Raw genomic sequence first — 56,074 nt, 5'->3', positions numbered from 1 at the left:
GCTGACCAAAGCACAGCTCAGTGACCTCAGCGATGTGCTGAAAAAAATCCTCGATGCCGCCAACGAAGGTCTGATTTCCCCGAGCGAAATGTTCGACCGCCTGCGTTCGGTTGCCGCCACCATGGGCACCGACCCCAACCAGCTCAAGCAAAACGGCACCGCCAAACTGTCGGAGCTCGGCGTGCTGGGAGAGTACCTGGAAGACCTGCCCTACCACAGTGAAGTATTGAACCTGGATGAAGAAACCTGGAAAAGCTGGGATGGCCTGGCTCAGGAAAAATTCATTCGCACCCTTTCGACCAAACTGCGCCATTACCAGGTGTACAACGCCGATGTGGACCGCTGGGTATCACTGGCAGAAGGAAGCGACGCCCGTGACAACGTCTACCCCGTGCCGCTGGAAATGATGCCCTGACATGCTCCGGATCAAGGGACTGAAGATACAGCGAGGCGTCGGCGCAAACGCGCACCGGGTTTATGTGCCGGAGTTGAATCTGGCACGCGGCGCAGTGCTGGCAATTACGGGTGAGAGCGGTTGCGGCAAAAGCACACTGCTCGAAACGCTGGGGCTGCTGCTGGCTCCCGAAGCACTTGGGCAGTATCACTTGGACAGTCAGGACATTGCTGCCCTGCTGGCCGCCGACGATCAAGTGGCACTGGCCGATGTACGCGCCCGCTCACTGGGTTTTGTGCTGCAAAGCGGCGGGCTGCTGCCTTTCCTCAAGGTCAGGGAGAATATCAACCTGCCCAGGCGCCTACTGGGGCTGAGCAACAAAAGCGATCATGTAGAACGGGCCATCGCGGCCCTGCATCTGGAACCCTTGCTGGAGAAGCTGCCTCAGGCGCTGTCCATCGGTGAGCGACAACGGGTTGCCTGCGTGCGCGCCATTGCCCATCAACCACAACTCCTGCTGGCCGACGAACCCACAGCAGCACTCGACCCCCACAATGCACGGCAACTGTTCGAGTTGCTGCTCGGGCTGGTGGAGGAACTGGGCCTCAGCGCGCTGGTGGTTTCCCATGACTGGGGGCTGGTGGACAGCTTCGGTCTGCCGCGCCTGAATGCAGTCAACCTGCGGGGGGAAACGCGCTTTGAAACGGTCCATTGAGCGCCTCTGCCTGTTGGCAGGCCTGGCTCTGGCCGACCTCTGGCATGACCGAAAGGTGTCCTTGTGCATAGCGGCCTCGCTGGTGGCAGTGATTGCTCCCCTGCTTTTGTTGTTCGGACTCAAGCATGGCGTGGTCAGCCAGTTGCAGGGTGAGTTACTGCGCGACCCACGCAATCTGGAAATCAAGCTATTGAGCAGCGGCAACTATGACCAGCAATGGCTGAGCGCACTGCAACAGCGGCCGGAAACCGGTTTTGCTCTTGGTATGACCCGCTCGCTCAATACCCAAGCCGACCTGATCGGCAGCAAAGGCCGTTTTGTCGACAACGCCGAAATCATTCCCACCGCTGTCGCAGACCCGTTATTGAACATGCCTGCCAGCGCACTTCTGCCTGGCCAGGTGATTCTCAGCTCTGCGGCTGCCGAACGTCTTTCCCTGATAACCGGCGATACCCTGCGCCTGCGTGTGCAGCGACGTCTGGACGGAGCCCTTGAAAGAGGCGAAACCTCCCTGACCCTGGTTGCCACCCTGCCCGCTACGAGTTTTTCGCGTCCGGCGGCATTCGTCCATCCCGAACTGTTGCTGCAACTGGAGCGCTTTCGCGATGGCTATGCGGTCGATGCCCTTGGCGCCACAAGCGGCCAGCCAGCAGAACGCCGGACGCCCCGCTATGCTCGCGCCCGCCTGTATGCACGAGACATCGAAAGTGTCGCTCCGCTGGAGCGCTGGCTGAACGCACAGCACATTGAAACCGGTAGTCGACTGGCCGATATCGAGAATGTCAAAGCGATAAACCACGTGCTGGGCGTAATCTTTGGAGTGATTGCCGGTGCAGCCTTGCTGGGCTGTATCGCTTCGTTGGTGGGCGCCTTTCTCGCCAATATCGATCGCAAGCGCCGCAGCCTGGCTTTGTTGCGACTTCTGGGTTTTACCGGCCCGGCCGTTGCAGGCTACGTGATCTTGCAAGCCGTAGTGCTCGCATTGGCAGGCTACCTCGGCGGCCTGTGTTTCTACCTTGCCGGAAGCCAGGCCTTTAACCAACTACTGGGTGGCCAGCGCATCACCGGCAGTTTCGTTTGCCACATCACCCCTTTGCACGGCCTGGCAGCGCTGGCGCTCGCCCTTGCAGTCGCGGCGCTGGTCGCACTGGTCGGTGCCACACGGGCTATCAGAATCCAACCTGCGGAGAGTCTTCGTGAACTCTAGACACTGGCGCCACTTGCTGTTTGTGCCACTGACCCTGGCCAGCCTTCAGGCTTCGGCTGCCTGGGAAGAGAAACTCTACAACCCAATGCCCGCTGCAGAAGATGTGGTATTGCCCATGCCTTGCGAGGGCGCCATGGTGTTTCGCAAAGTATTCATTCCCCTGGCAGGCCCGCTGGACGACTACCCCATCAATATAGGTGGCGACAACAGCGAATGGGGCTACGTGGAACAGACTCACCCGGCATTCATAGCGGGCAGCTTCACCGCCGAGAAAACCGCCAGATCGCGTTACTACCTGCTGGCCAAATACGAGATGACGGACCTGCAATACCGCGCCCTGACGCAGGCAGAATGTCCGACGCCCTCGAACAAGCAACGGTTGCCAGCGGTATCCCTGAGCTGGATGCAGGCCATGGAAGCCGCCGACAAATACAACCTGTGGTTGCGCCAGAACGCAGCCGACAAGTTGCCTAAGGAAGATGGCGTAGCCGGTTTCGTGCGCTTGCCGACCGAAGTGGAATGGGAGTTTGCCGCTCGCGGCGGGCTGAATGTCAGCACTGCCGAGTTCCGGGATCTGCGTTATCCGATGCCAGACGGGCTGAACGCTTATGAATGGTTCGCCGGTGCCCAGTCTTCCAATGGCCAATTGCAACTGGCAGGCCTGCTCAAGCCAAACCCTCTGGGCCTGCACGATATGCTCGGCAACATCGATGAGATGATGTTCGAGCCGTTCCGCCTGAACAAGCTCGACCGCCAGCACGGTCAGGCCGGTGGCTATGTGGTGCGCGGTGGCGACTACCGCACGGCTCAGGGTGAGTTGCGTAGCGCTTTGCGCAAGGAGCGCAATTACTACGAAGACAAGACTGCCGCTACCAGCAAGACTACAGGCCTGCGTCTGGCACTGGTGTCCAGCACTCTCACCTCCCGCGAACGGGTCAGCAGTATTGAAAGCAGCTGGAAAAAACTTGGCACCGGCAGTGGCGAAACAGCTCAGGGTAACGACAAGAATGCCGTGCAGACGCTTGGCACTCTGGCTTCGGGCGTTGCCGACGAAGCCCTGAAGGAACAGCTCAAGACCCTGGAAAACCAGTTGCGCGCCAGCAACCAGCAGCAGGAAGAAACCCGTGACCAGGCCATACGCGCCAGCCTCAATCTGGGTGCGTTCCTGTGCACCAAGATGCTCGACGACGGCAAATACCTGGACTTCCTGCAGAAGAACTACGAGCTCAACTGCTCGGCAAGCGAGCAGGACAGCAGTTGCCCGATGCGCAAAAGCAAACTCAACGAACAGAAAGATCGTCTGCACAAGCTAAGCCGCTACTACGCCAGCAGTCTGGTGGATTCCGGCACCCTTTATGGCGAACCGCTGCTGGCCCGACAAGTACCGATCATGGGTGAAATCGTCGCCCGCAACGAACAGCTCAAAGAGCTCAAGCCGTATCTGCAGACCCACTGGGTCAATCAGCAGGCCTTTCTCAAAACCCAGAAAATCGACACCGATGCCTGGCTTGGCCGCTGCAAGGCCGTCAGTCAGTAATTCGATGCACCTTTACCACCAGGAGCTGTAGCATGAAACAAGTATGTGATTATCTTCCCAAGGCCATGCTAGGTCTGTTTCTGTCCGTCAGTCTGGTACTGGGCGGTTGCGCTCACACAGGCAGCAATATGCTTGGCGAGACCGGCACGGCACCCGACCCGCGCCTGACCCAGAGCGCCGACGCCAAGTTCTTCTCCACCTCAGGCCTGACAGCCTGTGCCGGTGCTGCTGGTGTGGGCATTCTGGCCTGCGCAGTAGCCAGCCCCAACGACAAGGTCAAATGCATGGTGGTAGCCGGTATCGCCGCGTGTGGCGTGGCCATGGGTGCCAACTATTACTACGACTATCGCCGCAGCCAGTACTCCAACACGACCCAGCGTCTGCAGTTGATGAATGACGAAGTCAAAGCCGATACCGATAAAGTCGCCTTGCGTACCGCCACCCTGCAGCAGGTGATCAGCGACGACAAAGGCCGTATCGCCGATATCCAGAAGTCCATCCAGAACAAGACTGTGGACAAGGCCAAGGCCCAACAGGAAATCGCAAGCGTCGACAGCAACCTGACGCAAATGCGCAAAGACCTGGATGGCATGCGCAACAAGGTGACCGAGTACCAGAAAACCGCGCAACTTGAGCGCACCAACGGCGGCGGCAAGCAAGTTACCGAAATCGAAGGTGAAATTGCCAAGATGAACACCAAGGTCGCGTCCCTGCAAAAAGAAGTCGACGGCCTTTACAGCCAGCGCTCAGCTATCACTCTGGGTTGAGGTGGACATGATCATTCGCGCATTGCTGGTCAGTTCAGGGCTGTTGCTGTTGGGTGGCTGTGCCACTCAACCGGGTAGCTGCGACTCAAACAATACCGAGGCCAGCCTGATCACCAAGATGAACTGCGATCATTCGGGTGGCTACAGCGACCAGATCCGCCAGCGTGAGCAGGCCTTGGCGGCGGCACGCAACGAAAACGCCGCCTTCCACGAGGTCTACGACAATCTGGTGGCCCAACAGCAAGCCACCAGCAAAAACCTGGCCGAACAACAACGCCAACAGGCCGTGCTGGACACGTCCATGAGCAAACTGCTGGGTCAGCTCAAGACTCGTCATGCCAACAAGTCCCAGGTCCAACAGCAGATCGCCGACCTGGAAAAGCAGATGGCCACTCAGAAAAAACTCACCGCCAGCACAGATCCGTCAGTAATCGAAGCCCGCAAGCTGGAGCTCAAAACCCTGCAGCAGAAGGTTTCAAGGCTGCAACTCAGCCTCGGCTACGAATGACCCTTTCTTGAGGCCCTGCGGGGCCTCTTCCTGTTCTGGACCCGCACCATGCAACGCATCACCCGCGACGCCACATCCCATCCTCCAGAACTGCTGCGTAGCCTGGAAAGCAAGGTCGAACTGCTGCACCGTCACTTTCCGCCCAGTGTTGCCAGCCTTTATGCCATCCCGCGAGCCGGAACCCAGGACACGCTGCAATGGTGGTCGGAACTCGGAGGCCAGCCGCTGGCCTATGAAAGCCTTGGTCCCACAGCACGGCAAGCGCTTCTGGCTCGCTACGAACAACGCCAGCAGGCCATCCAGCAATTGGCGGATGAGCTGAAAGCCCGCGGCAAGACCGAGGATTCTCAGGCACTGAACACCCTGATCGGTGCGCCGGATCTGGACAATCTCTACAGCCTGAACGACGAACCGGTAGTGGTTCGCTGGGGCCTGAAACCCAAATTGCCCCCCGTTTCCAGTCCCATACCTACGCCTCCACCCGCGTCTTTGCCCAGAGTGACGCCAAATCGCTGGTGGCTGCGCATTCCCCTGTGGTTGTTATTGTTGCCTTTGCTGCTTCTGTTGCTGTGGCTGCTCTGGACCTGGCGAGGCAGCTTGTGGAACCTGATTTATCCAACGCCTGTAGAAAGTTATGCCTGCACTGCAAACGCGCCCAAACCGGATTTCGTGGTGGTGCTGGACACCTCCGGCTCGATGAACATCAACATCAATGCAACGGCCGCAGACGAAGAATGGCTTTTTCAGGTAGGCCAGAACCTGCCTGAAACCAACCCTAGAAAAGCCCGTCTGCTGGCAGAACCCACGCGCATGACCGTGGCCAAGCAATCCTTTGCGGCCATGATCGATCAACTGCACCCGGACATCGATACCCGCCTGATTACCTTCAGGGGCTGCACCAATACGGTGGATCAGGGCTTGTTCGGCCGCAACGCACGGCCACAACTGATTGCCGGCGTCAACCAGCTCCAGGCAGATGACGGCACACCTCTGGCAGCCAGTCTTGCCAAGGCAGCCAGCAAGGTCGACGGGCGCTTCACGGATGCGGTGGTGGTGATGTTTGTCGACGGAGAAGATGGTTGTGAGCAGAACGCTTGCGAGGTGTCGGCACGTATCGCCAGCCAGCAGCCAAGGCTGCGAGTGAATGTGGTCAATATCAGTGACAGCGCCCTGTCCAACTGCATCGCCGAAAACACGGGAGGCCGAGTTTATGCGGCAAACAATGCCGTAGAGGTGCAGCGCATGCTGCGTGAAGCCATGGATGAGGTATCGGACAAACCGAACTGCTCGGGCGAGCAGAGGCCATAACGGACCGGAGAATGGCCTGAAGCGGCTTGCACCGCTTCAGGTTGTTACTTACCGGAATGGCTTCAGACGTCGAAGCGATCCAGGTTCATCACTTTGGTCCAGGCCGCAACGAAGTCGCTGACAAACTTCTCCTGGGCGTCAGCACTTGCATAGACTTCGGAGATTGCCCGCAGTTGAGCGTGGGAACCGAAGACCAGATCGACGCGTGTACCGGTCCATTTCACCTGACCGGTCTTGCGATCACGTCCCTGGAAGGTGTCGTTAGCGCCTGAAGTCGCATTCCACGCGGTCCCCATATCGAGCAGGTTGACGAAGAAGTCATTGGTCAGGGCCTCTGGCCGCTGGGTAAACACACCATGCTGGCTGCTGTCGGCATTGATATTCAGAACCCGCAGGCCTGCCAGCAGCACGGTCAGTTCCGGTGCGGTCAGGGTCAGCAGTTGCGCCTTGTCCACCAGCAGCGCTTCGGCCGATACCTTGTAGTTGCCTTTCAGGTAGTTACGGAAGCCATCGGCGATGGGCTCGAGGAAACCGAAGGATTCGACGTCTGTCTGCTCCTGGGAAGCGTCGGTGCGGCCCGGTGTGAACGGGACCTTGACGCTCTGCCCGGCATTGCTGGCCGCTTTTTCGATGCCTGCGCTGCCTGCCAGGACGATCAGGTCGGCCAGGGAAATCTTCTTGCCGCCAGCCTGTGCGCTGTTGAATTCGGCCTGAATCCCTTCAAGGGTTTTCAGCACTTTCGCCAGTTGCTCGGGCTGGTTGACCGGCCAGTCTTTCTGCGGAGCCAGACGGATACGCGCACCGTTGGCACCGCCGCGTTTGTCGGAACCCCGGAAGGTCGACGCCGATGCCCATGCGGTGGACACCAGTTGCGAAACAGACAGGCCCGAAGCCAGGACCTTGCTCTTGAGAGCGGTAACGTCGCTGTCATCCACCAAGGCATGGTCGAGTGCTGGAAGCGGGTCTTGCCAGAGCAGTTCTTCGGTGGGGTTTTCCGGCCCGAGATAACGTGCCAGCGGCCCCATGTCGCGGTGGGTCAGTTTGAACCAGGCACGGGCAAAAGCGTCGGCCAGTTGATCCGGGTTGGCGAGGAAGCGACGGGAAATCGGCTCATAGATCGGGTCGAAACGCAGTGCCAGGTCGGAGGTCAGCATGCTCGGCGCATGTCGTTTTGAAGGGTCGTGGGCATCAGGCACAGTACCGGCGCCCTCGCCGTTCTTCGGTGTCCACTGATGCGCGCCTGCCGGGCTTTTGGTCAGTTCCCAGTCGAAGCGGAACATGTTTTCCAGGTATTCGTTGCTCCACTTCGTTGGCGTGGACGTCCAGGTCACTTCCAGACCGCTGGTGATGGTGTCAGCGCCCTTGCCGGTGCCAAAGCTGTTTTTCCAGCCAAAGCCCTGCTCTTCCAGGCCAGCGGCTTCAGGCTCGGCGCCCACATGGCTTGCCGGACCTGCACCGTGGGTCTTGCCGAAGGCGTGACCGCCCGCGATCAGGGCAACGGTTTCTTCGTCGTTCATGGCCATGCGGCCGAAGGTTTCGCGAATATCCTTGGCGGACTCGACCGGGTCCGGGTTGCCTTCGGGACCTTCCGGGTTTACGTAGATCAGGCCCATCTGCACGGCGGCCAGCGGGTTTTCCAGGTTACGGCCTTCGCTGTCGGTGCGCTTCTCTTCGCTGCCATGCAGCTCAGGCTCGGCAACCAGAACGCCCTCGCCCGGTGGCTGAGTCTCCTTGCCATAGCGGGTTTCACCGCCCAGCCAGGTCTTTTCGGACCCCCAGTACACATCTTCTTCTGGTTCCCACACGTCAGGGCGACCGCCGGAGAAACCGAAGGTCTTGAAGCCCATGGACTCCAGCGCCACGTTGCCGGTGAGGATGATCAGGTCGGCCCAGGAAATCTTGCGGCCGTATTTCTGCTTGATTGGCCAGATCAGGCGACGCGCCTTGTCCAGGCTGACGTTGTCCGGCCAACTGTTGAGTGGCGCAAAACGCTGTTGACCCGCACCGGCACCGCCACGCCCATCGGCTGTACGGTAAGTGCCGGCACTATGCCAGGCCATGCGCACGAACAGCGGCCCGTAATGGCCGAAGTCGGCTGGCCACCAGTCCTGGGAGTCGGTCATCAGGGCATGCAGGTCTTTCTTTACGGCCTCCAGATCGAGGCTTTTGAACGCTTCAGCGTAATCGAATGCCTCGCCCAGAGGATCGGACAAGGATGAGTGCTGATGCAGGATTTTCAGATTGAGTTGCTCTGGCCACCAGTCTCGGTTCGTTGTACCACCACCTGCGGCATGGTTGAACGGACATTTTGATTCGGTTGACATTTACGGCTACCTCTTGGTCTGCATCCTGCTATCCGGCCAGGCCTGAAGCCCGGGCCGCGACAGATGATGTCTATGGCATATACAGAGCCCACGCTTGTATGGGCTCCGTTCTCACGGCGGTGCTCGTTACCGACCATCAAGTCACTGTCTCAGGGCTTGGGTCGGCATCGATTAGCCTAGACGAGTCCATGATGCAGAGCTAGAGAGGAATCTGACAGGCAACAAAAAACCCGCGGCCAACCTGATCGGGCGACAGCGGGTTTCGGGTGTTGCAGGGTTGCTTACCAGAGTTACTTGCTGTCAGGCAGCGCGTAAGCGATCACATAATCGCCACGATCAGGGGACTGACGAGCACCACCTGCAGTGATGACGATGTACTGCTTGCCGGTCTTGGGCGAGACATAAGTCATCGGGCCACCCTGGCTGCCAACCGGTAGACGGGCTTTCCAGGCTTCTTCGCCGTTGGCGGAGTTGAAGGCGCGCAGGTAGTAATCCTGAGTACCGGCGATGAATACCAGACCGCCTTGGGTGGACAGCGTACCGCCCAGCGTCGGCATGCCGATCGGCAATGGCAGGTGCATTTTGATGCCCATTGGACCGGTGTCTTCAACAGTGCCCACCGGCACTTGCCAGGCGACTTTCTGGGTTTTCATGTCGATGGCGGTCAGGGTGCCGAAAGGTGGCGCCTGACAAGGAATACCGGCCACCGACAGAAAGCGGTTCTTGTTCACGGCATACGGCGTGCCTTTGAGCGGTACTGCACCCATGCCGGTGTTCAGCGCTTCACCGCCGGACGAGGCCTTGGCATCTTTCTCCTGGGGAACCATCTGGATCCACAGGCCCAGACGCATGTCGTTGACAAAGATGAAGCCATGCACCGGATCAGTGGAAATGCTGCCCCAGTTCATGCCACCCAGGGAACCCGGAAAGCTCAGCGAGACGTCGGTGCCCGGCGCGGTGTACAGGCCTTCGTAACGCATTTTTCTGAACGAGATACGGCACAGCATCTGGTCAAACGGCGTTGCACCCCACATGTCCGACTCCGTCAGGTGTGGCGCGCCGATCTGCGGCATGCCCACCGACAGAGGCTCGGTTTTCGAGTAAGGCTCGTTGGGGATGTTGGACGGTTTGACCGGGATTTCGTCAACCTGAGTCAACGGCTGGCCAGTGGCACGGTCCAGCACGAAAATCTGACCGGCCTTGGTACCGATCACCACCGCCGGTACCTTGCTGCCATCGGCCTTGGTGAAATCGATCAGGCTTGGCTGCATGGGCAGGTCGAAGTCCCACAGGTCGTTGTGAACGGTCTGGTAGACCCACTTCTCCTCGCCTGTGGTCGCGTTCAATGCCAGCACCGAAGCACCGTATTTGTGATCCAACGCGGTACGCTCAACACCATAGATGTCGGTGGAAGAACTGCCCATGGGCAAGAACACGGTATTCATGGCCGGGTCGTAGGACATCGGTGCCCAGCTGTTGGGCGTACTGCGCACGTAAGTGCTGTCCGCAGCCGGTGCGTTCCGGTCCTGAGGATTGCCCGGATCGAAGGCCCAGCGCATTTCGCCGGTGACCACGTCAAAACCACGGATCACACCACCCGGCATGTCGGCCTGAACGTTGTCCGCAACGCGACCACCGACCACCACAGTAGTCCCGGCCATGAGCGGCGCGGAAGACAGTTGGTAGTAAGAGTCCGGAACCTTGCCCAGACCGGCTTTCAGATCAACCTGCCCGTTATTGCCAAAACCCTGGCAAAACTCGCCGGTATCGGCATCAACGGCTATCAGGCGCGCGTCGATGGTGTTGGTCAGCAGACGACGCTGGCAATTGGCGCCAACTGGTACGGAAACAGCTTTGGCAGGTGTGCTGCCATCGGTTGGCTGGGCAACGGCGGCTGTGGCATCAAAGTAAGCCAGGCCACGGCAACGCTGCCAGACCGCCGCCTGAGCGTTGATCTCGTTCTTCCACAGCTTTTTGCCGGTGTCGGCGTCCAGCGCGATGATGTTGTTGTGCGGGGTGCAGATAAACACCTTGTCGCCAATCTGCAGCGGAGTGGTCTGGTCTTCGGCACCATTGCCATTGCTGATTGCGATATCGCCGGTGTTGTAGGTCCAGGCTGGCACCAGTTTCGAGACGTTGCTGCGATTGATCTGGTCCAGCGCGGCGAAACGGCTGCCGCCTTCATCGTTACCGTAGTGCTGCCAGTCTTTCTGGGCTTTTGCAGGGTCGACGCTGGTCAGGCCCGGGCCGTTGCCGGTAGGTGAAACCGAAGCGTGAGGCACGAACATTCCCGCACCTGCCGCAACAATGGCGATGGCCAGAACACCCGCCATAGCATAAGAGGCACCACCGGCCTTCTGGCCATTCGCCTTGCACAACGTCGGATAAATCAGCGCCACCAACAGGCTCAGAACACCCAGAGCGAACAACCGCGAAATCAGCGGCCAGAAATTCAGCCCGGCATCGGCCAGCGCCCAAAGCACTGTAAGCACCATCACCGCAGTGAACAGCCAGACACCCGCAAGGCGTTGCCTGAAGAGCAGAACGCTCGATGCGATCAGGCCAAGACCGGCCAGCAGGAAGTACCAACTGCCGCCAAGCGTGACGAGGTAGCCGCCTCCTGCGGCGAAAAGCAATCCAAATACCAGTACACCCAGCGCGACAACCCGAATGGGCCAGTGACTGAAGAATGCTGAAGGTTGAGACTTAGTCATGTTGCATGATCCTGCTGATGCATGAACGCTTGAGAAAAACGGGGCTTTTCCGGCAGCTCAGAGGCAAAGCCCACGGTAGGATTTTCCGGCTCTGAACATCGGCATCGATGTCTGCGGAAATTATTAACTAAACGGTTACTTTTTTAACGATACCAAAAAAGCCGCCGGCTGCGTCAGATTGTCACCCATGCAAAATGAGAATGACCCTTACGAATTCGGTAACAATTCATCTGTCTGCGAAGGCAATGAAAGTGCCGATGGGAATCTTCAGCGACATTGGTCAGAATACCGAACAAAGAATTGTTCTCACCCGCAGGTGCTTCTCATGCAACCCCATCGCCCCGCTGGCACCCATGCCCATATCCTGGCCATTGAAGATGATCCGCTGCTGGCGGCTCATCTGCAGAACCATCTCAGCGAGCGCGGTTTTACGGTCACACTGCGCCAGGACGGCAAAGAAGTTCTGGAGTTGGTGCGCTCGGAAGATTTCGATCTGATCCTGATGGACATCATGCTGCCCGACAGCAATGGTCTGGAGATCCTGGCCCGGCTGCGTCAGCGTCAGCGCTTGCCGGTCATCCTCATGTCGGCACTGGGCGCCGAGCAGGACCGGATCGTCGGTTTCAGCCAGGGCGCGGATGATTACCTGCCCAAGCCGTTCAGCATGCTGGAAATGGATGTGCGCATCGACGCCATCCTGCGCCGTGTGGCATACGAGCATGAGGCGCAGACCAGGATTGGCAGTGACGAATCGCAATTGACCTTCGACGAACAACGCACCGATGTCTGCCTGAACGATCAATGGGCGGACTTGAGTACCACCGAATACCGGATTCTGGAAACGCTGGTGCGCCATACCGGCGAAGTGCTGGGCAAGGCTTTCCTCTATCAGCAGGCCATGCACCGGGCGTACTCGCAGCATGATCGCAGCCTGGACATGCATGTCAGCCGCATCCGCCGCAAATTGCAGGCCATCGGTTATAACGACAAGCGCCTGGAGACGGTGCGGGGCATGGGTTACGTACTGACCCGGTTGACGCCATGAAGCTGCCTAATTGCCACTCACTGCTGTGGAAACTCATCGGTGGCCTTGCCCTGCTCTGCCTGCTGATGGCCAGCCTGCAAACCGACCTGAACCGCAGACTCAACGAAGCGACAGAGCGGTTATCCGAACCGACCAAGCGTGCCCTTACCGACTACGCACGACGAGCCGAAGCCGCCTGGCAGAAGCGCGGCGCCAGCGGAGTCGACGAGGTTCTTCGCGAGCTGCGCAGTCGGGAAAAGGTCTGGGCCGTGGTCGTGGACCGGCAGCAGAACTCGCTGTCTTCACAGCCGCTGACAGAGCCGGAACTGGAAAGGCTGCATTTCGTACGCCGGCTTGATGGCATGGTGGGACGCCCCGGCGGTTTGCCCACTTTTTATATCCCCTTCAAAAACACCGAGGCGCGCCTGGTGATGGATCTGCCCGGCCACTTTCATCCTCGTCAGCACAACGAGCTGTGGGACCTGCTGCTGCAAAAAGTGCTTCCGACCAGCCTGGCACTGCTGCTGGCCGCTCTGCTGTACCGCATTCTTATCTCGCCCATCGTGATCCTTCACCGCCAGGCCAATGCCTTGAGCACCGGAGATCTGGCGGCGCGAGTCGAGCCGCAGGTAGCAGAGCGCCGGGACGAACTGGGCGAGCTGGCACGAGCCTTCAACCAGATGGCCGGGCGCCTGGAGAACACCGTGGTCTTTCAGCGCCGCCTGCTGCGCACACTGTCCCATGAATTGCGCACACCGCTCAGCCGCTTGCGGGCAGCCGGCGAGCGTGAACTGGATATCGACACCATGCGCCAACGCCAGGAACGCGAAGTGCAGATCATGGAAAAACTGATCAGCGACACCCTGGAACTCGTGTGGCTGGATACCGAACGCCCTGCTCTGCCGCTGGAAACCGTAGAAGTGAAGGAGCTGTGGAGTCTGTTGTGCGAGGACGTGTGCTTCGAGACCCACTGGCCCATGGAGCGGTTGCCATGCGACCTGCCGCCCGACTGCTACGTCAGCGGCAACCTGAATGGTCTGGCGCAGGTGTTGGAAAACATCCTGCGCAACGCCATTCGCCACTCGCCGGATAACGGCGTGGTGCGCCTGACCGGTTGCCGCGAAGGTGGCTACTGGCATTTGTGGATCGAGGATCAGGGGCCTGGCATCGAGCCCGAAAAACTGGAGCATGTCTTCCAGCCGTTCACCCGCCTCAACGCTGAACGCCCCGGTGGTGAAGGCTTCGGCCTCGGGCTTTCCATCGCCCGCAGCATCGTGGAACTGCAGAACGGTAAAATATGGGCCGAGAACGCCACACCGGGGCTGCGCCTGCATCTGCGTTTGAGAAGTGTATAAAGTGTAAAAAAGATTTACTCACATATGAGAATAAATACCATCTGCACCCAATCCGGCAGCAGAGAACCCGCTTAGCTCTGCACGCCATGTATGTCACAGGAGTGTTGCAGATGCATCCGCGATTCAAGCTCAGCCACCTTTGCCTGGCCTTGCTGGCCACCTGCCCGTCACTGGTGATGGCCGAAACGGCAGAGTCCGTCAGATCCGAAAAGACCGACGACTCCCTGCAACTGGCTGATACCCATGTGGTGGCCACTGCCGAGCAAGAACTGAAACAGGCATCGGGTGTGTCGCTGATCAGCGCCGATGACATCAAGAAACGCCCGCCGGTCAATGACCTCTCCGATATCGTGCGCAAGATGCCAGGCGTTAACCTGACCGGTAACAGTGCCAGCGGCGCACGTGGCAACAATCGCCAGATCGACCTGCGCGGCATGGGGCCGGAGAACACCCTGATCCTGATCGACGGCAAACCCGTCACATCGCGTAACTCCGTGCGCTACACCCGCTCCGGCGAGCGTGATACCCGCGGCGACAGCAATTGGGTACCCGCCAGCGAAGTCGAAAGCATCGAAGTACTGCGCGGCCCGGCTGCGGCCCGTTATGGCTCGGGCTCCATGGGCGGTGTGGTAAACATCATCACCAAACGACCGACCGAATCCCTTACCGGCTCGGTCACCGCCTACACCAACTTGCCGGAAGACGATGCAGAAGGCATGACCAAACGCACCACCTTCAGTCTGGCCGGCCCGCTGACCGACGCCCTCACCTTTCGCGTCTACGGCAACCTCAACAAGACCGATGCGGACGATGCCGACATCAACCAGGCGCACACCGATACGGCTTCCGGGGCATCGTTGGCTTCGGGTCGCGAAGGGGTACGCAACAAGGACATCAACGGCCTGCTGAGCTGGGCACTGGATACCAACCAGACCCTCGACTTTGAAGCCGGTTACAGCCGCCAGGGCAATATCTACGCCGGGGATGTGGGCACTGGCGGCACAGACGCGCTGGTCAATGGCAGTACCGTCAACAACTGGCTGGGCCGGGAAACCAACACAATGTATCGCCAGAACTTCTCGGTCACCCATAACGGTGACTGGGCGTTCGGCACTTCACGCCTGCTGGCGCAGTATGAGAAGACCCGCAACAACAGGTTGCTGGAAGGGCAGACCGGTAGCGTCGATGGCGATATCAGTGCCAATGCGGACAAGAGCACCAGCACCTATGACAGCTACCTGCTGCAAGGACAACTGGATATCCCGCTGGAATTCCTGCGCCCGCAGACACTGACTGTCGGCGCCGAGTGGAACCGCCAGGAGCTGGATGATCCCAGCACCATGGACCGCGACATCGGCACCACGCTGCCCAACTCGGCAGCCGGGTCGCGTCCGACCGACATGGACGCCACCATCATGGCTGTGTTCCTGGAAAACAATATCGAGCTGACACCCAAATGGTTTCTGACGCCGGGCGTACGTCTCGACCATCACGATCAGTTCGGCGCCAACTGGAGCCCCAGCCTCAACTCCTCCTACAAGCTGACCGATGACATCACTCTCAAAGGCGGTATTGCCAGGGCCTTCAAGGCACCGAACCTGTACCAGTCCAACCCGAACTACCTGTACCGCAGCAACGGCAATGGCTGCGCACCGAGCCTGAACTCAACCGGTTGCTATGTGCTGGGTAACGAAAACCTCGACCCGGAAATCAGCATCAACAAGGAACTGGGCATCAGTTTTGCGCGGGATGGCTGGAGCGCCGGACTGACCTATTTCCGTAACGATTACGAGAACAAGATCGTCTCGTCCAACGACCTGACCGGCAGGACGGTAAACAACGAAGCCATACTGCGCTGGGACAACGCCGAAAACGCGGTGGTCAAGGGCTGGGAAGGCAATGTCGGCGTCCCGCTGCTGGGCCAGAACGGCGATATCCTGAGTTGGAACACCAACCTCACCTACATGCAATCCAACGAGGACGATGATGGCAACCCGCTGTCGGTCGTACCCGAGTACACGGTCAACACCATGCTCGACTGGCAGGCCACCGAGGCGCTGTCCCTGAGCCTGACGGGCACCTACTACGGCAAGCAGGAGCCACGAGTCACCAACCCGCTGCGGGGTGTGGCCGTCACTGCACAGAACGAGCTGAGAACCCTCGATCCTTACCATATCTGGGGCATTGGCGGGACTTACGCGATCAACAAGAACCTGTCGATCGGTGCAGGCCTCAACAATATGTTCGACAAGCGTATCTATCGCGAAGGCGCTGGCACCAGTGCAGGTGCCAGCACTTACAACGAGCCGGGGCGCTCGGTCTATGCGTCCATCACCACGTCGTTCTGAAGCTGACCTGACGCTTGTAATGCAGGCCCGACCGGGAAACCGGTCGGGCCTGTGCACAAACGGCCTGATGAGTATCCCCCATGAAAACAAAATCCTTTTCCTGGTCCACCGTCTCCAGGATCGTCGCTGCGCTGCCGGGCGGTTATGTCTTCACCTATGCCTTTACCGCAGCCCTGGCGCGCCTGCTGCCACTGGACCAAGTTGATGCGCTGGTGGTTTCCACGTTGCTGTCCTTTGTGGTTTACACCCTCGTCATCCTCTGGGCTTTCAGTTGCCGCAGCGCCTGGCGGGTCTGGGTCGGGCTGACGCTGACGTTACCTCTGGCGGTCATCGGGTTCTGGCCGCAATTGCTGGAGCAACTGGCATGAAACACAAGACCCTCACTCAATCGCTGTCCTGGCTGCACACCTGGAGCGGACTGGTCTTTGGCTGGCTGCTGTTTTCGATCTTCCTCACCGGAACCCTGGCGGTGTTCGACAAGGAAATCGATGGCTGGATGCGACCGGAAATCCCGGCGCACTCGTTCGATCAGACGCAAGTGACGCAGCGCGCACTCGACTACCTGCAAGCCCATCACCCCAAGGCCAGTGCCTGGAACATCGGTCTTCCCAACGAGCGATCACCCAGTCTGGTGGTTTCCGCCGGGGAACAGCGACGCGGTGGCGGCACCTATCTGGACCCGTACACCAGCGAACCTCTGGATGTACGCGCGACGGCAGGTGGCGGGTTCTTTTTCCTCTTTCACTTCACCCTCAACCTGCCGCGCAACATCGGCATCTGGATCGTGGGCCTGGCCGCCATGGTCATGCTGGTGGCACTTGTCAGCGGCATTGTGATTCACAAGAAATTCTTCAAGGAGTTCTTCACATTCCGCCCGTCCAAGGGACAACGCTCCTGGCTGGACGCCCACAACGCCACGGGCGTGCTGGTGCTACCGTTTCACCTGATGATCACTTACACGGGGCTGGTGATTTTCTACTTGATCTACATGCCTGCGGCGATGGACGCCCTGTTCGACGGCGACCGCGATGCCCTGAGTCGTGCAATCCGTGGCGGACCGGTAATCGAGCAACAGGGTCAACGGCCCCCAAGACATGAAGAGGCAACGAGCCCAACACCGCTGACGCCATTGGGCCCGCTGCTGGCCGAGGCAGAACGTGTGATGGGGCCGCTGGCCGGATTTTCTATCCAGAACCCCGGTAGCAGCGCTGCCAGAATCGAAGTACGCCCGGTGTTCGGCAACCGTATCGAACTGACCAAGGGCCAGAGCATGCTGTTCGATGGCGTGACCGGCAAGACGCTGCGCCAGCCTCCAGAGAGTCGCCCAAGCCTGCTGACCCAGAAAGTCATGGCCGGCCTGCACTTCGCCCAGTTCGGCGGCTACCCCATGCGCTGGCTGTACTTCATCTGCGGCCTGGCCAGTTGCGCGATGATTGCTACCGGCATGGTGCTGTTCACGGTCAAACGACGTAGACGCCACGACAGTGAGGGTGCCATCGCCGCCGTGCTCTACCACACAGCCGAACGCCTGAACGTCACCGTGATCGCTGGCCTGATGCTGGCCTGCGTCGGCTTCTTGTGGGCTAACCGCCTGCTGCCGACAGAACTGGCCCAGCGCGGCCAGTGGGAAATCCGCGTGTTCTTTATCGTCTGGCTGCTGAGCCTCGGCCACGCCATTGTCCGCCCATGGCTCAACGTCTGGCGCGAACAACTGGCCCTCACCGCCCTGCTCTGCATCAGCCTGCCGCTATTGGCACTGACCACCACAAATCGCGGCGAACATTTCGCTCTGGAAGCCACGACCGTAGTCCTCGGCATCCTGCTGGGCTGGACCTGCTGGAAAATCGGCCAACCCGCCAAGGAACGCCCCACAAAACACCCCTCCACCACCACAGCGCAGGTCAACTGAATGAGCATCGCATTGATCACAAGCCTGCTCCTGGCCTACAGCGGCATGCTGGGTTTGTGCCTGGGGCTGGAACGGCATTACAAGCAACTGTCGCAACGCCCAGCCTCCAAAGCCTTGCGCTACACACTGCGCACCGCCGGTTGGTTGTCATTGGCGGGCAGCTTCTTCACCAGCGCTCAGGTCTGGGGTTGGGCCATGGGGCCGGTGGGCTGGCTGGGGCTGGTTTCGATGACAGGCCTGGCGCTGGTCTTGTTGCTGCCGTATGCGATACGACTGGCCGTTGGAGTGAGTGGTGCGGGTTGGCTGTTGCTCGGGGTGTTCACCCTCTCGGCGTAGGAGCGAACTCATTAGCGAATGACGATTTTTCGCGAATGGATTCGCTCCTGCCAGGTTTTACCCGAGGGATGGTTCTTCATCTTCGTCTATCGGTGGGTTGACCGGCAGATCAGGATCGTCACTCTGGTCATTGATGAGATCATCAACCACTGGATCAGCCTCGGGCAGGGAGTCCGGCTCATACCCTGTTTCGTTATCTGTCAATCTGGTAGCAGGGCTTTGCGAAACATTGCCCGGTGCATTCTCATCAATTTCCATGACCACTCTCCGCGTGAAGCGCAGGATATCCGCGCCTTATAGTAAGAGACGCGATAGATCCGGGAGTGCAAGGGAAGCGATGAGTGGCGGGAGATTAACCCGGATAACGGCTTTCCATGACCACCGACAGGGCATCCGGTCGCCAGAACTCCTGATCGAACTCCACCGCAATCTCTTGGCTGATCAGCGTGCAGGATCGGATTTATCCGGGAAGACCTTATTACTGGCAATGAATATTCAGTGGATCTAAATATGCATTTCCAAATAAGCGAAATGTCACCCTACGCACTCATACACGCATCAGCTCAGCCTCATGAAGCTAGACTTTCTTGATAAAGAATTGCTAGCCGCCTTAGAGAATAGATGAGGAAAACCAATCCAAGGAACATGAAAACTCGCCTGCTGATCATCTGCAGCTTTGAGCCGCTATAATTAATATCACTTCCATTGGGTGGAAACGTGTCTCCTCATCTTGAGTTGAAGCTAATGATGCTAGCTGTACGAAATCAAAGAATGCACCCCGATGAGTACGAGCAAAGCAGACATGATTGCAAACGCCCACACTGACCATTTTTTCGTGCTCTTATAGGCAGGCTCTCCTTGCTTGACTTTTTCCCACTCTGTTTTAAGCAATGCACGCGACGAGGCTGTAATTTCATTTGTTGCGTTGTAAACCTGCTCTTTTAAAACATCCCACTTCTCTGACTCTTCCTCACGAACAAGTTCAGAAAACTTCCCCATGCAATAATCAAATTTATTTTCAATCCTGACCAGATCCGAATCTTCAGGCTTAAAATGAAGACGGACCGTTGCATGCGCCTGATAAACCTCTCGCATTGATTGCCTTGAACGCTCCACACTTTTACCCAGCAAATCCTTATGAAGACCTATAACTTCACCAAGCAAATCTCTTTCTACGACATTCTCCGTCTTACTTGCAATCATGATCGCCTTAAGCATATCTTTTTCAAATCTTTCACATGAACAACATTGGTTACATGAAAGTTCAATTTTGCAATTAAATCAGACAGTGCGGCCCTTGCAGATTCGGTCCATGACTGTCTGAACTCTGTGGTTTTGCTTTCTTTCTCGTTCACCAGTTTCACCACGCTCAACGCGGCAGTGATAAAACCTGCTAATGCCGTAAGAAACGCTGTTAATAATATTTTGTCCATGCATTCACCCCATGTGAAGAAAAAATCGCCCACATCAGACACCATCCCAAATCAAATTGCCATCATCAACAATTCACAGCCATGAAACTTCTGCTTTGACTGATCGGCCTTATCCATCATCGCCAAAATACATCACGCCATGATATAAAAGCCGCCCTTCCCTCAACCGAAGCGACGCTCTCTCATGGCTGACACCCTTCACAAGCAGGATTTTGAAACCCTGTCCGAATTCCGCTACCAACTGCGGCGCTTCCTGCGTTTTTCCGAAGAGGCCGTGCAAGCCTGTGGTGTGACTTCCCAGCAGTACCTGCTGATGTTGCACACCCAGGGTTTCAGCGAGCGTGAGTGGGCAACCGTGGGTGAACTGGCGGAGCGTTTGCAGATCGTGCCTCATGGCGCAGCGGCGCTGGTGAAGCGCTGCGAGGCGCTGGGGTTGGTGCAGACACAGCGCAACGTCGCGGACCGACGAGAGGTACAAGTCAGTCTTACCGGCAAAGGCAGCGAGGTGCTGGCGCAACTGGCTTTTCTGCATCGAGAAGAACTCAAGTCGGCCGGCAAGCGTTTCCGCGTGCCCTTCGAGCAGGAGTGAAGCATGCGGCATAAACGTGACTTTGCCGTGGACTATCGGGTGTTGGCCCTGATCGCTCTGGCGGTACCGATCGGGGCGCTGGCCGTGGCTGCTGCGGCCCTCCTGCTGGCGTTGATTCATCTAGGCACTAATCTGTTTTACTTTCAGCGCCTGTCGTTTGCCGCCGTCTCCCCAGCGGACAGCCATCTGGGATTGTGGGCCATTGCCATACCCGTACTGGGCGGCCTGATCGTGGGGCTGATGGCTCGTTACGGTTCCAGCAAGATCCGTGGCCATGGCATTCCCGAAGCCATCGAGGCGATTCTGTTCGGCAAGAGCAAGCTGTCGTTTCGGGTCGCTGCGCTCAAGCCACTGTCTTCGGCCATTGTGATTGGCAGTGGCGGGCCATTTGGTGCCGAAGGGCCGATCATCATGACCGGCGGTTCGATTGGATCGCTGATTGCGCAGCACATCCATCTCAGTGCTGCCGAGCGCAAGACATTGCTGGTGGCCGGAGCCACTGCCGGGATGACAGCCGTGTTCGGTACACCGATTGCGGCGGTGTTGCTGGCCGTGGAACTGCTGCTGTTCGAGTTGCGCCCGCGCAGTCTGGTGCCAGTGGCGATTGCCTGCGCGGTCGCGGGTTTTCTGCGCGGTCAGTTGCTGTCCAGCGAGCCTCTGTTCGCGGTGCAGACGCCCCCGGTGACTCCGATGATCATGTGGGGTTGCGTACTTGCCGGGCTGGCCAGCGGAGTATTGTGCATGGTGCTGTCCTGGTCGTTGTACCGCGTCGAGGACCTGTTCGGTCGTCTGCCGCTGCACTGGATGTGGTGGCCAGCGCTGGGCGGGCTGGCGATTGGCGTTGGCGGTTATTTCGAGCCTCGCGCACTGGGCATCGGTTTTGATGTCATCGGCGATCTGCTCAACGACCATCTACTGCTGAGCGCTGCACTGGCATTGCTGGCGGTCAAGGCAATCATTTGGGTGATCGCCCTGGGCTCAGGTACTTCCGGTGGCGTACTCGCACCATTGCTGATGCTGGGAGCGGGACTGGGCGCGGCATTGGCCCATGTGCTGCCCGGCGGCCAAGGCGCGCTCTGGCCGCTGGTGTGCATGGCCGCGACACTCGCCGGAGTGCTGGGCGCACCGCTGACCGCTGTGGTTTTCGCCTTGGGGCTGAGCCATGACCTAGAAGCCCTGCTGCCACTGCTGCTGACTGTTACCGTGGCCTACGCGCTGACGGTTCTGGTCGCCAAGCGTTCGATCATGACCGAGAAAATCGCACGCCGCGGCCTTCACATCTACCGGGAATACTCGGTGGACCCGCTGGAACGTCACGAAGCAGGCGAGATCATGACTCGCCAGGTGCGGACTCTCGATGCCGATTGCTCCCTCGATCACGCTCGTGAACAGGCTTTTGGCAGCAACCAGGCGCATCGAGCCTATCCCGTCGTGCATCAAGGCCGCCTGCTCGGGATGGTCGACCGCCAGGTCATGGATAACTCCGCCAAACGCTTGGGCGATCTGTTTTCAGAGCCGCCCGCCTTCAGCCTGCCGGGTGACAACTGCCGCCAGTTGGCCAGACGCCTGCTTGCCTTGGGACTTGAACGCATCCCCGTGGTACGCGACGCGAGCAGCCTGGAAGTGGTGGGGATTGTCAGCCGCAGTGATCTGCTCAAGACCTCTCTCGGCGTCCACGAAGAAGAGAGCGTGCGGGAAAAACCATTGCGCTGGGGAACCGAGCGCTGAAACACGGCAGCAGTCCGGGACCATACGCCCCACAGTTTTCAATTATCCACGGTTGACCTGAACATGCCTTCACCCTCCAACATAACCCTTGTGGCGCGCTTGCGCTCGCTATGGCCTGCACCCCACGCCATCGACACCCGAGAGAAAGTACGCGCCAGCATCGGCGCGGCCTTGGGCATTCTGTTGGTCGCCACCGTTGCTGCACTCTGGCTGCACGGCGCACATGCCATAGAGAACAGCTTTCTGGCCATGGCCATCGTCGCGCCCATCGGGGCCAGTGCGGTACTGGTGTTTGCCGTGCCATCAAGCCCGTTGGCACAGCCATGGTCCGTGGTGGGTGGCAACACGGTTTCGGCGCTGGCAGGCATTGCCTGCGCCAAATGGATTCCCGATGCAACGCTGGCTGCCGCGCTGGCGGTCAGTCTGGCGATTGCCGCGATGCTGGCGACCCGTTGCCTGCATCCGCCGGGAGGCGCGGCAGCGCTATTGATGGTGATTACCGGTTGCGATCAGTTTGTGTACGCACTGAGCCCGGTCATGCTCGACTCGTTGCTGCTGGTAGCAGCCGGCGTGATCTACAACAATCTGACCCGCCGCCCCTGGCCGCATGTCCAGCAGGCAAAAAGCGACTCGCCTGCCAGCCGTTTCAGTGATGCGGATCTGGATGCCGCCCTCGCCCATTACAATCAGGTGCTGGACGTCAGCCGTGACGACCTTCACGAACTGTTGGAGCGTGCGGAGGCCTCGGCCTACCAGCGCAATATGGGCGAGATCCGCTGCGCAGACGTGATGAGCACTGCGCCGATTGTCGCCCGTCAGGAAATGCCGCTACGTGAGGCCTGGGCCTTGATGCGGCGGCACAAGATCAAGGCCTTGCCGGTGATCGACCGGCAACGCCATCTGATGGGCATCGTGACAGTGGCGGATTTCATGAAGCAGATCGACCTGGACGCCCACGAAGGCGTGGGCTGGCACCTGAGGGCACTGTTGCGTCAAGTGAGTAACAAACAACCGGCGAGCATCGTCGGCGAGATCATGACCCGCAAAGTGCGCGTCGCCAGTGCCGAACGCCTGCTGACCGATCTGGTGCCAGTGTTTTCGGAAAATGGCCATCGGCATGTTCCGATCATCGACGCCCAGCGGCATCTGGTGGGCATCATTACCCAGTCGGATTTGATCAAGGCGCTGTATACGGCTGTGCGGGTCTAGAGCGCTTTCAAATAAAAACGTCCCTACACCCGCACACATTCAAACACGCGAAAGCGCTGATGTCGGTCTACCAGAACAGGCGCTTAATTGGTGTTCTGATTAACGAAGCTGCTGACTGCACGCACCACGGAGTTCGCACCTTGCTGAATCTCCTGGATCACACGGTCTGCATCATTGGCCAGTGTCAGCGCCTCGTTGGCCTGATCGGTACTGCGCTCAATCACGCCAACAGCCCCCGAAGCAAGGCTCTGGTTTTCCTTGACCACACTCACAATATCTTCCGTTGCCTTGGTGGTTCGGGAAGCCAGTTGCCGAACCTCATCGGCCACCACGGCAAAACCTCTGCCCTGCTCACCGGCGCGGGCAGCTTCGATGGCCGCGTTGAGAGCGAGCAGGTTCGTCTGCTCGGCAATGCTGCTGATGGTCTTGACGATTGTCCCGATAACCTGGCTCTGGGAATCAAGCGCTTCAATGCCTTGAGTCGCCTCTTGCATGGAACGGGTCAGACGATCCAGAACATCGACTGTACTCTTGATGACTTCACGTCCCTGCTGGGCAGAGCTGTCAGTCTGGACAGAGGTTTGATACGCCATGTTCGATGCCTCGGACACCGCTTTTTCACGCTCGACCTGTTCAGTGATGACGGTTGCGAATTTGGCAATTTTATACAGCTTGCCATTCGCATCGGTGATGGGGTTATAAGAAGCCTCAAGCCACACATCCCGCCCGTATTTATCGACCCGACGGAAGCGATTGACGATGAACTCACCTCTGCGCAGTCTTTCCCAGAAGCTTCTATAGGCTTCTGAACCGGACTCTTCCGGCGTACAAAAAATGCTGTGGTGCTTGCCTTTGATCTGGGCAAGGTCATAGCCCATGGCTTTGAGGAAGTTGTCATTCGCGCTGGTCACAATTCCATCGAGCGTAAAATCGATGACAGCCGTGGAACGCTGCAAGGCATTGACCAGCGCTTCATTCTCCCGGGACGCCTCAATCGTGCGCGTCAATACGCTTGAGTACAACGTGACTTGCTCGATGCCACCGGTTTCATTCCTGAACGGCACGACAATCGTCCGCAGCCAGACCTTAGAACCCTGCTTGTGATTCAACCGTAGCGTCCCGCTAAAATGCTTCCCTTCCCGAATAGCATCCAGAGCCCGCTTCTGGTGAACATCACCGCTCAACTCCGACGGACTCAGTTCCTCAAGACGACGCCCGACAATCTCGCTGGACGAGTAACCAAGCTCGGCCTCAAACAGCGCATTGATGGATTTCACATTCCCTCGACCATCCAGTACAGCAGCTACAGTTTCCAGATCCAGAACCTGACCGGCCTGCTCCAGCATGGCCAGTCGAAGTTCCAGTGCCTTGTTGGCTTGTTTCAAATGGGAATTGAACATGATGTGTATCCGAGGAAGGTTGCATACTGCATCGGATATGGAGCGAGAATCTTTAGTGGTTACAGGGCAAGAACGCGCGATATTTAAGGCGCGCCGACCTGGCTTTGAAAGTGAAGACCAAAGCGGCTGTGGGTGGGTCGGTTTCAGTCTTGGTGCAGGGAGAGGACCTGGCATGAAATGATGTGATTCTCCCCCAAGCCCGCCAGATGCGGGCCTTGTCATATGAGCCCTATCCCTGGCGCTTGATCTCGTCCTTATCCGCCGCCTTGACGCGCCTGGCCTCGTCCTTGATCTCCCCCACCAATGCCGCAATTGCACGACCACCACTGAGTTTGGCAGTGGAAATCCCGGTCATTGTCAGCTCCGGGATGTGGGTTTCCGGGTTTCTCAGTTCGATGGACATCAACCCGTCCGGGCTGATGGTGCATTTGCAGATCGTAGGCCTGAAGGCCACTTCCATAACGTGACGCAGTTCAAGATGAGAAAGCATTTGACCGTCCCTGTAGACGCTGTGTAGCGGATTAACACTGCAGTCTAGACCAAGGTTGCAGATGTGGTTTTTGTCTGACAGAGCATGTGTAAATTTTTATGTCTACACGGCACACAAACCACATAACAACATGAAGTTACAGGCATAAGGCCGAGTCGATTTCACTTATCGAAAGGACCTTTATTGACCTCTCTGATATGAAGCCGCTAAAGCCTCTACTCTGCATCGATGAGGCTGTCCGTCTTGGGTTCGTCATCGTTTTCCTGATCCGCTTGAGCATCATCGCCAGACCCAGGATGGCCCGGAGGTGGGTTCCAGTCTTCCGGGCGATCACCACCACCCTGCTTTGGCTCGGAACTGACCTGATCAAGACCGGAGCCATGCCCTTCACCGGTGTCGGTCGTCTTCTCAGACGGCCCTGGGTAAGCGCTCTCAGGTCCGTTGTTTTCGATTTCCATGGCGACTCTCCTTTCTGTGCGCAGGATGTCTGCGCGTAAGGTTGAGAGAGGCAGGAAGTGTCGGGAGTGCAGAGCAGCAGACAGGCGGTGACGATGTGGGGGATCGGTTCTTGTGCAGAGCTTTTTATGGTGGGTCACTAAAATCTGCATTCACGACCGGAAATACACGTTTGGCAGCTAGTTGGGACGAACAATGTCGAGAGGAAAAACATGAGAAAACCGGAAACCCCGCAAATCTCACGCACATGAAAAAGCCCAACCTTCACAGATTGGGCTAAATCATTGAAAAATATGGTCGGGACGGAGTGATTCGAACACTCGACCCCTAGCACCCCATGCTAGTGCGCTACCGGACTGCGCTACGCCCCGACTAGGCGTGAAACTGTTTCGCAACGTGCGAAAGCGATGAGGAATATACCCTAAGCTTTTGAATTATGGAAGTATCTTGCTCACTCATCATGCACGGAGAATGACCAGTACATCTTCCAGTTCGGCAATCATCTGCCGGATCATCTGCTTGTTGGGCTGGGTATCGTCCTTCGCCTCGCCACTGGAAAGACGCAACCGGGCTCCACCGATGGTGAAGCCCTGGTCGTAGAGCAAAGCGCGGATCTGACGGATCATCAGCACGTCCAGTCGCTGATAATACCGACGGTTCCCGCGTCGCTTGACGGGGTTGAGTTGAGGAAACTCCTGCTCCCAATAGCGCAGAACGTGCGGCTTGACCGCGCAGAGCTCGCTGACTTCACCAATGGTGAAGTAGCGTTTGCCCGGGATAGGCGGTAGCTCGTCGTTATGACTTGGTTCCAGCATAAGCCTCAACTCGGGCCTTCAACTTCTGCCCTGGACGAAAGGTGACCACACGGCGAGCAGTGATCGGAATCTCCTCGCCGGTCTTTGGATTTCTACCAGGCCGCTGGCGTTTGTCGCGCAGATCGAAATTGCCGAATCCTGACAATTTCACCTGCTCGTTGTCTTCCAGAGCGTGCCTGATTTCCTCAAAGAACAGCTCAACCAATTCCTTGGCTTCTCGTTTATTCAGGCCCAGCTCTTCGTACAGACGTTCGGCCATCTCAGCTTTCGTCAGAGCCCCCATACGCTACTTCCTTAACGTGACGTTTAACCGTTCCTCAAGTGAGTTGAGGATAGCAAGTGTCGTTGCGTTTACCTCATCGTCATTAAGAGTGCGCGATGGATGCTGCCAGGTCAAGCCAACTGCAAGGCTTTTTCTATGCGGATCAATGCCTTTACCCTGATAAACGTCAAATAGCCTGAGGTCTGTGAGCCATTCGCCTGCATTTTCACGAATAACGTCAAGAACTGCGCTTGCATTGACGTCCCGATCAGCCAGCAGAGCCAGGTCGCGACGCACTTCCGGGAAGCGGGAAAGCTCGTGGAATTTCGGCAGACAGCCCGTGGCAACTTCGCCCAGAATCAGCTCGAACACGAACACCGGGCGATCGAGGCCCAGCGTTTTTGCCAGTTCAGGATGAATGGCGCCCAGGAAGCCGACTTCACGACCATCGCGCTCGATGCGAGCGGTCTGGCCAGGGTGCAAGGCTGGGTGCTGACCTGCAGAGAAGGTGAACTCACCCAATGCACCGGCAAAACCAAGCACTGCTTCCACGTCCGCTTTCACGTCGAAGAAATCGACCGCATCACGACCTTGTGCCCAGCCTTCAGGCAGGCGGCTGCCGCAGACCACACCGGCCAGCATCGGCTCTTGCTTGAGGCCATCAAGCTGACCGACAAACCGCAGCCCGCTTTCAAACATGCGAACCCGGTCCTGCTGACGGTTGAGGTTATGTTGCAGAGCCTTGACCAAACCTGGCCACAGCGAGGAGCGCATGGCAGCCATATCGTTGGAGATCGGGTTAGCCAGCAGTAGCGGCTCGACGCCCGGATTGAACAGCTCGAAAGCCTTCGGATCGATGAAGCTGTAAGTGATCGCTTCCTGATAACCGCGAGCAACCAGCAGGCGACGCAGCTCTGGCAGATCGCCACGCGCTTCGGCCTTGGCTTGAGGTGCCAGACGGGCTTGCGGGTAACGAACCGGCAGATGGTTGTAACCGTACAGACGCGCCAGTTCTTCGATCAGGTCGACTTCCAGACTGATATCGAAGCGATGACTTGGTACTTCAACGCGCCACTGACCAGCGGACTCGTTGCTCAGGGTCAAGCCCAGCGCCGTCAGCAGACGCTCGATTTCAGCGTTTTCAATGACCAGACCGAGCATTTGCTCAACGCGGCTTGCACGCAAGGTCACCGAAGCAATCGAAGGCAGGTGCTGCTCGCTGACCGCTTCAATGATCGGGCCGGCTTCACCACCAGTGATTTCCAGCAGCAAGCCAGTGGCACGCTCCATGGCTTCACGGGCAAGCTGCCAGTCCACGCCACGCTCGTAACGGTGCGAGGCATCGGTGTGCAGGCCATAGGAACGGGCCTTGCCAGCCACCGAGATGGTGTCGAAGAAAGCGCTTTCCAGGAAAATATCCTGGGTTTTGGTAGTCACGCCACTGTGCTCACCCCCCATGATGCCAGCGATGGCCAAGGCACGCTGGTGGTCGGCAATGACCAGGGTGTCGGCACGCAGGCTGACTTCCTGGCCATCGAGCAGGACAAGCTTCTCGCCCTCCTCGGCCATGCGCACGCGAATCCCGCCATTGATTTCGGCCAGATCGAATGCATGCAGCGGCTGACCCAGCTCCAGCATGACGTAGTTGGTGATATCGACGGCTGCATCGATGCTGCGCACGTCCGAACGACGCAGGCGCTCTACCATCCACAGCGGTGTAGGACGCGACAGGTCGACGTTGCGGATCACTCGACCCAGGTAGCGTGGGCAGGCAGCAGGTGCCAGCAACTCGACAGGACGCACTTCGTCATGTACGGCAGCAACAGGTGCCACGTGCGGACGAGTAACCTGGGCGGCATACAGCGCGCCGACTTCGCGAGCCAGACCGGCAACCGACAGGCAATCGCCACGGTTTGGCGTCAGGTCGACTTCGATGCTGGCATCGTCCAGCTCCAGGTAAACGCGAATGTCCTGACCCACTGGCGCATCGGCAGCCAGCTCCATCAGTCCATCGTTACCCTCGCCCAGTTGCAGCTCGGCAGCGGAGCACAGCATGCCGTTGGACTCGACGCCACGCAGCTTGGCTTTCTTGATCTTGAAGTCGCCAGGAAGCTCGGCGCCGATCATTGCGAACGGAATCTTCAGGCCTGGACGTACGTTTGGCGCGCCACATACAACCTGCAGAGTCTCGCTGCCATTGCTGACCTGACAAACACGCAGCTTGTCAGCGTCAGGGTGTTGCTCGGTGCTCAGGACTTCGCCTACGACCACACCGGTGAAGATGCCGGCGGCCAGCGTAACGCTATCAACCTCAAGACCGGCCATCGACAGACGGGCAACCAGCTCGTCCCGGGAAACCTGCGGGCTTACCCAGCCACGCAACCATTGTTCACTGAATTTCATCCTGCTCTCCTAATAGATTCGTTACGGGCATGCGTTCTAGCGAAATTGCGCCAGGAACCGCAGGTCGTTGTCGAAGAACAGGCGCAAGTCATTGACGCCGTAACGCAGCATTGCCAGACGCTCTACACCCATGCCGAAAGCAAAGCCCTGGAACTCTTCAGGATCGATGCCGGACATGCGCAGCACGTTGGGGTGGACCATTCCGCAGCCCATGACTTCCAGCCAGCCGGTCTGCTTGCAGACGCGGCAGCCTTTGCCGCTGCACATCACGCACTCCATATCGACTTCAGCGGAAGGCTCGGTGAACGGGAAGAACGAAGGACGGAAACGAACCGCCAGCTCTTTCTCGAAAAACACGCGCAGGAACTCTTCGATGGTGCCTTTCAGATCCGCGAAGTTGATATCGCGGTCAACCAGCAGGCCTTCGATCTGGTGGAACATCGGCGAGTGGGTGATATCCGAGTCACAGCGATATACACGACCCGGGCATACGATGCGGATCGGCGGCTGTTGCGATTCCATGGTCCGCACCTGCACTGGCGAGGTGTGGGTACGAAGCAGCATGTTCGCATTGAAATAGAAGGTGTCATGCATCGCCCGCGCCGGGTGGTGGCCAGGGATGTTGAGCGCCTCGAAGTTATGGTAATCGTCTTCGACCTCAGGGCCTTCGGCAATGCCGTAGCCGATGTGGGTAAAGAATTGTTCGATACGTTCCAGAGTCCGGGTGATCGGGTGCAGACCACCGGAGGTCTGACCGCGTCCCGGCAAGGTCACGTCAATGCACTCGGCCGCGAGCCTGGCAGTCAGTTCTGCCTGCTCAAACGACGCCTTGCGGGCATTGAGAACCTCTGTGACACGCTCCTTGGCAACGTTGATCAGGGCGCCGACTTGCGGACGCTCTTCAGCAGGCAGGTTCCCCAGGGTCTTCATCACCTGAGTCAACTCGCCTTTCTTGCCGAGGTAGTGAACCCGGATTTGCTCCAGGGCATTGATATCTTCGGCGCTTTGCACAGCCTCAAGAGCTTGCGAGACCAGCGCGTCCAGGTTTTCCATGTACAGACTCCAGATACGAAATAGGGGAAGAGCCAAAGGCTCTTCCCCTATTTATGACGTTCAAAACCGGTTCCGGAACCCGAAACCGGTGATTGTCGGGGACTTAGGCCAAAGTGGCTTTAGCTTTCTCGACAATCGCAGCAAACGCCGCTTTTTCGTTCACTGCCAGATCAGCCAGAACCTTACGGTCGATCTCGATGGACGCCTTTTTCAGGCCAGCGATCAAACGGCTGTAAGACAGACCGTTGGTACGAGCACCAGCGTTGATACGAGCGATCCACAGAGCGCGGAACTGACGTTTTTTCTGACGACGGTCACGGTAGGCGTATTGGCCTGCCTTGATTACCGCTTGCTTGGCAACACGGAATACGCGTGAACGCGCGCCGTAGTAGCCTTTAGCAAGTTTCAGAATTTTTTTGTGACGCTTACGGGCAATGACGCCACGCTTTACACGAGCCATGAGTAACTTCCTCTATTCTTGATCAAAATTAACGAAGGCGCAGCATGCGCTCGACTTTTGCCACGTCAGACGGATGCAGCAAGCTGCTACCGCGCAGTTGACGCTTACGCTTGGTCGACATTTTGGTCAGGATGTGGCTCTTGAAAGCGTGTTTGTGCTTGATGCCGTTCGCAGTTTTCAAAAACCGCTTAGCTGCACCACTTTTAGTCTTCATCTTTGGCATGTTCGGATACTCCGCATTCAGTTGATAAACATAACCGCAAGGCCTGCCGTGCCCTGGTGGTTACTTCTTCTTTTTCGGGGCGATGACCATGATCAGCTGGCGTCCTTCCATCTTAGGATGCTGTTCGACGGAACCGTATTCGAGCAGGTCAGCTTCAACCCGCTTCAACAATTCCATACCCAGCTCCTGGTGGGCCATCTCACGACCGCGGAATCTCAACGATACCTTGGCCCTGTCCCCGTCACTCAGGAAACGTACCAGGTTGCGTAGTTTTACCTGGTAATCCCCTTCCTCCGTCCCTGGACGAAACTTGATTTCTTTAACCTGGATCTGCTTCTGGTTTTTCTTCGCTGCAGCAACCTGTTTCTTCTTTTCAAAGATCGATTTGCCGTAGTCCATGACACGGCAGACCGGAGGTACTGCGTCGGCAGAAATCTCTACCAGATCCAGCTTCGCCTCTTCGGCTATACGAAGCGCTTCATCAATCGAGACGATGCCAATCTGCTCGCCGTCAGCGCCAATTAACCGAACCTCGCGGGCCGAGATATTCTCATTGATCGGGGCCTTGGGTGCAGCTCGTTTATCTTGTCTCATTTCACGCTTAATAATAATTACTCCGAATCTTGGCGACCACGCCGGGAAACCGCTTGTGCGAGGAATTCAGCGAATTGGGCGACCGGCATTGAACCGAGGTCAGCGCCTTCGCGTGTACGCACAGCGACAGTTTGCGTTTCAACTTCCCGATCTCCAATCACGAGGAGATAAGGGACCTTGAGCAAAGTATGCTCGCGGATTTTAAAGCCGATCTTTTCATTTCTCAAGTCGGACTTGGCACGAAATCCGCTTTGAGACAGAGTTTTTTCGACTTCAAGGGCAAAATCTGCCTGTTTATCAGTGATATTCATGATCACTGCCTGCGTCGGAGCAAGCCAGGCCGGGAATGCGCCTTCGTAATGTTCGATCAGAATACCGATGAAACGCTCGAAGGATCCGAGGATGGCACGGTGCAACATGACCGGGTGCTTGCGACCGTTATCTTCCGAGACGTACTCGGCGCTCAGACGGATCGGCAGGTTGAAATCGAGCTGCAAGGTACCACATTGCCAGACACGACCGAGACAATCCTTCAGGGAAAACTCGATTTTCGGACCATAGAAAGCGCCCTCGCCCGGCTGCAGATCGTAAGGCAGGCCAGCGCTGTCGAGCGCAGAAGCCAGTGCCGACTCGGCGCGATCCCACAATTCGTCGGAGCCTACGCGCTTTTCAGGACGGGTCGACAGCTTGAGTTCGATGTCCTTGAAGCCGAAATCGGCATACACATCCAGGGTCAGCTTGATGAAAGCGGCTGACTCGGACTGCATTTGCTCTTCGGTGCAGAAAATGTGCGCATCGTCCTGAGTGAAACCACGCACGCGCATGATGCCGTGCAATGCACCCGACGGCTCGTTACGGTGGCAGGCACCGAACTCGGCCAGACGCAGCGGCAGTTCACGGTAGCTTTTCAGGCCCTGATTGAACACCTGCACGTGGCACGGGCAGTTCATTGGCTTGATGGCGTAGTCGCGACTCTCGGACTCGGTGGTGAACATGTTGTCGGCGTAGTTGGCCCAGTGCCCGGATTTCTCCCAGAGCGAGCGGTCGACCACCTGCGGAGTCTTGATTTCCAGATAGCCGTTCTCGCGCTGCACTTTGCGCATGTACTGCTCAAGCACCTGATACAGGGTCCAGCCCTGCGGATGCCAGAACACCATGCCCGGCGCTTCTTCCTGGGTGTGGAACAACCCCAGGCGCTTGCCGATCTTGCGATGATCACGCTTTTCAGCTTCTTCGATGCGCTGGATATAAGCAGCCAGCTGCTTCTTGTCCGCCCAGGCGGTGCCATAGACGCGCTGCAACTGCTCGTTCTTGGCATCGCCACGCCAGTAGGCACCGGACAGCTTGGTCAGCTTGAAAGACTTGAGAAAGCGGGTGTTCGGCACGTGCGGACCGCGGCACATGTCGACGTATTCTTCGTGATAGTACAGGCCCATGGCCTGCTGATCGGGCATGTCCTCGACCAGACGCAGCTTGTAGTCTTCCTGGCGCGAAGCGAACACTTCGATCACTTCTGCACGCGGCGTCACTTTCTTGATGACGTCGTAATCTTTCTCGATCAGCTGCTGCATGCGCTGCTCGATGGCAGCCATGTCATCAGGCGTGAACGGACGCTCGTAGGCGATATCGTAATAAAAGCCGTCGTCGATGACCGGACCGATAACCATCTTGGCGGTCGGGTACAGTTGCTTGACAGCATGCCCTACAAGGTGAGCGCAGGAGTGGCGGATGATTTCCAGTCCTTCCTGATCCTTGGGGGTGATGATCTGCAGGCTGGCATCGCCTTCGATGAGGTCGCAGGCGTCGACGAGCTTGCCATCGACTTTACCGGCCACGGTGGCCTTGGCCAGACCGGCACCAATGGAAAGTGCGACATCGGCTACGGAAACCGGATGATCGAATGAACGTTGACTGCCGTCGGGAAGAGTAATGGTGGGCATGGCGCCTCCTCTCCTAGTGGTGACCCCTACCAAAGGTCACGTGGGTTGGGATGAGCCAGTACGTGATTCGGTGGTATGCCTGCCTCACAGTGGCAGGAGCCTTTCAGGCCAACCTTCAACCGAACCAGATGACTGGATTGTGCGAAAAAAACCTGCATGTGCCGCGCCGATGACCATTGAGCCACGGGGCAAAGAATCTACAGGACGCGCATCCTAGCACAGCCACATCGATTCACACGCACAACCTGCCCGATGAGTATGGAAATAGAGCGTTTTTGCATATCGCCTGAACTGGAGCCGCTCAAGACCGTCTGAATAAATCGGGTTCCTGTATGACTCTTCCAGTAAAGGAGAACACCATGAAGCGCTTTCACCTTATGCCTGCCCTGCTTGCCTGTGCCGCCCTGGCCGGACCGCTGACCGCTCAAGCGGCGATGGACAGCGCGACTCGCTCAGCCTTCACTCAAGAATGTGTCAACGCCGCGAAACAGCACAAGCTGGACGACAAGACAGCCAAGGCCCACTGCGATTGCGGCGCAAAACAGGTCGACAGTCATTTCTCGGACAAGGAAATCGCCAGTCTCAGCGCCGACGCCTCTCAAAACCCGGCCCTGGCTTCAAAACTGCAAAAACTGGTCGCTGAAAACTGCAGTGCAGCAAAAAAATAATTTCCCACGGCGCTTGAAGCGAACCACTCTCAACGATTGTTGAAGGCACCGGAGAATTTGCCCGAAAGCCCCGTAAAACGTGGCCTTCGGCGCAGCAGAAACACCTCCTCCATCGCGCGACCTGTCATATTACTTTTGCACAACGATAATATGACGCCCTGCATCTACTCGATTCTGATTCAAAGTTCCTACCTAAAGGGCTCTCTTTTCTTACATTTCGACTATTATGGCTCGGTGTGCCCAGTTGGCCTGAGCAGCACGTTCTACTGAAAAACTATGTTCTTGGAGATACACCATGTCTAATCGCCAAACCGGCACCGTAAAATGGTTCAACGATGAAAAAGGCTTCGGCTTTATCACTCCACAAGGTGGCGGTGACGACCTGTTCGTTCACTTCAAAGCAATCCAGAGCGACGGTTTCAAAAGCCTGAAAGAAGGCCAGACCGTTTCTTTCGTTGCTGCCAAAGGCCAGAAAGGCATGCAAGCAGAAGAAGTCACTGTGGTCTGATCCACCTGACTTGAAAAAAACCCGTCTCAATGGACGGGTTTTTTTATGAAAAGGGGAAATGCAGGCATCAACCGCAGTTGACGCGAATCACCTTGCCACTGGCATCCGCATTGATATTCACACGGTCGGAGCGATACTCCAGCGTGACCATATCGTTGGGACCCAGAATCCGTGCTTCATTCGAGCCGGATTGAGTACGCACCTGAGCCAGCAATGCAGCCGAAGCCTGCTGACCCACCGCCGACTGGGCCTGGGCCGCATCGCAGCGACCATGCCCTGCATGAGAAGCTGGCGCCTGGGCAGTTTCGGGAGACGATCCCGATGTGGAACTGCACCCTGCCATCAACGCTGCCAAAGCGACAAAACCCAATGTTGCAAATTTGCGGGGCATACACCCTCCTCTTCCAATGAACATGTTCAGACCATGTGCGACCGCATCCAGGCGCATTGGTTGCAGACACAGGCCCACACGCCGCAAAAGTCTGCCCCAGAGAACGAGTACATGCGCAGCCAAAAATCGTCACAAAACGTTTATTCGCATAGGCTATCGATAAACCGACATGATGCCTAAGTAGAAGTGTCACCCTGTGCGTGGAATGATCTACTGCACACGGCGTCCAGGCATTCGGCAACGCTCAGGATGATGCGCTGCTTTCACACGAGACGAGACAGACATGACAATCATATCCATCGATGCGGATATCAAGGCCAAATGGCCTCAGGGACATTGCTCGCACAGCCCGGGCACGGCAGAAGAGCTTACGATCATTGCCGTCGACCTGCTGGTCAAGGAACTGGGCACCGAAGGTGCCCGAACCTTTCTCAGCCAGGTGCTGAGCAGGTACTCCCCGGCGGAGCTACCTGCCTGAAGCACAACAACTCACTTCAAACGGGCCAACCGGCTGGTCAGCAGATCGAAAAAGCCTTGGGCGTCGCCATTCTCGACCCAGAACACGTTCTGTGGCTGTTTGAGCGTGCCGTGCCAGTCTGCGACGGTCTGACCAAAGCCGATGCCATCGCGGCTATCGATGGCCAGGTTGATCTGCCGACCTGAAAACAGCTCCGGCTGAAGCAGCCAGGCAATCACGCTCGCATCATGGACAGGCCCGCCAGGCAGGCCGTAATGCTCCATATCCAGCTTGACGTACTCATCGAGAATGCCACCGACCAGCTTGCCAGCCTGATTGCCCAGTGCGGCGATCTTCTGCAGACGCTGCTCGCTGGTCAGGATCTTGTGGGTCACGTCCAACGGCACATAGGTCAGCTTGACGCCGCTTGCCAGGACGATCTGCGCCGCATGAGGATCGGCGAACAGGTTGAACTCGGCAGTCGGCGTGATGTTGCCGCCATTGAAGTGCGCGCCGCCCATGACCACGACTTCCTTGATCCCCTGGGTGATTTCAGGTGCCTGAACCAGTGCCAGCGCCAGATTGGTCTGTGGACCGAGCATGGCAATGGTGATGCTGTGCGGCTCGGCTTTTTTCAGAGTGTCGATCAGGTAATTGACGGCGTTCCCTTCGGCCAGCCCCTTTGCAGGTTCGTGGATCGGCACACCCGGCAACCCTTCCTGGCCATGCACGTTTTCGGCATAGATCGGCGTACGTACCAGAGGCTTTGGCGCACCGGCATAGACTGGAACTTCCTCACGCCCCGCCCACTCGCGGGCAAGCCGGGCATTGCGCGAGGTCTTGTCCAGACGCACATTGCCTGCCACCGTGGTGATCGCCATCACGTTCAGTTCTTCTGGAGAGGCCAGCGCCAGCAGCAATGCGACCACATCGTCAGCCCCCGGATCGGTGTCGATGATCAGGTTGCGCTTTTCAGCCGCCTGCGCGGCACTCATACCGAGAATGGACAAAAGCGATAGGCTCCACAGTAGTTGCCTGGAAAATTTCAATACCTGCATGATTTACTCCCTGTTAAAGACTTCCTTAGAAAACTACGCCGGCCACCAAAGCCACATTGCTATACGGCTGGCATTCCCCGCTACGCACGATAGCCTTGGCGCTACGGCTCAAGACTTTCAATTCTTCATGACTCACCCAGCGCTGCTGGCCCAGTTGTTCATCAAGTGCCAGGGCCTCGATCACTCGCAGCCCCGGAGGCTGTACGTTCACCATCTCGCTGGCCAGCACATGGCTTTCGACCTGCATTTCCGACAGCACGACATCCAGCACACTGGCGAAATCCGGCACGCCCTGGGTCAAAGCCAGGTCGATCAGTTCGACACCCGCAGGCACGGGCATGCCGGCGTCGACGATCATGAGGATATCGCCATGCCCCAGTGAAGCAATCACACGGGACAAGGCAATATTGAGAAGAGGTGTCTTTTTCATGAGGCTTTGAATTCCTGCACTTCATCGAATGTCGGTATCGAAGGCTGAGCACCGGCACGGGTAACAGACAGTGCCGCCGCAACCTGAGCAAAACGGATCGCTTCGGACTCGCTCCTGCCTTGCGAAAGAGCCGAGGCAAAACCGCCGACAAAGGTATCACCTGCCGCGGTCGTATCAACAGCCTTCACCGGCTGCGCTGGCACGTGCTCAAAACCCTGGGCATTGGCCAGCAGGCTACCCTGCTCTCCCAATGTGATGATGACATTACGAGCCCCGGCCGCCAGCAGCGCTTTCGCCGCCTCCTGTGCCGACACAGGCGAATCCACCACGATTCCTGTCAGCGCCTGCGCCTCGCTTTCATTGGGAATCAGGTAGTCAATCAACCCGTACCACTCTTGCGGCAAGGGCGAGGAAGCCGGTGCAGGATTGAGAATGACGGTCTTGCCCAGCTCACGGGCACGGGACAAGGTGTAGTGGACCGTTTCCATCGGCACTTCGAGCTGGCATATGACCACTTCGGCAGCGACCAACAGCGCATCGAACCCCCCGATCAGAGAAGGCGTCAGTTGAGCATTCCCCCCGGCGACAATAATGATCGCGTTCTGGCTGTTGTCATCCACCACAATCGAGGCAATACCGGTGGACACACCGGACACCGACGTGACTGCGCGACAATCGATGCCTTCTGCCAGCAACGCGCCGCGCAACTGTTCGCCATAGGCATCTTCACCCACGCATCCGATCATCGCCACGCTGCCACCCAGGCGAGCAGCCGCCACGGCCTGATTGGCTCCCTTGCCGCCGGGCACGGTCATGAAGGATTCTCCGGCAAGGGTTTCACCGGGTCGCGGCAAACGCTGGGCGCGAATCACCAGGTCCATGTTGAGGCTGCCAACTATCACTATTTTTGCTTGCATGGCTCATTCGCTCGGCGCTGTATTTCAGCGCAACTCATTGAAGGCATTGTTCGGCGGCGCAGTGGATTCACGCACCACGACACTGGGAGTTACAAGGCGTCTGCCGGGCAATTCGGTCGAGGCTCCGACAATCCTGGACAACAGCATTTCTGCTGCTGTTTCCCCCAGTTGCATGATCGACTGCCCGACAGTGGTCAACGCGGGATAGACATAGCGACTCATCTGGATATCGTCGAAACCGATCACCGACAGCTCACGGGGAACCGGAATATTGCGCTCGGCCGCTGCTCGCAACACGCCAATGGCAATCACGTCGTTGCCAGCAAAAATGGCGGTAGGCCGATGGCCAGCCAACAGACCGACCGCCGCCTCATGACCGGCAGAGCTGGTGAAATCACTGTGGATCGTCCATTCAGGCAGCACCTCGATACCCGCTTCCTGCATGGCGCGCCGATAACCGACAAAACGCATATCGGCCACCACCGTATTGTCCGGCCCGCCGATGCAGGCAATATCGCGATGCCCCAGATCGAGCAAGTGACGGGTCGCCAGGTAGGCGCCGTGCTCGTGGTCGATACGTACCATGTCGGCATCGATGCCCTCAAGCTCGCGGTCGACAATCACCAGGGGCGTGCGCACCTCTGCCAGACCGCCCGCGATACTGACATCGCCGCCCACCGAGGACACGATCAGGCCGTCGACACGCTTCTCCAGCAGCACGCGCAAGTAGTTGCGCTGCTTTTCCGGATTGTCGTCGGAGTTGCAGAGGATCACGCAAAAGCCGTTACGCTCGCAATGATCCTCGATCCCTCGCGCCAGTTCGGCGAAGTAAGGGTTGATACCGTTGGGAATCAACAGCCCGATCGTCGAGGTGGTCTTGGCCTTGAGCGAACGGGCAACGGCGCTGGGCACATAATCGAGTTGGGCAATGGCCGCCTCGACCTTGATCCGGACCGGATCACTCACCGGGCGGGTCTTGTTCAGCACATGGGACACCGTGGTGTAGGAAATCCCTGCCAGCGCCGCGACGTCTTTGATGGTTGCCATATCAGCCCTGCCGCCGCGCCCGGTGGCTACGATAAGTATCCAGGACCACCGCGATCACGATCACGGCACCGGTGATGATGCGTTTGGTGGGCTCCGATGCACCGATCTGCGCAAGACCTGCTGCCAGCACGGAAATGATCAGCACGCCAAAGAAAGTGCTGATAATCGAGCCGCGCCCACCCATCAGGCTGGTTCCGCCAATCACCACCGCCGCGATGACTTGCAGTTCCAGGCCCGCACCGGCATTGGGATCAGCCGCTTCCAGTCGGGATATCTGGAACAGCGCCGCCACACCGGCCAGCAGGCCCATGAGCGAAAACACCAGAATCTTGTAAGGCTTGGGATTGATCCCCGCCAGACGCACGGCTTCTTCGTTGGTGCCGATCCCGATCAGGTAACGACCGAATACCGTGCGCGTCAGCACCGCCTGGGCAATGAAGATCACCAGCAGCGCGATCACGAACGAGGGAGAAATCCCGAAGGCCAACGGGTTGGACAGCCAGGCGAAGGAGTCACCGATGTAGGCCGTGCGCGAATCCGTCATCTGATACGCAACGCCACGCGCCATTTCCAGCACGCCCAACGACACGATAAAGGACGGGATTCGCCATGCGACGGTGATCGAGCCGGTAATGGTGCCCGCCAGGGTTGCGCAAGCGATGCCCAGCAAGGCCGCGGGGAATACGCTCCAGCCCCAGCCCAGAATGGCAACACTCACCGCCGAAGCGGCCAGTGCCAGAACCGAACCCACCGAGAGGTCAATACCACCGATGATCAACACCAGCGTCATGCCCACCGCCAGCACCATCAAGTCCGGAATCTGGTTGGCCAGGGTACTGAAGGTCTGGTATGACAGGAAGTGATCGCTCAGTAGCGAGAACAGTACAATCATCGCCAGCAAGGCGCCCGCCAGCCCGAGGTAAGTGCCGAGGCCGAAATAATTCCGGGCCGCTGAAGGCTGCGTCTGGGAAACAGGGTTATTCATGAGTCATTCCTGGGCGCCGCTTCGCTAAGCAACGCATCACGTTTTTGATAGCCGGCAAAAGCAGCGGCGAGCAGTTGATCCTGAGTCCAGTTGTCGCGCTCGAAGGTATCGATCAGGCGACCTGCCGACAGCACGCCAATGCGGTCACAGATCAACATGAGTTCGCGCAGATCGCTGGACACCACCACCAGCGCTCGCCCCTGGCGAGTCAGTTCGCCCAATAGCGCGTAGATGTCGAACTTGGCTCCCACATCGATACCCCGCGTGGGCTCATCGAACAGCATCACCGGGCAGTCACGCTCCAGCCAGCGACCGATCACTACCTTCTGCTGATTGCCGCCGGAAAGCTCCGAAACCAGTTGCGCCGGGCTGGAGCTGCGGATACGCATGGCCGCGACCTGCCGCTGCGCCAAGGCCAGCTCATCCCGGGCACTGACCACACCGCCGCGAGAGATGGCCGGCATATTGCCCAGCGCGACGTTGGCGCTGATCGACTGCGACATCAGCAGGCCCTCGCCCTTGCGGTCTTCGGTGATCAGCGCAATGCCATGCTCTACGGCATCGGCCGGTGAGCGGATGGTCACCTCACGCAATGGCTGGCCCACTTCGATGCTGCCGGTATCGGCCTTGTCGGCACCGTAGATCAGACGCAAAAGCTCGGTTCGTCCCGCGCCGATCAGGCCGGAAATACCGAAAATCTCGCCGCGGCGAACCTGAAACGAAACGTCCTGCACCTTGCCAGCACGCCCCAGGCCCTTGACCGACAGCGCGACCTCACCAATCTGCCGAGCCCCCATGTCGATGTGCTCACCCAGCTCTCGCCCGACCATCAGCGTGACCAGTTGCTCGCTGTCATAGCGGGCAATAGGCTCCACGCAGACCAGCTTGCCGTCACGCAACACAGCAATGCGCTGGGCGACCCTGGCCAGTTCCTCAAGACGGTGGGAGATATAAATGATCGAGACGCCACGCGCCTGCAGGCGACTGACCTGCTCGAACAGCATCTCGACTTCCCGCGACGTCAGCATCGCGGTCGGCTCATCGAGAATCAGCACATGACAATCGCCTGCCAGGTTACGGGCGATTTCAACCATCTGCTGGTGGCCGATACCAAGATCGCCGACCAGCGTATCCGGGTCGATGGCTTCCAGCCCGACTTGAGCCATGGCCTTGATAGCGTTTTCGCGCAGAACCTTGCGATCGATCCAGCCCAGGCACCGTGGCATGTCATCCAGAAACAGGTTTTCAGCCACCGTCAGGGTCGGCAGCAGGTTCAACTCCTGCATGACCATGCGCACGCCCAGCTTTTCAGCCTGCGTACGGTTTGCCGGCTGATAAGGCTGGCCCTGGAAAGACATCACACCGGCATCCGGCACGACCAGCCCGCCGATGATCTTCGACAAAGTGCTTTTGCCTGCGCCGTTCTCGCCGGTCAAGGCCAGCACTTCGCCGCGCATCAGCGTCAGATCGATATCGCCAAGCACCGGTTGGGCGTAGGTCTTGCCGATACCGCTGATGGACAGAACAGCATCCTGGACAGGTGCTGACATAAGGTTCTCCCGACGCCTGCCCGGTTCAGGCAGGCGCCATTACCAGACAGAGATCAGGGTTTGGTGACGAGTTCGACGGGGGTTTCGATCACGCCATTGACGCTATCGACCGGCTGCTTCCTGACCAGTTTCAAGGCCGCTTCGATACCGAAAACCGCCTGTTTGGCAGCGGACTGATCAGCAGTGGCCAGCACTCGACCATCCTTGAGCATCGGCTTGATGGCGTTGATATTGTCGTAACCGACCACCGCCACCTTACCCGCCTTGCCTGCAGCACGCACCGCCGACACTGCACCCAGCGCCATGTTGTCGTTGCCCGCCAGCAGCGCCTTGAGGTTTGGATACTCATTGAGCATGGCGGCAGCAACGGCGTTGCCCTTGTCGATTTCCCAGTTACCGGACTGCACGGAAACAATCTTCAATTGCGCCGCTTCCATGGCGTCCTTGAAGCCAGCGGTACGTTGCTGGGCATTGGTGGTGGTCGGCACACCTTCAATGATGCCGACTTCATCGCCTGCCTTCAGATCCTTGGCCAGGTACTCACCCACCAGACGAGCGCCCTTGCGGTTATCCGGGCCTACAAAAGGCACTTCGATGTTTTTGCTTTTCAGCACGGAGGCATCAAGCTGGTTATCAATGTTGACGACCTGGATACCGGCATCCATCGCCTTCTTGATCACCGGCACCAGCGCCTTGGAGTCGGCAGGCGCGATGACCAGTGCATCAACCCTGGAGACGATCATCTGCTCGACGATACGGATCTGACTGGCCGTATCGGACTCATCCTTGATGCCGTTGGAAACCAGGTCGAAGTCGTTGGAATGTTCTTTCTGGTAGGCCTTGGCACCCTCTTCCATGGTGCGGAAGAACTCGTTGGCCAGTGATTTCATGACCAGAGCGACCTTGGGCTTTTCAGCCTCCTGCGCATGGACGAAAGAGAGGGGCGTGACTGCCGTGGCGGCAGAGAGAATAGCGGCAGCGAGAAGACGTCCAGCGAATGGCAGCTTCATGAGTTCATCTCCGATGTTGTGATTATTTTTCGGGCGAACGACGCAGGATCGAACATTGGGCTCGATACGCAAACGTTTGCGAGTGAGAACTATGAAGAAAGCGTGCTGCTTTTGTCAATTAACATAAAGCCAGCCGGCAGCACTGCCGACCAAGAGAAAATGCCACTGAAAAGACGGAAAAAAGACAGAAAAATCAATAAACAGCGATACACCCCCAAACACAAGCACCTGATCCTACATAAGAGTTGCGAAAGATCCGACAGTGAAATACTGTATGCCCGTACAGCAACCCAAGGGATCTTTTTTCGTGGCAAGACAAAGCGCAGCAGTGACCCCCTCCCTTCCCGGCTCCTACGAACGCCTTGGCATCCGGGTGCAAAAAATCATCAACTCGACTACCGCCCAGAAAGCCAGGGCTGCCCTGATCTTTCGCCAGCCCGACGAGCCGGAAGACGACTGGGCTCAGTTGCTGGAAGAAATAGCCGAGAACGATAACGTCACCCTCGCCTGGCGCGATGACGGCGGCGTGCAAATTTTCTGGACATTGCCGAAGGAAGACTGACGGCATGATGGTTCGATTTTCTGCCCTGTTCTGCACCACTCTGTTTCTCATTGTTCCACTGACCGTACAAGCCGATGCTCCGCGAACCTTCAGCGAGGCGAAGAAAATCGCCTGGGGCCTCTATGCGCCTCAAGCGACCGAGTTCTATTGCGGGTGCAAATACACTGGCAAGCAGGTCGATCTTGCTGGCTGTGGTTATGTGCCACGCAAGAACGCCAACCGCGCCAAACGCATCGAGTGGGAACATATCGTGCCCGCCTGGCAGATTGGCCACCAACGCCAGTGCTGGCAGGATGGCGGTCGAAAAAACTGCGCAAAGAATGATGACATCTATAAACGTGCCGAAGCCGACTTGCACAATCTGGTGCCGAGCATCGGAGAGGTCAACGGTGACAGGAGCAACTTCAGTTTTGGCTGGCTGCCCGAGCAGAAAGGCCAATACGGTTCCTGCCTGACGCAAGTGGATTTCAAGGCAAAAAAGGTCATGCCACGCCCTTCGATCCGCGGAATGATCGCGCGCACTTACTTCTACATGAGCAAGCAGTACAATTTGCGGCTGTCACGCCAGGATCAGCAGCTCTATCAGGCTTGGAACAAGACTTATCCGGTTCAGGAGTGGGAGCGTCAGCGCAATCAGCGGGTTGCCTGCGTCATGGGCCGCGGTAACGAGTTCGTGGGGCCAGTGAATCTCAAATCCTGTAGCTGAGTCACCTTTATACATCCGTTTGATCAGTTTTCCATGAGTAATCCATGCATATGGATAAGGCCCTTAGCCACTCATCGGACAACTGTTCACCTGGATCCAAAACCCTGTAATTTCCCTCTTCGTGTCCTGCTTGACCCACGACAGTATCTGCCCGAAAGCACTGTAAATACGGGCAGCCTACCGGGCAGGATGCTAGAGACCGCAGTCCGATCAGAACCGTCTGAATTAATTGCAACCCTGTATCGATCTCGAAATGAAGTAGCAATGCCACGTGCATGACGCACGCCCCAGCTACCTGTACTCCCACGTACTCATTTTCAGATGGCGTAGCCCTTACGCCCAACAGGCAGGCATGAATGACAACTCAAACGGAATTTGAAATTCATTATCAGTTCAAGGGCGAAGCTCGCCACTTTCTGCATCAAGCCCTGCTTCTGAGTCAAAGCGACGCCCTTCATATCGCCACGCTGCATGCCGGAGTCGGAACTGTCAGTGACAATGTATCCGCAGGCCCCATACGCACGGCGATCTTGCAGGCGCAGGGCTTTGGTGTGACGCAGGTGCATTGGAAGAAGTGCACTGCAAATATCTGAGCCTTTCTGAAAATGAAACCGGCCCCTCAAGGGCCGGCTTCATCAATGCGCTCAGATCGGGGCGTATTCGCCCGTGCCATCAGGCCAGGGTGTCAACAGCTCGAACCCCGTCTGGGTCACGGCAACCATATGCTCCCACTGGGCGGACAATGACAGGTCACGTGTCAGCACCGTCCAGCCATCGGCCAGGGCCTTGGTTTCCGGCCTGCCGGCGTTGATCATCGGCTCGATGGTAAACACCATTCCCGGCTTGAGCTTGAGGCCCTTGCCAGCAGTGCCGTAGTGCAGAACCTGCGGCTCTTCGTGGTAAGTGCGACCGATGCCATGCCCGCAATACTCGCGCACGACACTAAAGCCTTCGCGGTGTGCAACCGTCTGGATAGCGTGGCCGATATCACCCAGCGTGGCCCCCGGACGTACGGCATGGATACCGGCACATGTGGCTTCATAAGTGGTCTCGACCAGCCGTTTGGCCAGCGGACTGACGTCACCCACTAGGTACATGCGACTGGTGTCGCCATACCAGCCATCCTTGATGACCGCCACATCGATATTGACGATATCGCCGTCCTTGAGAATGTCCGTCGGCGAAGGAATGCCATGGCAGACCACGGCATTGGGGGAAATGCAGGTGGTCTTGGTGAAGCCGTGATAACCCACGTTCGCCGGGATGACTTTCAGCTCTTTCACGATGTATTCGTTGCAGATGTCATCAAGGGCTTCAGTGCTGACACCGGCCTTCACATGCGGCGCAATCATGGCCAATACTTCTGCTGCCATCCGGCCCGCAATGCGCAACTGGACCAGATCCTGTTCGGTCTTGAGCGTGATACCGCGACTCATGAGGCCACCCGCACAACCGACGAGATATCGGATGCCTGAGCAGTCAGCACGGTACCGCCCGCATCTTCGGCACGAATCAGCATCTGACAGATTTCGCTGTAGTTGAGTGTCGGATGAAGCTCGGCAAGCATGCCGATGCGCATCCAGTGCTCAGCCTGGGCGTTGATGGAACGGCTCAAGGCCACGCTGGCCGAGCGCAGATTGGCGTGCATGTGTTCAGAAATCTTTACCAGCCCCATGGCTCACCTCATATGGAATATACGAATCATATATGTTTCGTATATCAGCAAGCAAGCAGGAGGCTGGAAACGCCGACATCAGGCGACAGCGGCTGCACGACACTCGTCGTCATAGAGGGGTTCAGTAAGTGTCATCGAACCGTGTGGCTCATCAAAATTGAATTGACGCAGGGCAGTTGCCAGAGCAAGAAAATCTTCGCGCTGCATCTCGTTGACCAGGATGGCGCAGTGGTGAGTGATCGAACCTTGCAATGCATTCAGGGACATGACAACCTCGTTACCAGATACTGTTCTTATATACAGTATTCATTGAGCAGGCCCCGCACAAGCCTGCTCGCGACGAATGGTCATTCGATGCGTCTCGCAATCACGACCTGGCCAGTGCCTCCAGGCGCTCCCAGTCGCTCACCTCGATATCGATTCCAGCGGCCAGCGACCGGGCGCGCAGCGCATAGCGGCGATCACCGGGAATACGCTCCTGCCCTGCCCCCTGCATCTGCCTGACAAGCTCTTCGCTGCGCTGGGCAAATTGCTGGCCGCTGCCGCCTCTGTCCGGATCGATGACGATAAGCAGTTGTCCGGTCCAGGGTGTCTGGGCACCGGGGTGTTTCGACCAGTCGAATTCAAACGAAAAATTCCCGCCAGTCAGCCCGGCAGCCAGCAGTTCCACCATCATGGACAGTGCCGAGCCCTTGTAGCCACCAAACGGCAACAGTGCCCCGCCATCGAGAATGGCCTTGGGGTCTTCGGTGGGCTGTCCATTGCGATCCACACCCATGCCTGCTGGCAGCATTCGCCCTTCCCGTGCAGCGATCTGCACATCGCCATGGGCGATGGCGCTGGTCGCCAGATCGAACACCACCGGTTCACCCCCGGCACGGGGCGCTGCAAAGGCAATCGGGTTGGTGCCAAACAGCGGTTGTTGCGCACCATGGGGCACGACGCAGGTCATGCTGTTGACCACACTCAGCGCCACAAAGCCTTGTTGGGCAAAGGGTTCGACATCCGGCCATAGCGCTGCGAAATGATGAGAGTTGCGAATGGCCAGAATCCCGATCCCGGCGTTCGCAACCTTTTCGACAAGCAGTGAACGAGCAGCCTCCAGGGCTGGCTGGGCAAAACCGTTGGCAGCATCGACCCTGACGAAGGCCCCGGCAACATCTTCGACCACAGGCACCGTCTGGCCATCGACCCAGCCACTGGCCAGGGACGACAGGTAGCCTGGAATGCGAAAGATGCCGTGGCTGTGAGAGCCATCGCGTTGTGCGCTGGCGCAGTTTTCGGCCAATACGCGAGCGGTCTGCGGCGAAGTACCATGGGCCAGAAATATCTGCTGAAGCAGATCGGCCAACTGCTGATACGAAACGGTTCTGAACTGCTCATTATCACGAGTTGCGGACATCCAGAGCTCCGGTGTCAAGGTTGAAAAAGCAAGTATCGGCGCATCTGAAAATATCGCTGCGTCCTTCGGAAAAACGTCCAGACCGTTTTTTACATCAATGAGAGCCGATCACATTCACGATGAAATACTCCTCTGCCTGATACTCAATAGCCATACATTGTTCTCTACAGTAGACATCAGGAGGTAGAATGCCCCACGGTAAAGACCGGAGAGCCAATGAGCGCCCCCAACCTCAGCGAAGCAGAATATGACGCAATAACCGATGCCGCCGCGCATTGGTGCATGCGCCTGCATGCCGATGACTGCACGGATGCGGAGCGAAAGGTTTTCAATCAATGGCTCAATGCTCATCCACAGCATGCGATCGAATACCAAGCAATGCTGGAGATATGGGATATTTCCGAGCAGGTCACGCCCGCCAATCCGGCCCCGGTTATCGAACTCAAGCCGCAAGCACCCAAGGCTCCGTCCTACCGCAAACGCTCGCGCCGTCACTACGCCGTCGCTGCCACGATTGCTGCCCTGGCGATTCCTCTGGCAGGCATTATCGGCTGGAATCAAGGCTGGATTCCCAACGCTTACGACACCTACGAAACCCTGGACGCCACCCGGGTCGTCACCATGGCCGACGGCAGCCGCGTTGAGCTGAATCTGGGCACGCAACTGACTTACGCCAATTACAAGGATCGGCGCAGCGTCACCCTGAAAAAGGGCGAGGCGTTCTTTGAAGTCAGCCATGACAGCACTCACCCGTTCGTGGTCAGGGCCGGTCAGGGCAGCGTCAAGGTGACGGGCACCCGCTTCAATGTCTGGATGTATCAGGAGCAGGTGCGGGTCATGCTGGTCGACGGTTCGGTGCAGGTCTGCAGCGACCGTTCGCAGCCAGGAGCCGGTTATCGTCTGGAGCCAGGCATGCAGGCCAGTTACAAGCCTGGGGACTTCCAGCCGAAAATCAGTGAAACCCACAGCGGCGACACCAGCCTTGCCTGGCGCAATGGCAAGCTGATCTTCAATGACCTGCCACTGAGCCAGGCATTACCCTTGATCAACCGCTACCTCCAAACGCCGATCCTGCTGGCGGATAACGCCACGGGCGCCATTCGCCTGGGCGGCAGCTATAACACTCAGGACATGTCGAATCTGCTGACCTCCCTGCCCAAAGTGTTGCCGGTATTCGTCACCCGCAATCAGGAAGGCAACCCCGTCCTCAACAAGCGCTCTTCGGCAACGCCCAAAGGCTGATCCTCTTATTGCCGCACTATTTCCTTTGCGACAAATGCAAATGCGAAGCGTTTTCACAGATTTTTGAATAATACCCCGGTATGATCCGGGTGTTCGCGCTGCTTTTTATCGCCCGGAAAACGGCCGTCCTCCTGGCAAAATCACATTTTTATGTTTTTTTTGCGTTCAACGATGAGTTTTTCAGGCGTTCGTTCGTCATTAGTAATGAGTTTCGTTCACAGAACCCAATGAGCCGTATCTGAAAAAGCCTGAAAAGGAGTTTGCATGTTCAATCGTCAAGGAATTACAACCCGCACGATGCTCCGGCAGACGGCCCTTTCTGCCCAGGCAGAATCGCCCGCCGCAGAAACCGATCGCCCCGGCAACGAACATATAAGGCTGCTGCTGAAAAGTTTTGGTCTGCGCACCAGCCTCGTCAGGCTGAAGGTTCTGGATGCGCTGCTGGCTGCCAATGATGAAGGCCAGACCCTGGGAGTACGGGGTGTACACAGCCAGTTGCTGCGACTCGATGTGCCGTTGTCTTTTCTCAGTGTCCGCGAGGTGCTCAAGCGCCTGTGCGATGAAGGCGTGATCAACCTCAACGCAGACAAGACCTACAGCCTGCACCCTCGCGCCTGGGAATGGCTGAACGAATCGAACAAAGATTGACCCCCTTCGATGCGAAGATGCAGGGCAACGAATCTCAGCGCTTGACCTTGCGTCGCATGATGCCGTTCAGAACGACCACGATCACGGCCACGCTGATGGCAATGTACTGGAAGGTCTTCTCACTCAGCACACCCGTGTTCTGCAGGTGTGACAGCCCCAGCATGATCGCCATGACGGACAGGATGATCAGAATGGAGTAAATCAAGCGTTGCTTGTTGGTCATAACGGTTTCCTGAGTTCTCTGGACAGCATTGGCTCTGCGCAAATGCCCGCATATGGTACGCCGATGCGCCGCTTCTGGCACGGCTCCCCCCGCTTCATCACCGCCTCTTTGACAGTCACAAAGCACAATTGAACATTGCCGTGTGAATCACGCATGGTTTAATGCCGCCCCTCAAAGTCGTTTATCGACTGTTCATGACTTGCCAAGGAGTTTCAACATGCCCCATGAAGGCAGCCTGCTACAGGCCGCAGTCGTGTTCCTGCTCGCCGCCGTATTGACCGTTCCGCTGGCCAAACGCCTGCAACTGGGCGCCGTGCTGGGCTATTTATTCGCGGGGGTCATCATCGGTCCTTCAGTACTCAAACTGATCGATAACCCGGAAAGCGTCAGCCATATCTCGGAACTCGGGGTGGTGTTGCTGCTGTTCATCATCGGCCTGGAGCTGTCCCCAAAACGTTTATGGGTGATGCGCAAGGCAGTCTTTGGTGTCGGCATGGCGCAAGTGCTGCTGACCGGTCTGGTGATTGGCTGTGTTGCCCTGCTGGCCTTCGAGCAACCCCTGAATACAGCTGTGGTGCTGGGTCTTGGGCTCGCATTGTCTTCCACCGCTTTCGGCCTGCAAAGCCTGGCCGAGCGCAAGGAGCTGAACAGCCCCCACGGACGCCTGGCGTTTGCCATTCTGCTGTTTCAGGACATCGCGGCCATCCCGCTGATTGCCATGGTTCCGTTGCTGGCCGGCACCAGCCACGAGCAAGAACTCAGCTCCCATGAAAGCCTGCTCCACAGCCTGCAAGTGCTGGGCAGCATCGCGATTGTGGTGGTCGGAGGCCGCTACCTGCTACGCCCGGTGTTTCGCATCGTGGCCAAGACCAAGATTCAGGAAGTGTCCACAGCCACCGCACTCCTGGTGGTCATGGGGACAGCCTGGTTGATGGAGCTGGTGGGCGTGTCCATGGCGCTGGGCGCATTCCTGGCCGGTCTGCTGCTGGCAGACTCCGAGTACCGGCACGAACTCGAAGCGCAGATCGAGCCTTTCAAAGGGCTGTTGCTGGGGCTGTTTTTCATCAGCGTCGGGATGGGTGCCAATATCAGCCTGCTGTTCAGTTCACCGGTGATTGTGCTGGGACTGACCTTTCTGCTGATTGCCCTGAAGTTTCCGCTGCTGTTTTTCATCGGGCGTCTGGCAGGCGGGCTGAGTAAACAGAATGCCCTGAGTCTGGGGCTGGTGCTGGCCGCAGGGGGTGAGTTCGCTTTCGTTGTCTTCAAGATCGGCAACCAGCAAGGCCTGTTCGAGCCCGAGCTGTACGACATTCTGATCCTGGCCATTACTCTCTCAATGGCCATGACGCCGCTGCTGTTCATGGCCATGGCCCGCTGGATCAAGCCCAAGGTCAAGCCTGTCGAGGTGCCGGACGAGTACCGCGATATCAATACCGACAGCCCTCGCGTGGTGATTGCCGGCATGGGCCGTATGGGCCAGATCGTGGCGCGTATTCTGCGGGCGCAGAATATCCCTTTCGTGGCGCTGGATACCGCGGTGGAATCCATCGAGTTCTCGCGCAGCTTCGGCAATGTTCCGGTGTTCTATGGCGACCCGCTGAAGCCGGAAATCCTGCGGGCGGCCAAGGTTCATGAAGCCGAGTTCTTTATCATCGCCACCGATGACCCCGACACCAACATCAAGACCGCCGAGCTGATCCGTAAGCTGTACCCGGACATGAAGATCATCGCCCGCGCGCGTAACCGCCAGCACGTCCATCGCCTGATCGACGTGGGTGCCCAGGCGGTACGTGAAACGTTCTATTCCAGTCTGGAAATGAGCCGTCAGACCTTGCTGGGCCTTGGCTTGAGCCAGGCCCAGGCCGATGCACGGATCAGCCGCTTCAAGCGTCACGACGAACAGGTACTGGCTGCCCAGCATCTGGTGTATGACGACGAAGCCAAGCTTCTGCAAACCGCACGGGAAGCCAGGAAGGAACTGGCGCAGTTGTTCGAGGCAGATCGTCAGGAAGAGGAATCGGGGAAATCCTGATTCGCGACTGAAATCGCTCCTACAGGCGTAGGAGCAAATTCATTCGCGAAAACCTGCTACTCGGCATACGGGCTATCCCAATAGCGCTTGTGCATGCCGAGTTTTTTCTTCAGGCCTTTGGGCAGACGCTTTTCCTGCTTGCTCAGTTTATAGGCCAGCAGCTTGAGGGCGTTGCGTATGAAAGACAGTGGCCACAGCAGAACGCGACGCTTGCCCAGAAAGGCCAGCTCTGATTTCACGTAGCGCATCCCCTCGCCCGCAATGCCGCCAAAGGTTTCGTAGATCCAGGATTCCCGAGACTGGAACACGCCGATATCGAAGTAACGACAAAACTCTTCGCGCAGGCTGTAGTTGTGGGAATGCCTGCACACCGCCGAACCTTCGTAAGCGATTTTCCAGCCGTCGAGCAGCATCCTGGCCGTGACGTACATGTCTTCGGAGAGGATCACATGCCGCGGGAAGCCTCCCGTCGCCAGCAACGCCTCCCGACGATACGCCGCGAAGGAGTTCGACATGAACGGTGTCTTGATGCCAAGCGTTGCAGCATCTTCAAGGGTCTTAATCCGGGAAGTCGGCGGGTAATTGAACAGGCGCGCATGTTGCGCCAGCAGGTTGGCATCCTTGTGGGGCAACTGCCGCCCGCATACTGCGCCTACCTTGGGATCGGCAAACGGCAGCAGGATATTGGCGATGGCGTCGACGTCCTCCACATAGGCATCCTGGGTCATGTAGACGTAGACGTCGTAGTCGGGGTAGCGCTCGACCATCATCTGCCGGGTGCCGCCGTGGTTGAAGTCCTTGCTGTCGATACGGATCACATTGGCACAGCGTGACTGTGCCAGTTCCAGCGTGCCATCCGACGAGCTGGAATCAACGATCAGGGTGTCGAAGGTCGCGGTCTGGGTCGCCAGAGAATCCAGCAGGCGATCCAGATCCTTGCGCCCGTTGTAGGTCGGAATGACACAAGCCACTCTCAAAGACGGCATAACAATACTCCAGAGCAAATTCCTGATGCCCAATCTGTCAGCGTGTTTGAGGGTAGCTCATGCCTCGCCGGACGACCATTTGAATGCAATCAGCCCAGCACTTCACTCAAGGGAATGAAATTGACCCAGTCACCTTCAGCAACCGTGGTGCCTTCACGCACCTCGATCAAGCCGTCGGCCCAGGCCGCACTGCGCAGAACGCCGGAGCTTTGATTGCTGTAGGCCACGGCGCGCCCCAGTTCCAGACGCCCGCGCAGGTATTCGCGACGATTGCCCGCCTTGCGCCAGACGAACCCGGCCGGGACGGGAAACTGCATGGGCGTGACATCTGCAACGCCCTGACGGCGGAGCAGATAGGCGCGAGCCAGCAACGCAAAGGTCACCAGCGTGGACGCCGGATTACCCGGCAGGCCGATCACCGGCACGCCACGGAAATGGCCGAAGGTCAGCGGCTTGCCCGGCTTGATCGCCAGTTTCCACAACGACAGCTCGCCCTCTTCCCGTAGCGCATGGCCGAGGAAGTCCGCTTCGCCTACGGATACGCCGCCCGTGGACAGGATCAGGTCGACCTCGTTGAGCCCCGCCAATGCAGCACGGGTCTTTTCCAGATCGTCCGGCAGAATGCCTGCATCCACGACCTCGCACTCAAGACGCTTCAACCAACTGCACAGCAGCACGCGATTACTGTTGTAGATCTGCCCAGGTCCCAAGGGCTGACCGGGTTCGATCAACTCATCGCCGGTGGAAAGCACGGCCACACGAACCCGGCGTATGACCTCAAGCCCGGCCAGGCCCAGGGATGCCGCGAGCCCCAGTTCGATAGGCCCCAGACGAGTACCCGCTGCCAGCACCTTGTCGCCGACCGTGGTTTCCTGTCCTTGGGGACGGATGTTCTGGCCAGGCTTCAGTGGCTCGGTAAAACGTACGCGCTGGTCCTGCAGGACTTCGGCGTTTTCCTGCATCTCGACGCAATCGGCACCTTCCGGCATGGGAGCGCCGGTGAAGATCCGTGCGCAAGTGCCGGCTGCCAGCGGCTCGGGAGCCTGCCCGGCGAAGATGCGCTGGCTGACGGGCAGCGGCTCGCCGGTCCAGTCCGCCAGACGCAAGGCGTAACCGTCCATGGCGCTGTTGGGCCAGGGCGGCAGGTCGAGGGTGGAAATCAGATCCACCGCCAATACACGCCCCTGGGCTTCGGCCAGCGGAACCCGTTCACGCTCGGTGACGGGCGAGGCTTCTGCCATTTCCAGCAGACGCGCTATGGCTTGTTCGACAGGCATCAGGGCCTGAGGTGCGTTCATGCCCGCTCAACCACGGGTGGCGCAGGGCTCGGCCTGCTTGAGGTGCGGCACGAAATTGCACGGGCGGAAACGCGAATCCAGCTGTTGAGACAGAATCCCGTCCCAGGCCGTACGCACCGCGTTGGTGGAGCCCGGCAGGCAGCAGACCAGCGTACCGTTGGACAGACCGGCCAGCGCCCGGGACTGAATGGTCGAGGTGCCGATATCCGGTACGGAAATCTGCCGGAACAGCTCGCCGAAACCATCGACCTGCTTGTCCAGCAGGCAACTCACGGCTTCCGGGGTGCTGTCACGTCCGGTAAAGCCTGTGCCGCCAGTTATCAGCACAACCTGAACCTGCTCATCGGCAATCCAGGTCGCAACCTGGGCGCGGATCTTGTACAGGTCATCCTTGAGCAGGACGCGCTCTATCAGGCCGTGACCGGCTTCAGTCAGGCGATCGACGAACATCTGCCCCGAGGTATCGTTTTCAAAGGTGCGGGTATCGCTGACGGTCAGGACGGCGATATTCAGGGGTACAAAAGGTGTGTCAGCCTTGGCTTTCATGGCCTCGATCCGGTTGTTAAGGAAACAGGCCGGTGTTATATCACAGCACTCCTTTTTACTGCCCGGTGAGTCTTTGATGAATGTTGGCGTCACATTGCCGAACTGCTCGATCCTGCTGCTGGCCGGAGGTCAGGGGCAACGCATGGGCGGGCGTGACAAAGGCCTTGTGCAATGGCAAGGCGAGCCGCTGATTCAGCACCTGCATCGCCTGACACGTCCCTTGACCGATGACCTGATCATTTCCTGCAATCGTAACCTGGAGCGTTACGCCGCTTACGCCGATCAACTGGTTCAGGACGATAACACCGACTTCTCGGGGCCGCTGGCCGGCATCCGCGCAGCCCTTCCCCTTGCCCGGCACGAATACCTGCTGGTGCTGCCCTGCGACGCACCGCTGATCGATAACGCCTTGCTGCAGGCGCTGCGCAACACCGCGCTGGAACACCCGAATCATCCGGTCATGGTTCGCGAAGGCGAACACTGGCAGCCCCTGCTCTGCATTATCCCGACCCTTCATGCCGAGGCGCTGGAACATGCATGGCAGAGCGGTGAACGCAGCCCGCGCCGGGCCATGGCGCACCTGCAACCTGTGGCCTTGCAACTGGAGACTGGCGACCCGCGGCTTGCCAATCTGAATACTCCCGAATTGCTGAGTCAGATCAATGAACAGGCTCAATAAACTTTTCATGGAACTTGCAGAAGGTGTATACGTCTGAGAGTCATTAACCAAGAGTCCATCCGGAGACACTGTCATGAAACAACGCACTCTTCCTGCCGCCTTTTTGCTGGCACTGGGTATTGCTTCCCTCGCAGGCTGCGCATCGCCAACTGTAATCACTCTGAATGATGGCCGTGAAATCCAGTCCGTGGACACACCTCACTACGATGAAGATTCGGGCTTCTACGAGTTCAAGCAACTCGATGGCAAGCAGACCCGCATCAACAAGGATCAGGTACGTACCGTCAAGGATCTGTAATCCGGACGTGATGTAGAAAAAACCCGCCAGTCGTATTGATGGCGGGTTTTTTATTGGCTCCCTCAATTTCCGTAGGACCGACTTCAGTCGGGAAGGCGGTAGTGAACTGGCAATGAGGGCTGAATGTACTGGCCTCTTCCCGGCTGAAGCCGGTCCTACCTGTGCTTACCAATCAAGTTTCAGCAGACTCTCGAACTGGCGTGGCTCCCCGCTCACCGGGTCGATGAAGCGCAACCCCTGTGCCAGCAGTTTCAATGGCCGGTCGTAATCGTCGACTGCATCCTTGATGACATCGGGATAGAACGGGTCATTGCAGATCGCCGCGCCCAGCGCCGCCATGTGCACGCGCAACTGATGCTTCTTGCCGGTCACCGGATACAGCCCGTAACGCCACAACTCCCCGTTACGCTCGCAGACTTCAATGCGAGTCTCGGTATTACTGGTACCCGGCCCTTCCTGCATGCGGAAAAACGGTTCGCCATCCACCAGCCTACTCTTGTGCAGACGAGGAAATTCGAGTCCGGGCAGCGCAGGTGCAATGGCTTCGTAACGTTTGTCGATCTTGCGAGTGGGAAACAGCGCCTGATAAGCCGAGCGGCTTTGCTTGTTGGCCGAAAACAGCACCAGCCCCGCGGTATGCCGGTCGATGCGGTGCAGCGGAACCAGGTCCGGGTTGCCCAATCGATGAATCAGACGCCGCAGCAGGGTTTGCTCGACATATTCGCCAGCAGGCGTAACCGGCAGGAACGGGGGCTTGTCGGCCACGACCAGATGCTCATCGGCATACAGAATCGTTTCCACGACCGGGATCGGCGTTTCGTTCGGGACTTCGCGAAAATAGTGAATCTTCAGGCCTTCCCGATAAGCCAGATCGGGGGAGACGGGCATGCCGTTGCCATCCAGCACCCTGCCACGGGCGATGCGGTCCAGCCACTGCTCACGGCTGATGGCCGTGAATCGCGCGCACAGGCAGTCGAGTACCGTCGCCCAGGGGCCAGGCGGCAGATAGAGGGTACTGGCTTGGTTATGGGCGGCAACAAAAACGGACTCGGACATGCGCGGATCTGACACTCGTGAAGATGCAGGAACAACGGACGTGCATTATCCCTCAAGGGCTTGATCCTCGCTATGCGGGCGATAACCGCACCAAATTCCTGCAAGGCCGGAGATAGAACCTGCAGCACTTTGAACCATCTGGTACATTTTGCCGAAAATGTTTGCCCGACACCGGGCAGTGACGCCAGAACAAGAGACA

At 58.0% G+C, this 56,074-nt stretch carries 60 protein-coding genes and 1 tRNA gene (1 of these 61 running past the window's edge); 27 read left to right on the top strand and 34 right to left on the bottom strand.

Translation table 11 applies throughout. The annotated features are described in order from the left end of the window. The 7 genes in view from CKW23_RS02785 to CKW23_RS02755 are tightly spaced (at most 48 nt apart) and all read left to right on the top strand, a layout consistent with a single transcriptional unit that may run on beyond the window. On the top strand, nt 1-415 hold the 3' end of the coding sequence (locus tag CKW23_RS02785; protein WP_371856544.1) for a vWA domain-containing protein. The gene continues 1,565 nt to the left of window position 1, outside the view; 415 of the gene's 1,980 nt are visible here — the last part of the coding sequence; the start codon falls outside the window, past its left edge; its stop codon occupies nt 413-415. A gap of 1 nt (nt 416) precedes the next feature. Next, complete coding sequence (locus tag CKW23_RS02780; RefSeq protein WP_095066984.1) at nt 417-1,109, top strand: ATP-binding cassette domain-containing protein; 693 nt, start codon at nt 417-419, stop codon at nt 1,107-1,109. Then, nucleotides 1,093-2,316, top strand: a complete 1,224-nt coding sequence (locus tag CKW23_RS02775; RefSeq protein ID WP_095066983.1) for an FtsX-like permease family protein — start codon at nt 1,093-1,095, stop codon at nt 2,314-2,316. Before CKW23_RS02780 ends, CKW23_RS02775 begins: the two co-directional genes overlap by 17 nt. 28 nt (nt 2,317-2,344) lie before the next feature. Further along, entirely contained in the window at nt 2,345-3,853 is a 1,509-nt protein-coding gene (locus CKW23_RS02770; RefSeq protein WP_095067016.1) for an SUMF1/EgtB/PvdO family nonheme iron enzyme, read from the top strand. A 32-nt stretch (nt 3,854-3,885) separates the two neighbouring features. Continuing rightward, on the top strand, nt 3,886-4,620 hold the full coding sequence (locus CKW23_RS02765) for a hypothetical protein (RefSeq protein ID WP_025260438.1): 735 nt from the start codon (nt 3,886-3,888) through the stop codon (nt 4,618-4,620). 7 nt (nt 4,621-4,627) lie between these two features. Then, nucleotides 4,628-5,128, top strand: a complete 501-nt coding sequence (locus CKW23_RS02760) for a hypothetical protein (RefSeq protein ID WP_095066982.1) — start codon at nt 4,628-4,630, stop codon at nt 5,126-5,128. 48 nt (nt 5,129-5,176) lie between these two features. Continuing rightward, a complete protein-coding gene (locus tag CKW23_RS02755) occupies nt 5,177-6,436 on the top strand; it encodes a VWA domain-containing protein (protein ID WP_025260440.1) in 1,260 nt (419 codons plus the stop codon). Nucleotides 6,437-6,498: 62 nt separating this feature from the next. On the opposite strand, the gene katG is transcribed toward CKW23_RS02755, so the two are convergent. After that, nucleotides 6,499-8,760, bottom strand: coding sequence for a catalase/peroxidase HPI (gene katG, locus CKW23_RS02750; protein ID WP_025260441.1), 2,262 nt, complete (start codon nt 8,758-8,760; stop codon nt 6,499-6,501). Between the two features lie 290 nt (nt 8,761-9,050). Further along, nucleotides 9,051-11,474 carry a glucose/quinate/shikimate family membrane-bound PQQ-dependent dehydrogenase gene (locus tag CKW23_RS02745; protein WP_025260442.1) on the bottom strand — a complete coding sequence of 808 codons (2,424 nt, stop codon included), beginning with the start codon at nt 11,472-11,474 and terminating at the stop codon, nt 9,051-9,053. A 325-nt stretch (nt 11,475-11,799) separates the two neighbouring features. Here CKW23_RS02745 and CKW23_RS02740 point away from each other — a divergent pair, with 325 nt between their 5' ends. The 6 genes from CKW23_RS02740 to CKW23_RS02715 all read left to right on the top strand — a co-directional run bounded on the left by CKW23_RS02740 (nt 11,800) and on the right by CKW23_RS02715 (nt 18,446). Next, a complete protein-coding gene (locus CKW23_RS02740; protein ID WP_025260443.1) occupies nt 11,800-12,519 on the top strand; it encodes a response regulator transcription factor in 720 nt (239 codons plus the stop codon). Further along, complete coding sequence (locus CKW23_RS02735) at nt 12,516-13,853, top strand: sensor histidine kinase (RefSeq protein ID WP_025260444.1); 1,338 nt, start codon at nt 12,516-12,518, stop codon at nt 13,851-13,853. Before CKW23_RS02740 ends, CKW23_RS02735 begins: the two co-directional genes overlap by 4 nt. A 110-nt stretch (nt 13,854-13,963) precedes the next feature. Further along, nucleotides 13,964-16,201 (top strand): FepA family TonB-dependent siderophore receptor, encoded by a 2,238-nt coding sequence (locus tag CKW23_RS02730; protein ID WP_025260445.1) that lies wholly within the window; start codon nt 13,964-13,966, stop codon nt 16,199-16,201. Between the two features lie 80 nt (nt 16,202-16,281). Then, the gene (locus CKW23_RS02725) at nt 16,282-16,569 is read left to right on the top strand and encodes a DUF3649 domain-containing protein (protein ID WP_025260446.1); all 288 of its coding nucleotides are present in this window, start codon (nt 16,282-16,284) and stop codon (nt 16,567-16,569) included. Next, complete coding sequence (locus tag CKW23_RS02720) at nt 16,566-18,110, top strand: PepSY domain-containing protein (protein ID WP_095066981.1); 1,545 nt, start codon at nt 16,566-16,568, stop codon at nt 18,108-18,110. Before CKW23_RS02725 ends, CKW23_RS02720 begins: the two co-directional genes overlap by 4 nt. After that, on the top strand, nt 18,111-18,446 hold the full coding sequence (locus tag CKW23_RS02715) for a DUF3325 domain-containing protein (protein ID WP_025260448.1): 336 nt from the start codon (nt 18,111-18,113) through the stop codon (nt 18,444-18,446). Nucleotides 18,447-18,503: 57 nt separating this feature from the next. Here CKW23_RS02715 and CKW23_RS02710 read toward each other — a convergent pair whose 3' ends face one another. The 3 genes from CKW23_RS02710 to CKW23_RS26120 all read right to left on the bottom strand — a co-directional run bounded on the left by CKW23_RS02710 (nt 18,504) and on the right by CKW23_RS26120 (nt 19,912). Continuing rightward, on the bottom strand, nt 18,504-18,704 hold the full coding sequence (locus CKW23_RS02710) for a hypothetical protein (RefSeq protein ID WP_074569073.1): 201 nt from the start codon (nt 18,702-18,704) through the stop codon (nt 18,504-18,506). A 492-nt stretch (nt 18,705-19,196) separates the two neighbouring features. Further along, on the bottom strand, nt 19,197-19,664 hold the full coding sequence (locus CKW23_RS02705; protein ID WP_095066980.1) for a hypothetical protein: 468 nt from the start codon (nt 19,662-19,664) through the stop codon (nt 19,197-19,199). Then, the gene (locus tag CKW23_RS26120; RefSeq protein ID WP_143008720.1) at nt 19,646-19,912 is read right to left on the bottom strand and encodes a hypothetical protein; all 267 of its coding nucleotides are present in this window, start codon (nt 19,910-19,912) and stop codon (nt 19,646-19,648) included. Before CKW23_RS26120 ends, CKW23_RS02705 begins: the two co-directional genes overlap by 19 nt. Nucleotides 19,913-20,063: 151 nt before the next feature. On the opposite strand from CKW23_RS26120, the gene CKW23_RS02700 reads away from it, so the two are divergent. From CKW23_RS02700 to CKW23_RS02690, 3 genes are all read left to right on the top strand, one after another. Then, nucleotides 20,064-20,468, top strand: a complete 405-nt coding sequence (locus tag CKW23_RS02700) for a MarR family winged helix-turn-helix transcriptional regulator (RefSeq protein WP_025260451.1) — start codon at nt 20,064-20,066, stop codon at nt 20,466-20,468. A 3-nt stretch (nt 20,469-20,471) separates the two neighbouring features. After that, complete coding sequence (locus CKW23_RS02695) at nt 20,472-22,196, top strand: chloride channel protein (protein ID WP_095066979.1); 1,725 nt, start codon at nt 20,472-20,474, stop codon at nt 22,194-22,196. Between the two features lie 63 nt (nt 22,197-22,259). Further along, complete coding sequence (locus CKW23_RS02690; protein WP_025260453.1) at nt 22,260-23,405, top strand: HPP family protein; 1,146 nt, start codon at nt 22,260-22,262, stop codon at nt 23,403-23,405. A gap of 83 nt (nt 23,406-23,488) precedes the next feature. Here CKW23_RS02690 and CKW23_RS27060 read toward each other — a convergent pair whose 3' ends face one another. The 12 genes from CKW23_RS27060 to thrS all read right to left on the bottom strand — a co-directional run bounded on the left by CKW23_RS27060 (nt 23,489) and on the right by thrS (nt 33,501). Further along, on the bottom strand, nt 23,489-24,805 hold the full coding sequence (locus CKW23_RS27060) for a PAS domain-containing methyl-accepting chemotaxis protein (protein WP_177434616.1): 1,317 nt from the start codon (nt 24,803-24,805) through the stop codon (nt 23,489-23,491). A 229-nt stretch (nt 24,806-25,034) separates the two neighbouring features. After that, on the bottom strand, nt 25,035-25,295 hold the full coding sequence (locus tag CKW23_RS02680) for a DUF1652 domain-containing protein (RefSeq protein ID WP_025260455.1): 261 nt from the start codon (nt 25,293-25,295) through the stop codon (nt 25,035-25,037). Nucleotides 25,296-25,510: 215 nt separating this feature from the next. Beyond that, nucleotides 25,511-25,753, bottom strand: coding sequence for a hypothetical protein (locus tag CKW23_RS02675; protein ID WP_025260456.1), 243 nt, complete (start codon nt 25,751-25,753; stop codon nt 25,511-25,513). A 292-nt stretch (nt 25,754-26,045) separates the two neighbouring features. Further along, nucleotides 26,046-26,122: transfer RNA gene (locus tag CKW23_RS02670), tRNA-Pro, on the bottom strand. Between the two features lie 87 nt (nt 26,123-26,209). After that, nucleotides 26,210-26,566: a MerR family transcriptional regulator gene (locus CKW23_RS02665; protein ID WP_025260457.1), complete on the bottom strand. Its 357-nt coding sequence runs from the start codon at nt 26,564-26,566 to the stop codon at nt 26,210-26,212. After that, a complete protein-coding gene (gene ihfA / locus CKW23_RS02660) occupies nt 26,547-26,849 on the bottom strand; it encodes an integration host factor subunit alpha (protein ID WP_002553164.1) in 303 nt (100 codons plus the stop codon). Before ihfA ends, CKW23_RS02665 begins: the two co-directional genes overlap by 20 nt. A 3-nt stretch (nt 26,850-26,852) precedes the next feature. Beyond that, nucleotides 26,853-29,231: a phenylalanine--tRNA ligase subunit beta gene (gene pheT, locus CKW23_RS02655; protein WP_025260458.1), complete on the bottom strand. Its 2,379-nt coding sequence runs from the start codon at nt 29,229-29,231 to the stop codon at nt 26,853-26,855. A gap of 36 nt (nt 29,232-29,267) precedes the next feature. Beyond that, a complete protein-coding gene (gene pheS, locus CKW23_RS02650) occupies nt 29,268-30,284 on the bottom strand; it encodes a phenylalanine--tRNA ligase subunit alpha (protein WP_024685429.1) in 1,017 nt (338 codons plus the stop codon). 103 nt (nt 30,285-30,387) lie between these two features. Beyond that, complete coding sequence (gene rplT, locus CKW23_RS02645; protein ID WP_016963673.1) at nt 30,388-30,744, bottom strand: 50S ribosomal protein L20; 357 nt, start codon at nt 30,742-30,744, stop codon at nt 30,388-30,390. Nucleotides 30,745-30,772: 28 nt separating this feature from the next. Continuing rightward, entirely contained in the window at nt 30,773-30,967 is a 195-nt protein-coding gene (gene rpmI, locus CKW23_RS02640; protein ID WP_002553160.1) for a 50S ribosomal protein L35, read from the bottom strand. Nucleotides 30,968-31,027: 60 nt separating this feature from the next. Next, the gene (gene infC, locus CKW23_RS02635; RefSeq protein ID WP_172604547.1) at nt 31,028-31,579 is read right to left on the bottom strand and encodes a translation initiation factor IF-3; all 552 of its coding nucleotides are present in this window, start codon (nt 31,577-31,579) and stop codon (nt 31,028-31,030) included. Continuing rightward, entirely contained in the window at nt 31,579-33,501 is a 1,923-nt protein-coding gene (thrS, locus tag CKW23_RS02630; RefSeq protein WP_025260460.1) for a threonine--tRNA ligase, read from the bottom strand. Before thrS ends, infC begins: the two co-directional genes overlap by 1 nt. A gap of 359 nt (nt 33,502-33,860) precedes the next feature. On the opposite strand from thrS, the gene CKW23_RS02625 reads away from it, so the two are divergent. Continuing rightward, complete coding sequence (locus CKW23_RS02625) at nt 33,861-34,169, top strand: hypothetical protein (RefSeq protein ID WP_025260461.1); 309 nt, start codon at nt 33,861-33,863, stop codon at nt 34,167-34,169. A 295-nt stretch (nt 34,170-34,464) separates the two neighbouring features. Continuing rightward, nucleotides 34,465-34,677 carry a cold-shock protein gene (locus CKW23_RS02620; protein ID WP_024685433.1) on the top strand — a complete coding sequence of 71 codons (213 nt, stop codon included), beginning with the start codon at nt 34,465-34,467 and terminating at the stop codon, nt 34,675-34,677. Nucleotides 34,678-34,744: 67 nt separating this feature from the next. On the opposite strand, the gene CKW23_RS02615 is transcribed toward CKW23_RS02620, so the two are convergent. Then, nucleotides 34,745-35,068, bottom strand: coding sequence for an I78 family peptidase inhibitor (locus tag CKW23_RS02615; protein WP_025260462.1), 324 nt, complete (start codon nt 35,066-35,068; stop codon nt 34,745-34,747). Nucleotides 35,069-35,351: 283 nt separating this feature from the next. On the opposite strand from CKW23_RS02615, the gene CKW23_RS02610 reads away from it, so the two are divergent. Continuing rightward, a complete protein-coding gene (locus CKW23_RS02610) occupies nt 35,352-35,546 on the top strand; it encodes a hypothetical protein (protein WP_025260463.1) in 195 nt (64 codons plus the stop codon). 11 nt (nt 35,547-35,557) lie between these two features. Here the strand turns inward: CKW23_RS02610 and CKW23_RS02605 are convergent, their stop codons facing one another. Genes CKW23_RS02605 through CKW23_RS02575 form a run of 7 tightly spaced genes read right to left on the bottom strand, consistent with a single transcriptional unit; the run spans nt 35,558 to nt 42,522 of the window. Continuing rightward, nucleotides 35,558-36,583, bottom strand: a complete 1,026-nt coding sequence (locus tag CKW23_RS02605) for a nucleoside hydrolase (protein ID WP_025260464.1) — start codon at nt 36,581-36,583, stop codon at nt 35,558-35,560. A 25-nt stretch (nt 36,584-36,608) separates the two neighbouring features. Further along, nucleotides 36,609-37,013, bottom strand: coding sequence for a D-ribose pyranase (gene rbsD, locus CKW23_RS02600; RefSeq protein ID WP_025260465.1), 405 nt, complete (start codon nt 37,011-37,013; stop codon nt 36,609-36,611). After that, nucleotides 37,010-37,930 (bottom strand): ribokinase, encoded by a 921-nt coding sequence (rbsK, locus tag CKW23_RS02595; RefSeq protein WP_095066978.1) that lies wholly within the window; start codon nt 37,928-37,930, stop codon nt 37,010-37,012. The genes rbsD and rbsK overlap by 4 nt, the downstream gene beginning before the upstream one ends. 24 nt (nt 37,931-37,954) lie before the next feature. Beyond that, a complete protein-coding gene (locus CKW23_RS02590; protein WP_025260467.1) occupies nt 37,955-38,977 on the bottom strand; it encodes a LacI family DNA-binding transcriptional regulator in 1,023 nt (340 codons plus the stop codon). 1 nt (nt 38,978) lies between these two features. Continuing rightward, nucleotides 38,979-39,962, bottom strand: coding sequence for an ABC transporter permease (locus CKW23_RS02585; RefSeq protein ID WP_025260468.1), 984 nt, complete (start codon nt 39,960-39,962; stop codon nt 38,979-38,981). Then, nucleotides 39,959-41,512 carry a sugar ABC transporter ATP-binding protein gene (locus CKW23_RS02580; protein ID WP_025260469.1) on the bottom strand — a complete coding sequence of 518 codons (1,554 nt, stop codon included), beginning with the start codon at nt 41,510-41,512 and terminating at the stop codon, nt 39,959-39,961. Before CKW23_RS02580 ends, CKW23_RS02585 begins: the two co-directional genes overlap by 4 nt. Nucleotides 41,513-41,565: 53 nt before the next feature. Beyond that, nucleotides 41,566-42,522, bottom strand: coding sequence for a sugar ABC transporter substrate-binding protein (locus tag CKW23_RS02575; RefSeq protein ID WP_025260470.1), 957 nt, complete (start codon nt 42,520-42,522; stop codon nt 41,566-41,568). A 307-nt stretch (nt 42,523-42,829) separates the two neighbouring features. On the opposite strand from CKW23_RS02575, the gene CKW23_RS02570 reads away from it, so the two are divergent. The 3 genes from CKW23_RS02570 to CKW23_RS02560 all read left to right on the top strand — a co-directional run bounded on the left by CKW23_RS02570 (nt 42,830) and on the right by CKW23_RS02560 (nt 44,383). Beyond that, entirely contained in the window at nt 42,830-43,084 is a 255-nt protein-coding gene (locus CKW23_RS02570; RefSeq protein WP_025260471.1) for a DUF1654 domain-containing protein, read from the top strand. A gap of 7 nt (nt 43,085-43,091) precedes the next feature. Then, the gene (locus CKW23_RS02565) at nt 43,092-43,790 is read left to right on the top strand and encodes an endonuclease (protein ID WP_371856543.1); all 699 of its coding nucleotides are present in this window, start codon (nt 43,092-43,094) and stop codon (nt 43,788-43,790) included. Between the two features lie 356 nt (nt 43,791-44,146). Continuing rightward, on the top strand, nt 44,147-44,383 hold the full coding sequence (locus tag CKW23_RS02560) for a DUF6555 family protein (RefSeq protein ID WP_025260505.1): 237 nt from the start codon (nt 44,147-44,149) through the stop codon (nt 44,381-44,383). A 51-nt stretch (nt 44,384-44,434) separates the two neighbouring features. On the opposite strand, the gene map is transcribed toward CKW23_RS02560, so the two are convergent. From map to CKW23_RS02540, 4 genes are all read right to left on the bottom strand, one after another. Continuing rightward, nucleotides 44,435-45,226: a type I methionyl aminopeptidase gene (map, locus tag CKW23_RS02555; protein ID WP_025260506.1), complete on the bottom strand. Its 792-nt coding sequence runs from the start codon at nt 45,224-45,226 to the stop codon at nt 44,435-44,437. Then, the gene (locus tag CKW23_RS02550) at nt 45,223-45,465 is read right to left on the bottom strand and encodes a ParD-like family protein (protein ID WP_025260507.1); all 243 of its coding nucleotides are present in this window, start codon (nt 45,463-45,465) and stop codon (nt 45,223-45,225) included. Before CKW23_RS02550 ends, map begins: the two co-directional genes overlap by 4 nt. A 78-nt stretch (nt 45,466-45,543) precedes the next feature. Beyond that, nucleotides 45,544-45,732 carry a hypothetical protein gene (locus CKW23_RS02545; protein WP_025260508.1) on the bottom strand — a complete coding sequence of 63 codons (189 nt, stop codon included), beginning with the start codon at nt 45,730-45,732 and terminating at the stop codon, nt 45,544-45,546. A gap of 100 nt (nt 45,733-45,832) precedes the next feature. Further along, the gene (locus CKW23_RS02540; protein WP_025260509.1) at nt 45,833-46,867 is read right to left on the bottom strand and encodes an Ldh family oxidoreductase; all 1,035 of its coding nucleotides are present in this window, start codon (nt 46,865-46,867) and stop codon (nt 45,833-45,835) included. Nucleotides 46,868-47,083: 216 nt separating this feature from the next. On the opposite strand from CKW23_RS02540, the gene CKW23_RS02535 reads away from it, so the two are divergent. Then, nucleotides 47,084-48,109, top strand: a complete 1,026-nt coding sequence (locus CKW23_RS02535) for a FecR family protein (RefSeq protein ID WP_025260510.1) — start codon at nt 47,084-47,086, stop codon at nt 48,107-48,109. 264 nt (nt 48,110-48,373) lie between these two features. Then, nucleotides 48,374-48,757: a Fe2+/Zn2+ uptake regulation protein gene (locus tag CKW23_RS02530; protein ID WP_025260511.1), complete on the top strand. Its 384-nt coding sequence runs from the start codon at nt 48,374-48,376 to the stop codon at nt 48,755-48,757. 34 nt (nt 48,758-48,791) lie between these two features. Here the strand turns inward: CKW23_RS02530 and CKW23_RS02525 are convergent, their stop codons facing one another. Next, nucleotides 48,792-48,980 carry a hypothetical protein gene (locus CKW23_RS02525; protein WP_025260512.1) on the bottom strand — a complete coding sequence of 63 codons (189 nt, stop codon included), beginning with the start codon at nt 48,978-48,980 and terminating at the stop codon, nt 48,792-48,794. A gap of 217 nt (nt 48,981-49,197) precedes the next feature. Here CKW23_RS02525 and CKW23_RS02520 point away from each other — a divergent pair, with 217 nt between their 5' ends. Beyond that, nucleotides 49,198-51,012 carry a monovalent cation:proton antiporter-2 (CPA2) family protein gene (locus CKW23_RS02520; RefSeq protein WP_095066976.1) on the top strand — a complete coding sequence of 605 codons (1,815 nt, stop codon included), beginning with the start codon at nt 49,198-49,200 and terminating at the stop codon, nt 51,010-51,012. 56 nt (nt 51,013-51,068) lie between these two features. On the opposite strand, the gene CKW23_RS02515 is transcribed toward CKW23_RS02520, so the two are convergent. The 3 genes from CKW23_RS02515 to moaB all read right to left on the bottom strand — a co-directional run bounded on the left by CKW23_RS02515 (nt 51,069) and on the right by moaB (nt 53,842). Beyond that, entirely contained in the window at nt 51,069-51,998 is a 930-nt protein-coding gene (locus CKW23_RS02515; RefSeq protein WP_025260514.1) for a glycosyltransferase family 2 protein, read from the bottom strand. Between the two features lie 89 nt (nt 51,999-52,087). Then, the gene (glp, locus tag CKW23_RS02510) at nt 52,088-53,296 is read right to left on the bottom strand and encodes a gephyrin-like molybdotransferase Glp (RefSeq protein ID WP_025260515.1); all 1,209 of its coding nucleotides are present in this window, start codon (nt 53,294-53,296) and stop codon (nt 52,088-52,090) included. 6 nt (nt 53,297-53,302) lie between these two features. Next, a complete protein-coding gene (gene moaB, locus CKW23_RS02505) occupies nt 53,303-53,842 on the bottom strand; it encodes a molybdenum cofactor biosynthesis protein B (RefSeq protein ID WP_025260516.1) in 540 nt (179 codons plus the stop codon). Between the two features lie 76 nt (nt 53,843-53,918). Here moaB and mobA point away from each other — a divergent pair, with 76 nt between their 5' ends. Then, nucleotides 53,919-54,521, top strand: a complete 603-nt coding sequence (gene mobA / locus CKW23_RS02500; protein WP_025260517.1) for a molybdenum cofactor guanylyltransferase MobA — start codon at nt 53,919-53,921, stop codon at nt 54,519-54,521. A 73-nt stretch (nt 54,522-54,594) separates the two neighbouring features. Further along, nucleotides 54,595-54,819, top strand: a complete 225-nt coding sequence (locus CKW23_RS02495; protein ID WP_025260518.1) for a YgdI/YgdR family lipoprotein — start codon at nt 54,595-54,597, stop codon at nt 54,817-54,819. A 165-nt stretch (nt 54,820-54,984) separates the two neighbouring features. On the opposite strand, the gene CKW23_RS02490 is transcribed toward CKW23_RS02495, so the two are convergent. Beyond that, entirely contained in the window at nt 54,985-55,875 is an 891-nt protein-coding gene (locus CKW23_RS02490; protein ID WP_025260519.1) for a pseudouridine synthase, read from the bottom strand. Nucleotides 55,876-56,074: the final 199 nt, after the last annotated feature.

Source organism: Pseudomonas sp. Irchel 3A18 (genome assembly GCF_900187465.1).
GTDB lineage: Bacteria > Pseudomonadota > Gammaproteobacteria > Pseudomonadales > Pseudomonadaceae > Aquipseudomonas > Aquipseudomonas cichorii.
This window is presented reverse-complemented; position numbering and strand designations above follow the sequence as displayed.

Coding starts and splice junctions, on each gene's coding strand:
- CKW23_RS27060 (WP_177434616.1), bottom strand. CDS start 24,805: ATGTTCAATTCCCATTTGAAACAAGCCAACAAGGCACTGGAACTTCGA.
- CKW23_RS02730 (WP_025260445.1), top strand. CDS start 13,964: ATGCATCCGCGATTCAAGCTCAGCCACCTTTGCCTGGCCTTGCTGGCC.
- ihfA (WP_002553164.1), bottom strand. CDS start 26,849: ATGGGGGCTCTGACGAAAGCTGAGATGGCCGAACGTCTGTACGAAGAG.
- CKW23_RS02580 (WP_025260469.1), bottom strand. CDS start 41,512: ATGTCAGCACCTGTCCAGGATGCTGTTCTGTCCATCAGCGGTATCGGC.
- pheS (WP_024685429.1), bottom strand. CDS start 30,284: ATGGAAAACCTGGACGCGCTGGTCTCGCAAGCTCTTGAGGCTGTGCAA.
- CKW23_RS02540 (WP_025260509.1), bottom strand. CDS start 46,867: ATGTCCGCAACTCGTGATAATGAGCAGTTCAGAACCGTTTCGTATCAG.
- glp (WP_025260515.1), bottom strand. CDS start 53,296: ATGAACGCACCTCAGGCCCTGATGCCTGTCGAACAAGCCATAGCGCGT.
- rpmI (WP_002553160.1), bottom strand. CDS start 30,967: ATGCCAAAGATGAAGACTAAAAGTGGTGCAGCTAAGCGGTTTTTGAAA.
- CKW23_RS02745 (WP_025260442.1), bottom strand. CDS start 11,474: ATGACTAAGTCTCAACCTTCAGCATTCTTCAGTCACTGGCCCATTCGG.
- CKW23_RS02495 (WP_025260518.1), top strand. CDS start 54,595: ATGAAACAACGCACTCTTCCTGCCGCCTTTTTGCTGGCACTGGGTATT.
- CKW23_RS02720 (WP_095066981.1), top strand. CDS start 16,566: ATGAAACACAAGACCCTCACTCAATCGCTGTCCTGGCTGCACACCTGG.
- CKW23_RS02590 (WP_025260467.1), bottom strand. CDS start 38,977: ATGGCAACCATCAAAGACGTCGCGGCGCTGGCAGGGATTTCCTACACC.
- CKW23_RS02585 (WP_025260468.1), bottom strand. CDS start 39,962: ATGAATAACCCTGTTTCCCAGACGCAGCCTTCAGCGGCCCGGAATTAT.
- thrS (WP_025260460.1), bottom strand. CDS start 33,501: ATGCCCACCATTACTCTTCCCGACGGCAGTCAACGTTCATTCGATCAT.
- katG (WP_025260441.1), bottom strand. CDS start 8,760: ATGTCAACCGAATCAAAATGTCCGTTCAACCATGCCGCAGGTGGTGGT.
- CKW23_RS02490 (WP_025260519.1), bottom strand. CDS start 55,875: ATGTCCGAGTCCGTTTTTGTTGCCGCCCATAACCAAGCCAGTACCCTC.
- CKW23_RS02665 (WP_025260457.1), bottom strand. CDS start 26,566: ATGCTGGAACCAAGTCATAACGACGAGCTACCGCCTATCCCGGGCAAA.
- CKW23_RS02740 (WP_025260443.1), top strand. CDS start 11,800: ATGCAACCCCATCGCCCCGCTGGCACCCATGCCCATATCCTGGCCATT.
- mobA (WP_025260517.1), top strand. CDS start 53,919: ATGAATGTTGGCGTCACATTGCCGAACTGCTCGATCCTGCTGCTGGCC.
- CKW23_RS02525 (WP_025260512.1), bottom strand. CDS start 48,980: ATGACCAACAAGCAACGCTTGATTTACTCCATTCTGATCATCCTGTCC.
- rbsK (WP_095066978.1), bottom strand. CDS start 37,930: ATGCAAGCAAAAATAGTGATAGTTGGCAGCCTCAACATGGACCTGGTG.
- CKW23_RS02780 (WP_095066984.1), top strand. CDS start 417: ATGCTCCGGATCAAGGGACTGAAGATACAGCGAGGCGTCGGCGCAAAC.
- CKW23_RS02695 (WP_095066979.1), top strand. CDS start 20,472: ATGCGGCATAAACGTGACTTTGCCGTGGACTATCGGGTGTTGGCCCTG.
- CKW23_RS02715 (WP_025260448.1), top strand. CDS start 18,111: ATGAGCATCGCATTGATCACAAGCCTGCTCCTGGCCTACAGCGGCATG.
- CKW23_RS02765 (WP_025260438.1), top strand. CDS start 3,886: ATGAAACAAGTATGTGATTATCTTCCCAAGGCCATGCTAGGTCTGTTT.
- CKW23_RS02605 (WP_025260464.1), bottom strand. CDS start 36,583: ATGCAGGTATTGAAATTTTCCAGGCAACTACTGTGGAGCCTATCGCTT.
- CKW23_RS02610 (WP_025260463.1), top strand. CDS start 35,352: ATGACAATCATATCCATCGATGCGGATATCAAGGCCAAATGGCCTCAG.
- CKW23_RS02550 (WP_025260507.1), bottom strand. CDS start 45,465: ATGGGGCTGGTAAAGATTTCTGAACACATGCACGCCAATCTGCGCTCG.
- CKW23_RS02535 (WP_025260510.1), top strand. CDS start 47,084: ATGAGCGCCCCCAACCTCAGCGAAGCAGAATATGACGCAATAACCGAT.
- CKW23_RS02675 (WP_025260456.1), bottom strand. CDS start 25,753: ATGGAAATCGAAAACAACGGACCTGAGAGCGCTTACCCAGGGCCGTCT.
- map (WP_025260506.1), bottom strand. CDS start 45,226: ATGAGTCGCGGTATCACGCTCAAGACCGAACAGGATCTGGTCCAGTTG.
- CKW23_RS02515 (WP_025260514.1), bottom strand. CDS start 51,998: ATGCCGTCTTTGAGAGTGGCTTGTGTCATTCCGACCTACAACGGGCGC.
- CKW23_RS02735 (WP_025260444.1), top strand. CDS start 12,516: ATGAAGCTGCCTAATTGCCACTCACTGCTGTGGAAACTCATCGGTGGC.
- CKW23_RS02680 (WP_025260455.1), bottom strand. CDS start 25,295: ATGCTTTCTCATCTTGAACTGCGTCACGTTATGGAAGTGGCCTTCAGG.
- CKW23_RS02725 (WP_025260446.1), top strand. CDS start 16,282: ATGAAAACAAAATCCTTTTCCTGGTCCACCGTCTCCAGGATCGTCGCT.
- rbsD (WP_025260465.1), bottom strand. CDS start 37,013: ATGAAAAAGACACCTCTTCTCAATATTGCCTTGTCCCGTGTGATTGCT.
- rplT (WP_016963673.1), bottom strand. CDS start 30,744: ATGGCTCGTGTAAAGCGTGGCGTCATTGCCCGTAAGCGTCACAAAAAA.
- CKW23_RS02520 (WP_095066976.1), top strand. CDS start 49,198: ATGCCCCATGAAGGCAGCCTGCTACAGGCCGCAGTCGTGTTCCTGCTC.
- moaB (WP_025260516.1), bottom strand. CDS start 53,842: ATGAAAGCCAAGGCTGACACACCTTTTGTACCCCTGAATATCGCCGTC.
- CKW23_RS02545 (WP_025260508.1), bottom strand. CDS start 45,732: ATGTCCCTGAATGCATTGCAAGGTTCGATCACTCACCACTGCGCCATC.
- CKW23_RS02760 (WP_095066982.1), top strand. CDS start 4,628: ATGATCATTCGCGCATTGCTGGTCAGTTCAGGGCTGTTGCTGTTGGGT.
- CKW23_RS02620 (WP_024685433.1), top strand. CDS start 34,465: ATGTCTAATCGCCAAACCGGCACCGTAAAATGGTTCAACGATGAAAAA.
- CKW23_RS02615 (WP_025260462.1), bottom strand. CDS start 35,068: ATGCCCCGCAAATTTGCAACATTGGGTTTTGTCGCTTTGGCAGCGTTG.
- pheT (WP_025260458.1), bottom strand. CDS start 29,231: ATGAAATTCAGTGAACAATGGTTGCGTGGCTGGGTAAGCCCGCAGGTT.
- CKW23_RS02560 (WP_025260505.1), top strand. CDS start 44,147: ATGACAACTCAAACGGAATTTGAAATTCATTATCAGTTCAAGGGCGAA.
- CKW23_RS02705 (WP_095066980.1), bottom strand. CDS start 19,664: ATGCTTAAGGCGATCATGATTGCAAGTAAGACGGAGAATGTCGTAGAA.
- CKW23_RS02565 (WP_371856543.1), top strand. CDS start 43,092: ATGGTTCGATTTTCTGCCCTGTTCTGCACCACTCTGTTTCTCATTGTT.
- CKW23_RS02755 (WP_025260440.1), top strand. CDS start 5,177: ATGCAACGCATCACCCGCGACGCCACATCCCATCCTCCAGAACTGCTG.
- CKW23_RS02625 (WP_025260461.1), top strand. CDS start 33,861: ATGAAGCGCTTTCACCTTATGCCTGCCCTGCTTGCCTGTGCCGCCCTG.
- CKW23_RS02700 (WP_025260451.1), top strand. CDS start 20,064: ATGGCTGACACCCTTCACAAGCAGGATTTTGAAACCCTGTCCGAATTC.
- CKW23_RS02575 (WP_025260470.1), bottom strand. CDS start 42,522: ATGAAGCTGCCATTCGCTGGACGTCTTCTCGCTGCCGCTATTCTCTCT.
- CKW23_RS02530 (WP_025260511.1), top strand. CDS start 48,374: ATGTTCAATCGTCAAGGAATTACAACCCGCACGATGCTCCGGCAGACG.
- CKW23_RS02690 (WP_025260453.1), top strand. CDS start 22,260: ATGCCTTCACCCTCCAACATAACCCTTGTGGCGCGCTTGCGCTCGCTA.
- CKW23_RS02710 (WP_074569073.1), bottom strand. CDS start 18,704: ATGGAAATTGATGAGAATGCACCGGGCAATGTTTCGCAAAGCCCTGCT.